The sequence below is a fragment of the Paenibacillus silagei genome (genome assembly GCF_017874735.1).
Taxonomy (GTDB): Bacteria; Bacillota; Bacilli; order Paenibacillales; family Paenibacillaceae; genus Paenibacillus_AQ; species Paenibacillus_AQ silagei.
In genome coordinates this window covers 1-57,671 of record NZ_JAGGLV010000023.1, presented here as the reverse complement: position 1 = coordinate 57,671, position 57,671 = coordinate 1, and the positions used below count along the sequence as shown (strand labels likewise).

Annotated in this window: 49 protein-coding genes, 1 tRNA gene and 1 pseudogene (1 of these 51 running past the window's edge); 16 read left to right on the top strand and 35 right to left on the bottom strand. The window is 53.6% G+C overall.

The genetic code is table 11. The features are described from left to right. The 14 genes from J2Z70_RS26150 to J2Z70_RS26085 form a co-directional block, all read right to left on the bottom strand. Window positions 1–3,668: the 5' portion of a type I polyketide synthase gene (locus J2Z70_RS26150; protein WP_209878029.1), read on the bottom strand. 1,807 nt of this gene lie to the left of the window's left edge; the window shows 3,668 of its 5,475 coding nt (coding positions 1–3,668); it begins with the start codon at window positions 3,666–3,668; its stop codon lies beyond the left edge, outside the window. Window positions 3,669–4,022: 354 nt separating this feature from the next. Then, window positions 4,023–5,744 (bottom strand): thiol reductant ABC exporter subunit CydC, encoded by a 1,722-nt coding sequence (gene cydC / locus J2Z70_RS26145; RefSeq protein ID WP_209878027.1) that lies wholly within the window; start codon window positions 5,742–5,744, stop codon window positions 4,023–4,025. Continuing rightward, a complete protein-coding gene (gene cydD, locus J2Z70_RS26140; RefSeq protein ID WP_209878024.1) occupies window positions 5,741–7,501 on the bottom strand; it encodes a thiol reductant ABC exporter subunit CydD in 1,761 nt (586 codons plus the stop codon). The genes cydC and cydD overlap by 4 nt, the downstream gene beginning before the upstream one ends. Then, on the bottom strand, window positions 7,502–8,515 hold the full coding sequence (locus J2Z70_RS26135; protein WP_209878021.1) for a cytochrome d ubiquinol oxidase subunit II: 1,014 nt from the start codon (window positions 8,513–8,515) through the stop codon (window positions 7,502–7,504). It lies immediately after the preceding gene. Then, complete coding sequence (locus tag J2Z70_RS26130) at window positions 8,512–9,879, bottom strand: cytochrome ubiquinol oxidase subunit I (RefSeq protein ID WP_209878019.1); 1,368 nt, start codon at window positions 9,877–9,879, stop codon at window positions 8,512–8,514. The genes J2Z70_RS26135 and J2Z70_RS26130 overlap by 4 nt, the downstream gene beginning before the upstream one ends. 278 nt (window positions 9,880–10,157) lie before the next feature. Continuing rightward, the gene (locus J2Z70_RS26125) at window positions 10,158–11,690 is read right to left on the bottom strand and encodes a carboxylesterase/lipase family protein (RefSeq protein ID WP_209878017.1); all 1,533 of its coding nucleotides are present in this window, start codon (window positions 11,688–11,690) and stop codon (window positions 10,158–10,160) included. Window positions 11,691–11,877: 187 nt separating this feature from the next. Beyond that, a complete protein-coding gene (gene mnhG, locus J2Z70_RS26120) occupies window positions 11,878–12,234 on the bottom strand; it encodes a monovalent cation/H(+) antiporter subunit G (RefSeq protein WP_083684257.1) in 357 nt (118 codons plus the stop codon). Then, complete coding sequence (locus J2Z70_RS26115; protein ID WP_209878015.1) at window positions 12,224–12,517, bottom strand: Na(+)/H(+) antiporter subunit F1; 294 nt, start codon at window positions 12,515–12,517, stop codon at window positions 12,224–12,226. The genes mnhG and J2Z70_RS26115 overlap by 11 nt, the downstream gene beginning before the upstream one ends. Continuing rightward, complete coding sequence (locus J2Z70_RS26110; protein ID WP_036725030.1) at window positions 12,517–12,999, bottom strand: Na+/H+ antiporter subunit E; 483 nt, start codon at window positions 12,997–12,999, stop codon at window positions 12,517–12,519. The genes J2Z70_RS26115 and J2Z70_RS26110 overlap by 1 nt, the downstream gene beginning before the upstream one ends. A gap of 7 nt (window positions 13,000–13,006) precedes the next feature. After that, window positions 13,007–14,482 (bottom strand): Na+/H+ antiporter subunit D, encoded by a 1,476-nt coding sequence (locus tag J2Z70_RS26105; RefSeq protein ID WP_209878013.1) that lies wholly within the window; start codon window positions 14,480–14,482, stop codon window positions 13,007–13,009. After that, on the bottom strand, window positions 14,479–14,811 hold the full coding sequence (locus J2Z70_RS26100; RefSeq protein ID WP_036725033.1) for a Na(+)/H(+) antiporter subunit C: 333 nt from the start codon (window positions 14,809–14,811) through the stop codon (window positions 14,479–14,481). The genes J2Z70_RS26105 and J2Z70_RS26100 overlap by 4 nt, the downstream gene beginning before the upstream one ends. Then, window positions 14,799–17,651 (bottom strand): Na+/H+ antiporter subunit A, encoded by a 2,853-nt coding sequence (locus J2Z70_RS26095; protein WP_209878099.1) that lies wholly within the window; start codon window positions 17,649–17,651, stop codon window positions 14,799–14,801. Before J2Z70_RS26095 ends, J2Z70_RS26100 begins: the two co-directional genes overlap by 13 nt. 45 nt (window positions 17,652–17,696) lie before the next feature. After that, window positions 17,697–18,329, bottom strand: a complete 633-nt coding sequence (locus J2Z70_RS26090; RefSeq protein ID WP_209878011.1) for a universal stress protein — start codon at window positions 18,327–18,329, stop codon at window positions 17,697–17,699. 619 nt (window positions 18,330–18,948) lie between these two features. Next, the gene (locus J2Z70_RS26085) at window positions 18,949–22,728 is read right to left on the bottom strand and encodes an LAGLIDADG family homing endonuclease (protein ID WP_209878009.1); all 3,780 of its coding nucleotides are present in this window, start codon (window positions 22,726–22,728) and stop codon (window positions 18,949–18,951) included. A gap of 177 nt (window positions 22,729–22,905) precedes the next feature. On the opposite strand from J2Z70_RS26085, the gene J2Z70_RS26080 reads away from it, so the two are divergent. From J2Z70_RS26080 to J2Z70_RS26065, 4 genes are all read left to right on the top strand, one after another. After that, window positions 22,906–23,154 (top strand): hypothetical protein, encoded by a 249-nt coding sequence (locus tag J2Z70_RS26080; RefSeq protein ID WP_209878007.1) that lies wholly within the window; start codon window positions 22,906–22,908, stop codon window positions 23,152–23,154. Further along, the gene (locus tag J2Z70_RS26075; RefSeq protein WP_209878005.1) at window positions 23,151–24,896 is read left to right on the top strand and encodes a DEAD/DEAH box helicase; all 1,746 of its coding nucleotides are present in this window, start codon (window positions 23,151–23,153) and stop codon (window positions 24,894–24,896) included. Before J2Z70_RS26080 ends, J2Z70_RS26075 begins: the two co-directional genes overlap by 4 nt. Further along, window positions 24,896–25,963, top strand: coding sequence for a YqhG family protein (locus tag J2Z70_RS26070; protein WP_245368524.1), 1,068 nt, complete (start codon window positions 24,896–24,898; stop codon window positions 25,961–25,963). Before J2Z70_RS26075 ends, J2Z70_RS26070 begins: the two co-directional genes overlap by 1 nt. Window positions 25,964–26,114: 151 nt before the next feature. Then, complete coding sequence (locus tag J2Z70_RS26065) at window positions 26,115–27,191, top strand: hypothetical protein (protein WP_209878000.1); 1,077 nt, start codon at window positions 26,115–26,117, stop codon at window positions 27,189–27,191. Between the two features lie 235 nt (window positions 27,192–27,426). Here J2Z70_RS26065 and J2Z70_RS26060 read toward each other — a convergent pair whose 3' ends face one another. Beyond that, complete coding sequence (locus tag J2Z70_RS26060; protein ID WP_036725054.1) at window positions 27,427–27,621, bottom strand: YqzE family protein; 195 nt, start codon at window positions 27,619–27,621, stop codon at window positions 27,427–27,429. A 207-nt stretch (window positions 27,622–27,828) separates the two neighbouring features. Between J2Z70_RS26060 and J2Z70_RS26055 the strand changes: the two genes are divergently transcribed. Next, complete coding sequence (locus tag J2Z70_RS26055; protein ID WP_245368523.1) at window positions 27,829–28,632, top strand: N-acetylmuramoyl-L-alanine amidase family protein; 804 nt, start codon at window positions 27,829–27,831, stop codon at window positions 28,630–28,632. On the opposite strand, the gene J2Z70_RS26050 is transcribed toward J2Z70_RS26055, so the two are convergent. Beyond that, the gene (locus J2Z70_RS26050; RefSeq protein WP_209877998.1) at window positions 28,619–29,530 is read right to left on the bottom strand and encodes a divergent polysaccharide deacetylase family protein; all 912 of its coding nucleotides are present in this window, start codon (window positions 29,528–29,530) and stop codon (window positions 28,619–28,621) included. The genes J2Z70_RS26055 and J2Z70_RS26050 overlap by 14 nt on opposite strands. A gap of 209 nt (window positions 29,531–29,739) precedes the next feature. After that, window positions 29,740–30,198 (bottom strand): MerR family transcriptional regulator, encoded by a 459-nt coding sequence (locus J2Z70_RS26045; protein WP_209877996.1) that lies wholly within the window; start codon window positions 30,196–30,198, stop codon window positions 29,740–29,742. A gap of 160 nt (window positions 30,199–30,358) precedes the next feature. Between J2Z70_RS26045 and J2Z70_RS26040 the strand changes: the two genes are divergently transcribed. Continuing rightward, entirely contained in the window at window positions 30,359–31,219 is an 861-nt protein-coding gene (locus J2Z70_RS26040; protein ID WP_209877994.1) for an SDR family NAD(P)-dependent oxidoreductase, read from the top strand. Between the two features lie 116 nt (window positions 31,220–31,335). Here the strand turns inward: J2Z70_RS26040 and J2Z70_RS26035 are convergent, their stop codons facing one another. Continuing rightward, entirely contained in the window at window positions 31,336–32,271 is a 936-nt protein-coding gene (locus J2Z70_RS26035) for a hypothetical protein (protein ID WP_209877992.1), read from the bottom strand. 233 nt (window positions 32,272–32,504) lie between these two features. Between J2Z70_RS26035 and J2Z70_RS26030 the strand changes: the two genes are divergently transcribed. The 4 genes from J2Z70_RS26030 (at window position 32,505) to J2Z70_RS26015 (ending at window position 35,684) form a co-directional block, all read left to right on the top strand. After that, window positions 32,505–33,383, top strand: coding sequence for a YihY/virulence factor BrkB family protein (locus tag J2Z70_RS26030; protein WP_209877990.1), 879 nt, complete (start codon window positions 32,505–32,507; stop codon window positions 33,381–33,383). After that, the gene (locus tag J2Z70_RS26025; RefSeq protein ID WP_209877988.1) at window positions 33,380–34,066 is read left to right on the top strand and encodes a DUF7002 family protein; all 687 of its coding nucleotides are present in this window, start codon (window positions 33,380–33,382) and stop codon (window positions 34,064–34,066) included. The genes J2Z70_RS26030 and J2Z70_RS26025 overlap by 4 nt, the downstream gene beginning before the upstream one ends. Before the next feature lie 179 nt (window positions 34,067–34,245). Further along, window positions 34,246–34,539 (top strand): PadR family transcriptional regulator, encoded by a 294-nt coding sequence (locus tag J2Z70_RS26020; RefSeq protein WP_235191871.1) that lies wholly within the window; start codon window positions 34,246–34,248, stop codon window positions 34,537–34,539. Next, a complete protein-coding gene (locus J2Z70_RS26015) occupies window positions 34,536–35,684 on the top strand; it encodes a DUF2812 domain-containing protein (RefSeq protein WP_209877986.1) in 1,149 nt (382 codons plus the stop codon). The genes J2Z70_RS26020 and J2Z70_RS26015 overlap by 4 nt, the downstream gene beginning before the upstream one ends. 128 nt (window positions 35,685–35,812) lie before the next feature. Here J2Z70_RS26015 and J2Z70_RS26010 read toward each other — a convergent pair whose 3' ends face one another. The 7 genes from J2Z70_RS26010 to J2Z70_RS25980 all read right to left on the bottom strand — a co-directional run bounded on the left by J2Z70_RS26010 (window position 35,813) and on the right by J2Z70_RS25980 (window position 43,222). After that, window positions 35,813–36,472, bottom strand: a complete 660-nt coding sequence (locus J2Z70_RS26010; protein WP_036725153.1) for a GntR family transcriptional regulator — start codon at window positions 36,470–36,472, stop codon at window positions 35,813–35,815. Window positions 36,473–36,489: 17 nt separating this feature from the next. Further along, complete coding sequence (locus J2Z70_RS26005; protein ID WP_209877984.1) at window positions 36,490–37,173, bottom strand: hypothetical protein; 684 nt, start codon at window positions 37,171–37,173, stop codon at window positions 36,490–36,492. Between the two features lie 34 nt (window positions 37,174–37,207). Continuing rightward, window positions 37,208–39,340, bottom strand: coding sequence for a hydantoinase/oxoprolinase family protein (locus J2Z70_RS26000; RefSeq protein WP_209877982.1), 2,133 nt, complete (start codon window positions 39,338–39,340; stop codon window positions 37,208–37,210). A gap of 256 nt (window positions 39,341–39,596) precedes the next feature. Continuing rightward, window positions 39,597–40,943: a citrate transporter gene (locus J2Z70_RS25995; protein WP_342593060.1), complete on the bottom strand. Its 1,347-nt coding sequence runs from the start codon at window positions 40,941–40,943 to the stop codon at window positions 39,597–39,599. A gap of 208 nt (window positions 40,944–41,151) precedes the next feature. Continuing rightward, window positions 41,152–41,571, bottom strand: a complete 420-nt coding sequence (locus tag J2Z70_RS25990; protein ID WP_209877980.1) for a hypothetical protein — start codon at window positions 41,569–41,571, stop codon at window positions 41,152–41,154. A 39-nt stretch (window positions 41,572–41,610) separates the two neighbouring features. Then, on the bottom strand, window positions 41,611–42,237 hold the full coding sequence (locus J2Z70_RS25985; RefSeq protein ID WP_235191872.1) for a hypothetical protein: 627 nt from the start codon (window positions 42,235–42,237) through the stop codon (window positions 41,611–41,613). 94 nt (window positions 42,238–42,331) lie between these two features. Beyond that, a complete protein-coding gene (locus tag J2Z70_RS25980) occupies window positions 42,332–43,222 on the bottom strand; it encodes a ketopantoate reductase family protein (protein WP_209877978.1) in 891 nt (296 codons plus the stop codon). A 190-nt stretch (window positions 43,223–43,412) separates the two neighbouring features. Between J2Z70_RS25980 and J2Z70_RS33765 the strand changes: the two are divergent. Beyond that, window positions 43,413–43,538 (top strand): annotated as a pseudogene (locus J2Z70_RS33765) (TetR/AcrR family transcriptional regulator); the annotation flags it as partial. Between the two features lie 21 nt (window positions 43,539–43,559). Then, window positions 43,560–43,850, top strand: coding sequence for a hypothetical protein (locus J2Z70_RS33475; RefSeq protein WP_245368522.1), 291 nt, complete (start codon window positions 43,560–43,562; stop codon window positions 43,848–43,850). Here the strand turns inward: J2Z70_RS33475 and J2Z70_RS25970 are convergent. Together J2Z70_RS25970 and J2Z70_RS25965 are read right to left on the bottom strand one after the other, a co-directional pair. Next, window positions 43,829–44,164, bottom strand: coding sequence for a nucleoside triphosphate pyrophosphohydrolase family protein (locus tag J2Z70_RS25970; protein ID WP_209878095.1), 336 nt, complete (start codon window positions 44,162–44,164; stop codon window positions 43,829–43,831). The two genes, J2Z70_RS33475 and J2Z70_RS25970, sit on opposite strands and share 22 nt — an antisense overlap. Before the next feature lie 172 nt (window positions 44,165–44,336). Next, a tRNA-Leu gene (locus J2Z70_RS25965) sits at window positions 44,337–44,420 on the bottom strand. A gap of 180 nt (window positions 44,421–44,600) precedes the next feature. Between J2Z70_RS25965 and J2Z70_RS25960 the strand changes: the two genes are divergently transcribed. Then, window positions 44,601–45,059, top strand: a complete 459-nt coding sequence (locus J2Z70_RS25960) for a YhjD family protein (protein WP_209877976.1) — start codon at window positions 44,601–44,603, stop codon at window positions 45,057–45,059. Between the two features lie 460 nt (window positions 45,060–45,519). Here the strand turns inward: J2Z70_RS25960 and J2Z70_RS25955 are convergent, their stop codons facing one another. The 5 genes from J2Z70_RS25955 to J2Z70_RS25935 form a co-directional block, all read right to left on the bottom strand. Continuing rightward, complete coding sequence (locus J2Z70_RS25955; protein WP_209877974.1) at window positions 45,520–46,197, bottom strand: AlkZ-related protein; 678 nt, start codon at window positions 46,195–46,197, stop codon at window positions 45,520–45,522. Further along, on the bottom strand, window positions 46,194–46,985 hold the full coding sequence (locus J2Z70_RS25950) for an SDR family oxidoreductase (RefSeq protein ID WP_209877972.1): 792 nt from the start codon (window positions 46,983–46,985) through the stop codon (window positions 46,194–46,196). The genes J2Z70_RS25955 and J2Z70_RS25950 overlap by 4 nt, the downstream gene beginning before the upstream one ends. A gap of 19 nt (window positions 46,986–47,004) precedes the next feature. Next, window positions 47,005–47,226, bottom strand: coding sequence for a hypothetical protein (locus tag J2Z70_RS25945; RefSeq protein WP_036725081.1), 222 nt, complete (start codon window positions 47,224–47,226; stop codon window positions 47,005–47,007). Window positions 47,227–47,357: 131 nt separating this feature from the next. Beyond that, window positions 47,358–47,675 carry a hypothetical protein gene (locus tag J2Z70_RS25940; RefSeq protein WP_036725087.1) on the bottom strand — a complete coding sequence of 106 codons (318 nt, stop codon included), beginning with the start codon at window positions 47,673–47,675 and terminating at the stop codon, window positions 47,358–47,360. Between the two features lie 108 nt (window positions 47,676–47,783). Then, window positions 47,784–48,353, bottom strand: coding sequence for a xanthine phosphoribosyltransferase (locus J2Z70_RS25935; RefSeq protein ID WP_209877970.1), 570 nt, complete (start codon window positions 48,351–48,353; stop codon window positions 47,784–47,786). A 176-nt stretch (window positions 48,354–48,529) separates the two neighbouring features. On the opposite strand from J2Z70_RS25935, the gene J2Z70_RS25930 reads away from it, so the two are divergent. Beyond that, window positions 48,530–49,663: a YkvI family membrane protein gene (locus J2Z70_RS25930; RefSeq protein WP_209877968.1), complete on the top strand. Its 1,134-nt coding sequence runs from the start codon at window positions 48,530–48,532 to the stop codon at window positions 49,661–49,663. On the opposite strand, the gene J2Z70_RS25925 is transcribed toward J2Z70_RS25930, so the two are convergent. The 3 genes from J2Z70_RS25925 to J2Z70_RS25915 are packed head-to-tail and all read right to left on the bottom strand — an operon-like array spanning window position 49,650 to window position 55,454. After that, window positions 49,650–52,925 (bottom strand): AAA family ATPase, encoded by a 3,276-nt coding sequence (locus tag J2Z70_RS25925; RefSeq protein ID WP_209877965.1) that lies wholly within the window; start codon window positions 52,923–52,925, stop codon window positions 49,650–49,652. The two genes, J2Z70_RS25930 and J2Z70_RS25925, sit on opposite strands and share 14 nt — an antisense overlap. Then, window positions 52,922–54,313: a metallophosphoesterase family protein gene (locus J2Z70_RS25920; protein WP_209877963.1), complete on the bottom strand. Its 1,392-nt coding sequence runs from the start codon at window positions 54,311–54,313 to the stop codon at window positions 52,922–52,924. The genes J2Z70_RS25925 and J2Z70_RS25920 overlap by 4 nt, the downstream gene beginning before the upstream one ends. Window positions 54,314–54,317: 4 nt before the next feature. Beyond that, window positions 54,318–55,454, bottom strand: coding sequence for a glycosyltransferase family 4 protein (locus J2Z70_RS25915; RefSeq protein ID WP_209877961.1), 1,137 nt, complete (start codon window positions 55,452–55,454; stop codon window positions 54,318–54,320). A 209-nt stretch (window positions 55,455–55,663) separates the two neighbouring features. Here J2Z70_RS25915 and J2Z70_RS25910 point away from each other — a divergent pair, with 209 nt between their 5' ends. Further along, window positions 55,664–57,070: an RsmB/NOP family class I SAM-dependent RNA methyltransferase gene (locus J2Z70_RS25910; protein ID WP_209877959.1), complete on the top strand. Its 1,407-nt coding sequence runs from the start codon at window positions 55,664–55,666 to the stop codon at window positions 57,068–57,070. Between the two features lie 114 nt (window positions 57,071–57,184). Continuing rightward, a complete protein-coding gene (locus J2Z70_RS25905; protein WP_143803672.1) occupies window positions 57,185–57,274 on the top strand; it encodes a sporulation protein YjcZ in 90 nt (29 codons plus the stop codon). The last annotated feature ends 397 nt before the right edge of the window (window positions 57,275–57,671 follow it).

The window sequence follows — 57,671 nt, the reverse complement described above, 5'->3', positions numbered from 1 at the left end:
GCATCACACAGCACAACCCAGTTCGTATACGAATGTCGAGCTGCGATCAGCTGCTCATCGTTCTCTACCTCCTGAGCCTTCCATTCAATGCCATAGAACCATTCTTTCAGATTCTTCTCGCTAAGCACGGCAGCTTCCGGACTTTTCTCTACGGATCTGGCCACAAAGTTGTCTACAATGACAACAATGTTGCCTTGCTCATCATAGATTTCAATATCCCCGGCAATGAACTCCTTACCCGATTCCTTCACTATAGAGCGGACCCGCAATGGACCGGATGTGTTACCGTATACGACGACTGAGTCCACCGTATCCGGCAGCTTAATATCAACTTGTCCGTGATCTCTCAGCTCATCAAATTGATTAACGAGAAGCGACTGAAAGGCAGCATCAAGAATTACCGGATGCAGAATATTATCCATGTCCTGGATGCCTAACTCGTCCAGCATGCAGATCTCAGCCAGGACTTCATTATGATTAATCCATACCTTCTTAAGCCCCTGGAACATAGGGCCGTAGGTGAAATTCATTTTCTCCAGCAGCCCGTAGCATTCCGCCTGATTCAGAATTTCCTTGGCACTGTGCTTAAGAGCCTCCAGATCGGCTGTCCGGTTGACACTCCAGGTCTGTTTCCTGACAAATTCCCCGCGGAAATTCTCGGTAGTTCTAGATACATCGCCATCTGCCAGGCTTCCGATCTTCACCACACCATGCTGCGGATCATAGTTAATAGACATGTGGCCGGCATTGTTCTCATCAAGGAACAGCGCTCTTTTAAAGTGGATATGATATAAACCATATACCTCATCAATGCTTAATTTGCTATAATCACGGAGCATTTGGAACGCGGCTTCAATGAAATGGGCACCGGCCAGCAGTACACTGCCATTTACACAATGGTCTGAGACGAAAGGCATAATATAATCATTGATTTCCGCTTCCCATGCCGGAACCACGCTGTTCTTGCGGTATCCGATAAAAGGATGCTCTTTCTGTCCAAGGCGTCTCTTCATATGCTCTTTGGATTCCTTCCAGAACCTCTCATGCTCCCATTGATAATGCGGCAGCTTTACATACTTAAAGGTTCCTCTGTAGATCCGGGACCAGTCAATTTCATAGCCTGCACAGAATAGCTCAGACAAGGTTCTAAGCATTCTTGGTATTTCCGGATCATTTCTGCGGAGGGAGGGCGAGATCAGAACTTCTATATCCTTCTCACTCGCAAGCTCACTGACTGAATTCGCCAGTACCGGATGAGGGCCAACCTCAACAAAACAGGAATAGCCTTCCTCCAAAATCTGTTCCATGGCCTTGGCAAAGTACACGGAACCGGATACATTCAGCCACCAGTATTCATTATCCAGCTCCGGCCCTTCCGCCAGCTGGCCATTTCCGGTGGTATACGTTCTGATTTTGGTTGGTTGCGGATGAATATCGCGCAGGGCTTCCAGCAGCTCCGATTTAATCTCGTTCATGAACACGCTATGATAAGGTACGGTTACTCTTAAGAACTTGTTAAAAATGCCGTCCGCTTCAAGCCTGCTGCTGATCTCTGTAAGACAGCCCATATCTCCGGACAGGGTTAAGCTAGTATTGCTGTTGATTGCGGCAATAGATACTTTGTCGTTATTGCCAGCAATCAGCTCTGTGGCCTGCGCTTCATTCAAAGCAACCGCGAGCATACCGCCTTTACCCGTCAGCCGCTGCTGGAGCATACTGCGGTAATACGAAATCCGGACCGCATCTTCAAAACTGTAGACACCGGCAGCATACAATCCTGCCACTTCACCCACACTGTGTCCGATAATCAGATCCGGGACGACCCCCATGCTCTTCCACATCTCAACCAAGGCCACCTGCACCGTAAAATTCAACGGCTGGGAGACTTCGGTGAACTGCATGCTGGATTGTTCCTCATGAATCAGGAATTCATCCATCAATGACCAGGACAAGTATCGGGAGAACTCAGCGTGGCACTTCTCGACCGTATTGCGGAATACCGTATTCACATGATAGAGCTCGCGTCCCATCGCGTACCATTGGGGACCCATGCCGGTGAAAATAAACACCAGTCTCTTGTCTTTACCTTCATTGCCCACAACCACATTCTGCGGCAAAGTATCCTGCTGATAATCTGTCAGACCCTGAATGATCTCCTGTATATTCCCTCCGAATAACACAAGGGATTTCGGGAATTTCTCACGTTTGGTAAGTGCGGAATAACAAATATCCGGTAAGCTTTCGGCGGTTTGATTCAAAAATTCAGTGTATTCTGCGGCAAGAGCCTTTAAGGATTGTTCTGTTTTTGCGGAGATGGTTAATACTTGAGGCAGTTCTTCGTTGACTGTTCCATCGTACGTTCTGTCACCCGTTATTCCCTGTAAAATCACGTGCGCATTGGTTCCGCCAAATCCGAACGAATTGACACCGACGATGGCATCTTTACCATCCTGCGGCCAGCTTTCATTGGTTAAGGGAATTCTTAGCCTCAGCTTGTCCAGATCAAGCTCAGGATTAAGCTCTTTCATTCCGATATGCGGCACAATCTGTCTGTGATCAAGAATGCACGCCGCCTTGATTACCGATGCTACGCCGGAAGCTGCCTCCAGATGACCGATGTTCGGTTTGACCGAGGCCATGATACATCTGTTATCTTCCGTCCTGTGCTCTCCAAAGAATTCACCGACCGCATTGACTTCAATGGGATCACCCAGTGCTGTTCCGGTTCCATGCAATTCGACATACTGAACTTCATCGGAGGCAATCCCTGCTCTCGCATATACATCCTGCAGCAGCATCTTTTGGGATTCGCCGTTAGGTACCGTAATACCATTCGTTTTTCCGTCCTGGTTCACAAGGCTCTCTCTGATCACGGCATACACATAGTCGCCGTCTTCGAGCGCTTTTTCCAGACTTTTAAGGACAAGGATTCCGCCCCCTTCCCCCCTGACATAACCGTTCGCAGCAGCGTCGAAGGTCTTGCAGCTTCCGTCCACCGACAAGAATCCGCCTTTGGATTCGGCTATGAAATATTCCGGGGCATAGATCAGTTCCATGCCGCCTGCCAAGGCCAGATCGCATTCACCATTGTGCAGACTTTTGCAGGCTTCATGAACAGAAACCACCGAGGACGAGCAGGCTGTGTCTATGGATAGAGAGGGACCCATTAAATTGTATATGTACGAGATTCTATTCGATAACATCGTCATCATGCTTCCTACTGCAGCATGGGTTCCAATTTGTGCAGCGTCAGCAAATTGCAGAATTTTATAATCGAGCGTAAATCCGCCGATAAACACACCGGTGCGGGAACCGCTCAGACTGCCGGGCTTAATTCCTGCGTCTTCTAGAGCCTCCCAGACAATCTCCAGCATTTGCCTCTGTTGCGGATCGATCTGGTCTGCCTCTCTGGCATTAATCCCAAAGAACTTTGCATCAAATTGATCAAACTTATCGATAAATCCTCCGCGCCTGGCGTGGCTTTTTCCTTTTACCTGTTTGTTAGGATGATAATATTCTTCAATACTCCATCTGTCCTCGGGAACATCCGTAATCGTATCCTTGCCTGACTTCAAGATGTCCCAGAACTGTTCTACATTATTTGCGCTTCCCGGGAACCTGCAGCCCATCCCCACAATCGCCACTAGCTTGTCCGTCTGCTTATTCATACCTCTCGCTCCTTTTACTATGCTTATCATTCACAACTGTAAATCACAAAAAAATTCCATTGACTAACTATGTATTATTTTGCATAAATATGCATTTTACAACGGATTGGTAGACTTCAGAGTAGTGATAATTAACTATTACCATTAAAGGGGATGAATAGGTATAAAGTAGGGAGAATTAGTATAGGAGGTAATATTTACATTTAACAAGATAAAAATAGCATATATCCCAAAATTAAAATGTGACTTTCTTCACCAAAAAAAGGCTCACCTTAAGGTGAGCAGCATAATCATATCGATGGTCGCATTGTTAATCAATTCACGAATAATCGCCTCGCGGTAGAGACCTTTTGCCTATAGCTCTCCAATCATTTGCAGCTCTATTTGCTTCATACGGTACAAATAGCCCCTTTGCTCCATTAGCTCCGCATATGAACCTGTTTCGATGACCCTGCCCTGCTCCATGACGATAATCCTGTCCATGCTTTCCAGGCCGGTAAGCCGGTGGCAAATGAGCAGTAAGGTATCTCCGGCAGCTTGTTCGTAGAGACGGGTTAATACGCGCTCTTCCGTTACATAATCCAGCGAAGAGGTCGGTTCATCCAGCAGCCACAACCGCCCTTTGCGGAGCATGACCCGGGCCAGCGCCAGACGCTGCTTCTCCCCGTCGGACAGGTTCTCTCCTTTTTCGAATACCACATCATGTAATGCCACATCCGGCAGTTGAGCCTTAGCGAGAGCTTCTAACAATACTTCGTCAGATGCTTCTTCTCCATTCAGCAGCAGGTTGTCACGGACTGTTCCACGGAAAAAATGACCTTGCTGTAAGACGACATTCGAGGCTTCCCAAATGCCTGACTCATCCAGCTCTTGTACCGGAATGCCGTTCAAACGTATGTCCCCGGAAACAGGCGTGCGCAGCTTGAGCAGCAGATCGATCAGCGTGGATTTGCCGGAACCGCTGGGTCCGACCACGGCTGTTCTGGAGCCGGCCGGGAGGTGCAGCGACACCTCCGTCAGCGCGGGCCGCCACTCGTCATCATATTGGAATGTAACACCGGACAGCTCCACCGAAACCGGATTTCCTGCGGGCAGAGTGCGGTCCGGCTGCACAGGTAAATCAGTGGCAGTCAATACGGTTTCAGTCAGCCTTTTGGCCGCATGCTCACTGTCTTGCTTATAGGCTGGCAAAGTGGCCATGGCTCCAGCTTCTTCAAACACCGTCTGTGCGGCCATCACAAGCATCGCTAAAAACACGCCAGCCAGCGCACCCTCCATAATTAGATAGGCCCCAAGCGTCAGTACACCCCAGGAAATAAAAAAGGTTACAAAGGTGTGCATCGCCTGTCCGCGCAGCAGATGACCTGCTGCACGCTGCTGCTCTGCTGTCAGTGCTGCCGAAGCCGCCTGGAGCTGCTGCTCCCGCTGCGGCAATTGCCCGTACACCTTCAGATCGCGGAAGCCGTACAAGACCTCGGTGACTTCCGTTGACAGCAGCGCCCGCTGCTTACGGACGCGGCCGTGTATCGACCGCTGGCCCAGCAATACGATTCCCGGCACAACCAATGCGGTCAACAGCATCCCTATTACGAACAAGCAGGCCATCCAGAATGAATAAGAAGCACTGAACACCATGGTTGCCAGAAAGACCGTGATGACGATCACCGGCGGATAAGCGACACGCAAAAAATAATTCTGCAGGCTCTCTACATCGCCGACAATCCGCGCCAGCAGATCTCCGCTGCGGTTCTTGTTCAAGATACCGGGCGTTAACGGGATCAGCCTGGCAAAAAAGTCTGTACGCAAACGGCTAAGCATGGAAAAGGTTGCTCTGTGCGAATACAGGCGTTCCCCGTAACGGCTTGCCGCCCGGAGCAGACCCAGCAGCTTGACCAGCGCGGTAAGAACGATCAAGGTATAGAGCGGCGGCATAAAGACCGTCTGTGAAATCAGATACCCGCTTGCGGAGAACAGGGCCACACCAGCAGCGCCGGCAATAAACCCTCCCAGAATCGACAGGAGTATATCCTTCCGCTCTGCTATCATGGCCTTGGACAAAATCGCCAGCTCGTTCATGCTGACCCTCCTTTTCGCTGAATACGGGCCATCTCGGCATATTGAGGCACTCGTTCAAGGAGCTCGTCGTGAGGTCCTGCCGCCGCTAATACGCCATGGTCCATAAACAAAATGTGATCCGCTTGCCGGATCGTATACAACCGGTGTGCGACTGTGATCATCGTTGCATTTCGAGCCAGCGCGGTTATGGAGCTTTGCAGGATTTGTTCGGTCTGCAAGTCGAGGCCCACCGTAGGCTCATCGAACAGGATCAGAGCCGGACGTTTCAAAAAGGCCCGCGCTAAAGCAAGACGCTGCTTTTCCCCTCCCGACAGTCCCCTGCCGCCTTCCCCGACGTAAGTGTCCAAACCCTGCTCCAGCCCGGCAACAAGCGTTGAGAGTCCCGCTTCCTCTGCGGCCTGCCTGATTTCTTCCCTGGAGACCTTACGCCCGGCACCGATTGCGATATTCTCAGCAAATGTGCCGGCAAAAATATAGGGGTGCTGCGTAATATAGCTGACCTGCTCAAACCATGAGTCTTCCTCCCATTCCGACAGCGGGCTTCCATTCACCAGCACTGTCCCGGATACCGGCTTCAGCAGTCCGGCAATGAGATGGAGCAAGGTTGTTTTGCCCGAGCCGCTGTGGCCGACGATGGCAACATGCTGTCCCGGTCCTATGGAGACGGGGCCGGCCTTAAGCTCAAATGAACCGGGTGCATATTGGAAATGAACATCCTTCAGCTCTATGGATGGCGGCATCTTGAGAAGCTTGGCTGAGGACTGCCCGCCCCCTTCCGGCTGTGCACCGGTGCCGCCGCCTATTTCCGCAAGCATCTGCTCCACCTTACGGACCGCCCCCATACTGGTCCGCCCGCTGTGAAAAGCGGTGCCTGTATTCTTGAGCAGGTTAAAAAACTCGGGAACAAGCAGCAGCACAAGAAAGGCCGTGTGGAACGGCATCGATTTGAATACGAGCAGTTGAATAGCCAATTCAAGGGCAACAATCCCAATGCTCAGCATGACGATGGATTCCAGCATAAACGTATTCGTAAAGGCAACCTTCAAAATATCCATGGTCGCGTCACGGTAACCCAGGCTGCTGCGCTCAATCTGCTGCTGCTGGCGGCGGGATTGTCCAAATATTTCCAACGTCACGAGCCCTTGAAGCGAATCCAGGAACGTACCGGAGAACTCTGCAAGCTGCGCATATTTCTCTTCGGATTTGTTCTTCGTTTGCAGTCCCACCAGAATCATAAACAGCGGGATGAACGGTGCCGTAAACAGCAGAATGAAGCCGGTATTCGCATGTAAAACAAACGTAACCGCCAGAATCAGAACCGGGATGATCGCTGCTTCCACCATCCGCGGCATGTAGTGACTGAAATAGCTGTCCGCCTCGTCCACTGCATCCAGAGCCACACTGACCTTCCCCCCTGTCTGCCCCCGCAGCGTTGAAGGCATGGAGGCACGGGTAAGCTTCTGCAGCACGGATGAACGCATATTTGCCTTAGCGGCGGCTGCCATAGCCAAGCCTATTCTTCCATTTCCGTATAACAGCAAAGTGCGGATCGCCATCACTGACAGCAGAAGAGCGAGCAGCAGAGCAACCGAGGATAAGGAAGCCTTCTCCACGAACACCCGCTGGACCGCTTCCGCCAGCAGCCCGGCCTGACTTACAATCGCAATGCCGAGCATGAGCGACAGGAGGGTCAGCATAACCAGCCGTTTTCGTTGCCCCGACATTTGCTCAGCGATCAGACTTGTTTTGCTCTTCATTTATTTCTTTCCTTTCACATAGTCTGCGTCAAAGAGGAACAGCTTGAACACCAGAATCAGGGAAGGAATGAGCAGGCACATACCCCCGATGAACACAATGACCAGCGCCAGACCCATAGCCGGTGAAGTGATGCTGTTCTCAAGCGTAATGAACGGGTCCAGAATATAAGGATATTGCCCGATTCCGTAAGCGAAGAAGGCGCATAGGAATTGCAGCATGATGCTTATGAACGCCAACCCGTAACGGCGTCCGCTGTACAGCAGCCACATGGCAAGCATGAAGAAAGCAACAGACAGCGCAAGCAGCCACCATAAATCCATCATATTTTGAAAATGCCGCTCATTGTGCTGGCCCAGATAAATAAAGGCCGTCAGCGCGATAACAATGGTCGGCGTGCTCCAGAACAGCGCATAAGTACGCATAAGCTTCAGCGCGGGTTGATCCTCTGCCCGGGAAGCATAAAAGGCCAAAAAGGAGGCGCTGATGAACAACACAGATACAATCGCCAAGCCTACAATGCTCCAGGATAACGGGTTAGTGAACAATGCCCAGTAATCCAGAGACACGGTCTCTCCCCGCTTAAAGATAAAGCCGCCTTCCGACAGGGTAAGTGCCACGGACAAGGACGCGGGAATCAGCAGGCCCGAAGCGCCGTACAGGAACAGATATACGATGTTATTCTTGGAGCCGTAATTCTCGAACGCATAGAACGAACCGCGGATCGCGATCAGGATAAGCGCAATGCTTCCCGGAACAAGTAGCGCCGAGCCGTAATAATAAGCGGTATCCGGGAAGAAGCCGACAAGTCCAATATAAAAAAAGACGAAAAAGACATTCGTAATCTCCCAGACCGGCGATAAGTAGCGGGAGATCAAACGGTTAATCAGATGATCCTGCTTCGTCAGCCGGGCATAAAAGGCAAAGAACCCGGCTCCAAAATCAATAGAGGCCACAATTAAATAGCCGTATAAAAACAGCCAGAGCACTGAAATTCCAACCAGCTCATAACTCATTTTGCGTGCTCACCCTTTACTGTTGATTTGCCGCCGGGATGCTGATTCCACTTCTCCATCTCGGTTTCTGCCGGATTGTCCTTGAACATGCGCCGCAGCACAAGCACACATACCGTGCCTAACAGGATGTACAGCAACAGGAATACGAAAAACAGGATTCTTACACTCGGTGATGTCGTAGCCCCCTCTTCTACACGCATGTATCCCCTTAAGATCCAGGGCTGCCGCCCGATCTCAGCGTAGAACCAGCCTAGCTCGACTCCCAAAAAGGCAAGCGGTGCGCCTAACGCGATCGCGCGAAGCAGCCATTTGTTATGCTCATTGCGTTTTTTCCAGAAGACAAACAGGAAGTACAGGAATGAAATGCCTAATAGGGCAAACCCGACACCGACCATCAGATCGAATAAATAGTGAACCAGGAGCGGCGGCTGCTCATCCGCAGGGAATTCATTCAGACCGGTCACCTCTGCATTGAAATCGCCAAAGGCGAGGAAGCTGAGAAATTTGGGAATGTGCAGTGCGCCCAGCACCTCATGCTCGGCGTTAAGCCACCCCATCAGAATCAGATCGGCTCCGCTTTCCGTTTCAAAATGCCACTCCGCCGCAGCCAGCTTCTCCGGCTGATGCTCAGCCAAAAATTTCGCCGACGTATCTCCAGCCAGAGCGTTCAGCAATCCAAACACCATCACCACAGCCATCATCAGCTTCAGCGCTTTTTTATGGTATTCCGAGACTCCCTTTCTGAGGAGTGCAAACGCGGCGATACCCGCCAGCAGTGCGGCTCCGGTCAGATAGGCAGAGCTTAAGACATGGAACACCTTGGAGAACGTCGCTGTATTCAGCATCGCCTCCACCGGATTCACCGCTGTGAATTGCCCTCCGGCCATAGCAAAGCCCTCAGGCTGATTCATGAACCCGTTTACGGTCGTGATAAACACAGCGGACATCCCGGCACCGGCAACAATCGGGATCGTAAGAAGCCAGTGGATATACGGCTTCTTGAACCGGTCCCAGGTATAGAGGTAAATGCCCAGGAAGATCGCCTCAAAAAAGAACGCAAACACTTCCATAAATAACGGGAGCGCAATCACGTTACCGGCCAGCTTCATGAAATTAGGCCAGATCAAGGCCAGCTGCAGTGAAATCGCCGTACCGGTCACCACGCCCACGGCCACAGAAATGACAAACCCGCGGGCCCATCTCTTGGCCATCAGTGTATAGTGAGGGTCTTTTTTGCGTATGCCCATGAATTCAGCAATGGCGATCATCAGCGGAACCCCAACGCCAATTGTTGCGAAAATAACGTGGAATCCCAGTGTCAAGCCTGTCACCAGTCTGCTCCACAGCACGGTATCGATGCCCATTACGTTAGTGCCTCCTTATAAAAATCGTAGATATTTTGAATTATTATATCTTTAATTTTAACTAAATCAGCTCCGGTCACCTTTTTGCCTTCAAACGTTCATGAAAGCATCAACTCTTTATTACATCTTGGTGAATACAGCCGAAACTACTCTATCGGGCTATTGTTTGATAGAGAATAACATGCTACGGGACTGTCCAGTAATAAAAACAGCGGCAATCTAAGACTCAATAAATAAAGTCTTAAACTGCCGCTGATCCTATCAAGAGCAGAATCCCCTCAGACCGGACTGCCAGTCTTCTTGAAGTACTGCTGCACCAGAAAATTCATGATCTCGCCGGGTTGTTCTCTGGAGAACTCCGCCTTGTCTGCGAACAGCATCCCGTAAGGTGCTTCCGGGGTGTACGGCTCCCAGTGCGGCAATGCTTCGCCTGTCGAATCTTGTCCGTTCGGGTCGCCGGTACGGATGAAGTGGGCGGTATAATTGCACATCTGGCGGGCCAGATCATAATGCTTGCCGACAAACGGCCGCCAGCACTTGGCCAGCGTCTCGAAGAAGAACCACAGATCCACCGAGTGGAAGGTGCCCGGGTTATCCCATCCCGGAATCTCCGCATCGAAATTATAGTAATAGAGCGGGGTTTCGCTTCCGGTATCCGCATTCGCCTGCCCGGCGATCCGGATGGCGTATTCGATTCCGCTTACCGCTGCCCGCTCCGCCGCTTCCTGAACAGCATCCGGCCTTGCGCCGCTAAGCTTCAGGAAGGTCTCCGCATCCTCCCCGAACATGTCCGCCGCAAGCTGCTTGAGCTCCCCGTAGGACTGCACCTTCGGAGTGCTGAAGAACTCCGAGGAGGTATGGCCGAGCATAACCGGCACCTTCAAGCGTCTATTCTGCACGAACAGATCGAACGGATTCCCCACCTGGAACTTCTGGTCCGCAACGGTGCCCCAGAACCCGCCAAGCGCCACTGCCTTGTCCCGCAGATAGACCGCATCCAGCTTCCGCGCTTCCGCAAGTGTGGATACACCCAGGTACTTGAAGAACTCGATGCCATCCTGCTCTGCCTCCTGCAGTGTCCCCCGGAGCGGCGGCAGCAGGGTTCCCGGATACAGGTCCGTGAAGATTCCGCTTTCAACAATCGCCCGCTGAAACAATCCTTCGTTCTGCGGAGAGGTAAGCTGGCTCATGACACTGCCGCCGCCCGCTGACTGCCCGCCGATGGTGATGTTGTCGGGGTCACCGCCGAACGCAGCAATGTTGCGCTTCACCCAGCGGGTAGCGGCCTGCTGGTCAAGGTTGCCGAAGTTGGCAGGTGCCTCCGGTGATTCCGCGGTAATCTCGGGATGGCAGAGGAAGCCGAAGATATTCAGCCGGTAGTTAATCGTCACCACAACAATCCCTCTGCGGGCAATCCGTTCTCCGTCGAACTCCATCTCTGCCGGATGGCCCACCTGCAGCCCGCCGCCGAAATACCATACATAGACGGGTAGCTTCTCGTCCGCCTGTTTGGCCGGGGTCCATACGTTCAGGTACAGGCAATCCTCGCTCATCGCAATGTCAGGCTCCACCGCCCACTCACGGGTATAGATATTGTTATCATCCAGCTCCTGTCTGACCTGCATGGAGACCGGTGCGAACTCGTGGGCCTGAAGTACACCCTCCCAGTCTTCGGCAGGCTGCGGTGCCCGCCAGCGGTTCTCCCCTACAGGCGGTGCTGCAAACGGTATTCCCTTAAAGCTCGTAATCCGGGGATCGGCTGCGGGCAAGCCTTTTACCGTGCCATTCTCCACATTGACCATTCTAAGCATATTACCGTCTCCTTTACATCCACATCGTTGCTTACCCCCAAATTCTAATAGACCCCTTGCCCCAAAACAATGATCTAAGCAGGGCCATAATTGATCTATTCTAACATGCTGGCGATTCTACAGTATAAGGAAAGACACCCTGTTTGGTATCCGGCTGATCTCCACGCGTTCCATTCACTTCAAACTATTATTTTGACGTTTCCTTGCTTTCTTCCCCCAGCACCTTCAGGTCATCCTGAACGCTTCCCTTCCATAAGGGCACTCCGGAACGGTAGGCAGCCCGGCCATTTAAGTGACCTGCTACCGGTGAAGTGATGAATACAAATACAATCGCCAGCAGAAGCTTGACATTAACCGTTCCGTCTTTGAACCAAAAGTACAGGAAACCTCCTGTCAGCAAACACAATACCCCGAAGGTTGCACTTTTGGTAGCCGCATGGGAACGCAGATAGACATCGGGCAGCCGGACTAAGCCGAAGGCACTTAAGCCGCAGAAGACTGCACCCATTACCACAAGAATAGAGCTAATCAGTTCACCTGTCATTGGGGTTCCCTCCATCCTCTATAACGGCTCCCCGTTCAATATATCTGGCCAGTGCCGTAGTACCAATAAACGTCAGAATTCCGATAACCAGAATGACTTCTATAAAATCCTGGGTATCCAGCAGCATACTGAAGACGGTTATCATAGCGAGTACATGAATGCCGATCGTATCGAGTGCGGCAACCCTGTCGGAGCGGGTTGGCCCTTTCAGGAGACGGAACAGGCAGGCCAGCATCGCCAGAGCCAGAATGATCATGGCCACGGTTAGCATAACTAGGATCATTAACGGGTCACCTCCCTGATCGCTCGTTCGAAAGTGCCTCTAATCTGCGTGACCAGCAGCTGTGCATCTTTAATATCAATAGCATGAATGTACAGCGTCTTGCCATCCTTCGACACATCAAGGGTCAGGGTTCCCGGTGTCAGACAAATCAGGCACGAGAGCAGTGTAACCTCCCAGGGCGTGGCCAAGGCAGTCTCATAAGCAAAGATACCTGGACGTATAGCCAGTTTTGGACGGATGATATGGCCAATGACCACGAAATTCGAGACCGTAAGTTCACGGGCAAAGATCAGCAGAAGCTTCAGTACAGCCCATATACGTATGAGATAGAAGGTCCGGGGCTGGGACCTGGATTTCCTAAATAACAGTAAAAGTCCGATGCCAAGCAGATAACCTACTAAGAAGCTTGAGCCAGAGCCATTGTTATTTATCGCCATCCACAGAAAGGCAATCAACAGATTAAACAGGAATTGTAAGGCCATATATTCACTACTCCTTCATTATGGCTTCAATATATAGCGCAGGTGAAGCCAGAACCTCGCCAGCCTGCGATACATAAGTATACACAACCTCCGCTCCGATCCCCATGGCAATCACAAGCAGCAGCAGGCCGGCAGCCACAGCCGAAGCAGCCTTCAAGCTCACCTTAGGCTGCTCTTCCTTGGGTTCATTTCCCCAGAAGGCCAGCCTGAACACCTTCATCAGGGAGAACAGCACCAGAAAGCTTGATCCCAGACCGATGAGGGACAGCGTCAGCATCCCCTCGGACAACGCTCCACGGAGGATCATAATTTTGCCGGCAAAACCGCTAAGCGGCGGAATCCCCACCAGGGCGAGCGCCAGAATAAAAAACATCCAACCGAGGAGCGGATACTTTCGGATCATCCCGCCCATACTGCCTAGCCGGTCAGTTCCGGCTGCGGATATAATCATCCCGCCCAGAATAAACATAAGTCCCTTGGCCAGCATATCGTGCAGCAGATAGAAGACTGCCCCATTCATTGAATCTGCAGTCCCTGCAGCGAGCCCAAAGGCTACAAATCCAACGCTGATAATGACGTTATAATTCAGAATCCGCGGGACATCCCTGTAAGCCACTGCCCCCAGGCTGCCCAGGATCATGGTAGCAGCAGCCATCCAGGCGATCCAGTCATGAGTGAAGCCGGGATCGTTCACGAACAACAACGTGAAGGTGCGGATGATTGCATAGAGTCCTACTTTGGTCAGCAGGGCACCGAACAACGCTCTGACAGCCGCCGGAGGTGCACTGTAGGACCCTGGAAGCCAGAAGAACAGGAATAGTCCTGCCTTCAGGGAGAATACAATCAAGAACAAAACAGCAATCACATTAAGCACGCCGCCTTGTCCCGCTTCAGCGATACGCTGGGACAGGTGCGCCATGTTGAGCGTTCCTACTGCTGCATAGAGATAAGCTACCGCAGCTACGAACAGTGTCGAGGATACGATATTAATAAGCAGGTATTTCGACGTTTCTCTTAGCTGAAGCTTGGTCCCACCGAGTGAGATGAGCGCATAAGAAGAAATCAGCATGACCTCAAAAAAGACAAACAGGTTGAAAATATCCCCCGTAAGAAACGAGCCGTATACCCCGACCAGCAAAAACTGAAAGAACGTATAGTAATAGAACCGCTCCCGCTGCTCTCCAATACTGCTGAAGGAGTAGCACAGAATCGCAAAACTGACGATCGAAGCCATCGTTACCAGCAATACAGCAAACATATCACCTACAAATACAATGCCATACGGAGGAGCCCAGCCCCCCATCTGCAGGGTCAGTATGCCCTCGGAGTGGACACGTGTAACCAGCAGCACCGCAATCAGAATGTTAAGCAGACCGCTGAGCGCACTAATCACGCGCTGAAGCCGGATCTTCTCTTTGAGAAAAATCAGGATGACAGCCGTAGCCAGCGGAATGAGAATCGGGAGCACCAATAGATTGCTCATTCGTTGTCCTCCTTAATGCTGTCCATTTCATCAGTACCCCGCGTCTGATAAGACCGGTATGCGAGTACGAAAAAGAAGGCTGTGACCCCAAAGCTGATGACAATGGAGGTTAAAATCAGCGCCTGCGGCAGCGGATCAACATAGGTATCCGCCTTGCCTAGTACAGGGGCTGCCCCCCTTTTGAGCCCGGCCATCGTGAGCAGCAGCAGATGGACTCCATGCGTCAGCAAGGAGGTTCCCAGCACAATGCGCAGCAGGCTTTTGGAGAGAATCAGGTAAACACCGATCATGAAAAGAATTCCGACCGCTACCGCCATTACGAGTTCCATTTCTTCTCCCCTCCGATCGATAAAATGATGGTCATCGTCACGCCGACTACAGCCAGGAATACACCAAGGTCAAACAGGACGGCAGTCGCCAGCTCCGTATCGCCAAGTACTGGCAGATGGAAGTGGCCGAACGTGTGACTTAGAAAAGGAGCGTCAAACAGGAATGAGCCTGACGCTGTCAGAATAGCCAGCATGAGCCCGGAAGCTGTAAGCAGCCGATAATTCACAGGGAGCACCTTACGTACCTGATCCATTCCAAATGCGATTGCAATGAGCATAAGCGCAGCAGAAGCCATCAAAGCCCCGATAAAACCTCCCCCGGGATGATTATGCCCGGCAAAGAACAGATACAGGGAGAATATCAGAATGACAAGGACAATCCCCTTGGAGATCGTCTGTAGAATCACATCATTGCTGCGCAGCGGCAATAGTTCTGTCTTGGCGGGCTCCAGCGGCGGCAATTCCGTCTCCATTCTCAGATGAATCAGACCATAAATGGCCAGTGAGGCGATGCCAAGCACCATGATTTCAAACAAAGTATCAAACCCGCGGAAATCTACCAGGATGACGTTGACCACATTCTTGCCGCCAGCCCGGTTGTAGCTTTCCTTCAAGAAAAACTCGGAGATCGGTTCAAAAGGACTGGTACCCATAGCCGCCAGAGCAATCAACGTCATCGTGATACCAGCTCCAGCCGCAATAATCAGATTGGGCAGCTTAAAGCGCAACGGCTCCTTCTGCTTCTTAAGCTTCGGTAAATACCGGAAACAAAGAAGGAACAGAATGACCGAAACGGTCTCTATAATCATCTGTGTGAGTGCAAGATCCGGTGCCCGGAAAAGAACAAAGAGCAGCGTCACCATATACCCGACACCACCGGTGAAAAGAATCGCGTTGACACGTGACTTGGCAAATGGAACTGCAAAAGCAGCCAGCAGCATGGCTGCTACAACAGCCAATTCATAAAAAGACAATGAGGCATACTGATCCATACCAAAGCTAATGCCCTGCTGCCGCAGCAGAACTGCGAGTAAGGAAATGATCAAAAAACTGAAAATATAGAGCAGGTAATGGCGACCCGAACCAGTCATATAAGCATCGGTTAAGCGTCTTGAACCATTCTCGAGCAGTCTTAACGAGAAGTCATACATACGGCTCAACGCATTGGTTCCGCCGGCTTCACGGTCTAGAACACGTAACCGGGTATAGATTCTAAACAACAGCGTACCTGCTGCTATAACACCGAGGGTCATGAAGATTTCTGGTGTCCATCCATGCCAGAAATGAATAGAAACCTCAAAGGCTTCTTCCGGTGCGAGCAGCCCCGTATGAATGGAAGACATCGCCGGTTCAATCAGCGTGGCAGAGACCAGATCAGGGAAGAAAGCGAACACTACTGCAAGTGAAATCAGAATCACGGGTGACAGTAAGAGACCCAGTGGAGCTTCATGCGGAACCTTATCCAGTTTGTCTTCCCTCAGCTTGCCGCGGAAGGTCTTGAAGACAAAGATCATGCTGTATACAAAGGTAAATACACTGGCAATCCAGGCAATCACCGGAAAGAGCTGTGTCCAGTATCCTGAGCTCAGGATGTCAAGCTCCCGGATATTGAGTACAGAAGTGAAGAACATTTCTTTACTAAGGAATCCGCTGAATGGCGGCAATCCGGCCATAGAGAATGTCCCGATCAATGCGATAGAGAAGGTGACCGGCATGAGAGACATAAGCCCTCCAAGCTTGCGCAGATCACGGGTACCCGTCTCATGGTCAATGATGCCTACAACCATAAACAGACTGCCTTTAAATACAGCATGGTTAATGAGATGAAAGAGCGCAGCTGTAGTAGCCATCGTATAGAAAACCGCATCCCCCGTACCGGTAAAGAAGACTGCCGCCGACCCGAGTCCTAGCAAAGACATGATCAAGCCGAGTTGACTGATCGTGGAGTATGCGAGTAAGGCCTTGAGATCGGTTTGCCGGATGGCTTTGAACGACCCATAGATCAGAGTTACCAGTCCTGTGACAGAAACCAGCCAGAACCACTCGGATTGTCCGGCATACAGCGGGGTGAGCCGCGCTACCAGATAGATCCCCGCCTTAACCATGGTCGCCGAGTGAAGATACGCACTGACCGGAGTCGGCGCTTCCATAGCATCAGGCAGCCAGATATGGAACGGAAATTGGGCGGATTTCGTAAAGGCTCCCAGGAGAATAAGCAGCATGGACGGGATAAACATTCCACTTTCTGTTAAGGTCCCTGCCTGTGCAATAATCTCGCGGATACTATAGGTGCCGGTCATTACATATAGCAGATTGAATCCGGCAAGCATCGCCAGACCGCCGAACACCGTGATCAGCATGGACTTCATTGCTCCATAGGAGGATCTTTCCCGGCGGTGCCAGAAGGCAATAAGCAGGAACGAAGATATGCTCGTCAGTTCCCAGAACCCATACAGCACCATCAGATTATCTGACAGCACCACTCCTAACATGGCTCCCATGAACATGAGCAGGTATGTATAAAACTGGCGGATCCCCTCCATGAGCTTATCGAGATAATAAATCGAATAAAGCACAACCAGGGCACCCATTCCGGTAATCAGCAGGACAAAGAGCAAGCTGAGCCCATCCAGTACCAGCGAGATATTCACCCCAAAGGATGGCATCCAGGTGATACTGTTCACAATAGGCTCTCCCGCCCGGATGGCTGAAATTCTCGTCAGGAAATAAATAAAGAGAGCTACGGGAAGGGGCAGAGCGATCCAGCCCAAGTGAAACCGTTTATTTTGCTTCAGCAGCAGCATTAGCGCAGCCAGCAAAAACGGAAGCAGGATAATCATATGCAGCAAGGCTTAAGCCCCCTTTCTAGTTTTGGTATAATCCTCTTAACGGGGCTTCACCCATTCGTTCTGTACAATTCTCAAATATTGCGCTTCACCGTTGCTGACGATTTTGAACAGGCCGGTATTGAAATCTGTATCAAGCTCACGAAAGAAAACTCCCTTCATGGCTTCATTCCCATCCGGTTCATCCATAAGGATATGGCGGTCGCCTTCTTTGACCAAATAAGCAGAGAACCCTTGCTCATGGGACTGCTCGAGCAGCTCCGGATACCGCTGGACCGCAACGATATGAAGATCAATCGGACCCATCCGCTCCAGCAGCTCATTAATGAAGCTTCCCCGTGTAATCTCCTGCCACAGCGTTTGGCTTGACTGTCCGAGTACAATTTGTGTAATTTTGTTATCCTTTGCAGTCTCCACAATCACATCAACCGTTTTTTTGCCGTTACATTTGCGGATCACAAATTGTCCGCCAGCCTCCTTGGTCTGATGCTCCCAGCCAGACAAGTACTGCTGCTTCTCCCTGTTGTATTCATTGTCCCCGGATGCATCTACAGTGAGTACCATCAGCGGGGCATTGAGCAATCTGGCCAATTGTCCTCCCCGCTGTATCAACCGCTGCCCGTGCGGCCCATAATGCACACACACCATGATGCTCTCATTGTTCATTTCCATTTCAAACCCTCCACAGCAGTAAATTTATTCCAGGTAAAAACACAAAAAGAGCCCGCTGTTGGCAGGCTCCTCCGGTTAACTCCGTATACAATTATTGCAATTATATAGTCACCCAAGGAGAAAGTAAAGGCAATTTGCGGTGAATAATCATGGAAGCCTCAGGGGAGCCTGTGTAAAAAGGAGGATTTCCCCATTAGCTACTGCTTCATTTTTATTTCTTCCCTTTGATTATCCCCGTTATGAATTCGCAATATGCACCCCCTAGCACGAATGGGTGCAGCACATAAGGAAATAACTATGAAAAGGGGATCTTTTCCTATTGACCACAATAATGGAGTACGGGGCTTTTTCAGTAGGGATCGTCGATTATGGAAACGGATGGAACATTGGTTGGAGTCTAGTTTCTTATTTGGTGGCTTATACAATAGTAATCATCTATAGAAAATTGATAAGCGCATTTGTTTAAATGATGTTCCGAGCTGATAACGAAAACTCATAAAAATAAAAAACAGTCCCGATGAAAATAAAAGTCTCATCGGGACTGAACATTAATTACTCAGAACTTAAATAAGTTGTATAAATATACAGATATAATTAATTTTGGAACTCAAGTCCATCCTCACCCACACCGACTATACCCGCAATTCCCGCAAGTCTTACAGCCCTCAATATTAATCAGCGAGGCGCTGCCGCAGGAAGGGCAGAGATCCCGTGAAGCGGTAGCGTGGCTATGTGCGTCATGACCGCCGTGGCTGTCGTTGGTAGTCGCCGCAGGAACCGTGGATTTCAGCTCGGCGTTCAGCGCCTCGTTGAAATCAAGCTCCAGCGTTGCTGCGATTGGCGCAGGAATATGATCGTCATGGGCGTTGTTCAGCACATGGGTCTCCAGGGCTTTGGCTACGGCGTCGGCGATGGACTCGACGCGGTTAGCGCCAAAGCCGATGGCGCCGGAGCCGCCGATGCCCTTGAGGTGCTTGATCAACAGGCCGACCTTCTCGCCGTGATCGCCGTAGCGCAGGAACAGCGAACAGACGCGGCCCAGGGCTTCCGCCATGGCGAAGACGTCAGAGCCAGCCTTGCCGACATTCAGGAAAATTTCGGCCGGGATACCGTCAAGATCGTTAATTGTGATATAAGCCATGCCGAACGGCGTGTTGATCTTATAGGTCGCGCCGCGCAAAACCTGCGGGCGTTTCTTGTATTGCTTGTCTACTCCGCTGGCCGCTGCCTGGTGGGCAGGCGCTGCGGCTACAGTTGTCGGAGCTGACGGAGCGGCTTCCGTTTCCTTAATCACCTCAGGCTTGGCAGCCGTTGCCGGTTCGTCCTTCTTGTCTTCCTTCTTCTTCGTCTCCAGCACCTGTACATCACGGCTGCCATCACGGTAGATGGTCACGCCTTTGCAGCCCAGATCGAAGGCCATTTCATACAGATCGGCGGTCTCTTCGACGGTGAAGTCGGACGGGCAGTTCGCCGTCTTGGAGATCGAGCTGTCCACCCAGCGCTGAATGGCTGCCTGCGCGCGGATATGATCCTTGGCGGACAGGTCCATCGAAGTGACGAAGTATTCCGGCAGCTCTTCTCCCGGATGAGCCTCCAGCCATTCCTGGGCGATAGGCACGAACTGCTCATCGTAGCCGAGACGGCTCTGACGGAAATATTTAAAAGCGAAATACGGTTCGATCCCTGTGGAGGTGCCGACCATAGTTCCCGTGCTTCCGGTAGGGGCCTGGGTAATCACAGTTACGTTACGCATACCATGTTTACGGATCGACTCGCCCACTTCGGGATAGACCTCGGTGATATTCCGCATGAAGCCGCTCTGCAGATATTTATCGGTGTCGAAGGCCTGGAACGCCCCCTTCTCTCCGGCAATCTCAGCAGAAGCCAGATACGCCTCACGGGCCATGAAGCCGTAGAGCTTGTCCAGGAACTCCAGCGATTCCGGGCTGCCATAGCGGATATTCAACTTGATCATAAGCTCAGCCAGTCCCATGGTACCAAGGCCTACGCGGCGTTCGAGCTTCTGGTTGGCTTCATTTTCCGGGAAGTGATACGGTGTCTTGTCGATAACATTATCCAGGAAACGCACGGAATAACGGGTCGTTGTCGCCAGATCTGCCCAGTCCACATCATGGTTCTCCGCATCGTAGAACTTGGAGAGATTGACGGCGGACAGGTTGCACACGCCCCAGCCGGGAAGGCCTTGTTCCCCGCAGTTATGGGCAACAACACCACCAGCGATCAGCGAGTGCGTAACAGGCTCAGTAATATCGTATACCGTCACAACCTCGCCTACTTCGATACCAACGACTTTGGAGATAAACTTTTCATTTTTGCGGGAAGGCCGGGCAATCCGCTCCAGTGCTTCTTGTTTTCTGGTAATCAGCTTGAAGCCGATCTTATTCTTGAACTCCAGGATGTTGTTGCCGCTTAAGATCAGCTCATAGAATCCGCTGCCTTCATAGCTCCGTTCCTCGCCGGCTATGGTCGTATACGTAAATACAGCTTGATTCTTCTTCTGACGGTTATAGATGGAACTGTTAATTCCGAAATTAAGCAGCAGCAATTGAACGCCTTGAAGAAGTTTTTTGGAAGCTGAGGTCAATCTGACCGTACGGTGCATCTCATCATTCTCATATACCGTTCCGTCTGCAGAGAATAATCCTTGCAGGAATGCCACAACCGTCGCACGTGAAGCTGTATACAGCGCAGCCGGAACCTCTTTCTCAGCGGCTCTAACTGCCTTCACTCCGAGTTCTCCAAGCTGTTCACGGAACGACTTACGCCACCAATAAGCTTGCTTAGTATTGTTGGTTCTGTCGAATACTTTGGCGGTTACGCCTGTGATATTCTTGGCAGCATCAATGAGCAATGGAATAACTTCACTGTCTGCCTCACCAAATACCATACCGATATCACCACGTTTGGAAATCCAGCCGTCACCTGTGAGCCAGCCCAAGAACCAGCCCCAACCCTCACCAAGTGTATCCTTAGCCGCAAACCCTCCCTCACCAGACTGCAAATAAACGCAATCGTCTGCACTCAGAGTCTGAGCCTCTTTCCAGCCTGAATCGGTAAATAAGCGGTGTTCAGGCGTTACGGACAGCTCAACCCCATTTTGCAGCGAGATCTTTAAGGTTTCTCTGGTGCCGGTTGGGAACACTGTCGCCCGTCTCATCTGTAGACCTGGAACTTCATAGCTTCTTCCGCCAACCACTTTGGCCTGCTCCACCAGTCTCGAATCGGTTCCCACCAGGAAGGATTCCGTTCCGACCTTCTTATACAGCTCTTCAATGGTTAAGAGACCGTATTCCGTTGCAATGCGGGTGTTCGGGTGGAAGCACGGATTGGTACAAATGATTGGATTGAAATACCAGCTATTCGACATCTGATTATAATACTCCATGAAAACAACGCCCGGTTCTGCGGACTTCCAGGCCGATTCGATAATCGTATGCCAGACATCGCGTGCTCTGACGGTGCGGTAAGGGATGACGCGGCGGTTGTCGGCCTTCCATTTATCCAGATCGCCGTCCCAGAGCGTGTCGTAATCCGGGTCGGTGGTATCCGGGAAGACCAGCTCCCAGTCCAGATCCTCCTTGACGGCCTTCATGAAGCCATTGCTGACGCAGACCGACAGATTGGCATTGGTAACCTGACCCATCGTCTGCTTCACGGTAATGAAGTCCAGCACATCCGGGTGCCAGTCGTTGATCATTAGCATCAGCGCGCCGCGGCGGCTGCCGCCTTGTTCAATCAGTCCGGTGGTATAGCTGAACAGGCCGCCCCAGGACACGGAGCCGCTGGAGGAACCGTTCACCCCTCTGACAATGGCACGGCGCGGGCGCAGCGAGGACAAATTGATGCCTACCCCGCCGCCGCGGGCCATAATCTCGGTCATCTCGGAGAGTGTCTCCATGATGCCGCCCCGGCTGTCTTTGGGAGATGGAATCACATAGCAGTTGAACAGTGTAAGCTCCTCGCTGGCTCCGGCCCCAGCCGCAATCCGTCCGCCGGGAACCAGCTTCCAGTCATCCAGAATCGAGCGGAATTTGCCTGTCCATTCTTCCTGAAGCCCGGGAGTCTTCTCCACGGAAGCCATCGCTGCCGCAAGACGGTCCCACATCTCCTCCGGCGTCTTCTCGATGTTCAACGTCAGCTTTTCCACATCCGACTGCACCAGCTCGCCGCTGCGGGTTTTTACCGTAACCATCCGGCCTGTACGCTCTACAATCTCGCCAACCTCCTTGGTTGGGAACTTCGGATCATCCTTCGTCAGGACAAGTACTACATCGCCTACCTTGGCATTATTGCTGTCCGCGTCCTTCCAGGCATAACGGTCCAGGAATATTTTCTCGCTCAGACCCTCTAGACGCTTGTTGTGTTCCACTGTACTCAATAGCAAAACCTCCCAGGATATAATAGGTCATGCTTCCGGCGGCCGGGCAGCCGCAGCCTGCTTGTCCGGCGGAAGCTCCTCTTGTCAATAACAAACAGCCGAAAAAATCCGCATACCAGCTAAATTTCATGCTTTTGTAACAATATATGGTGTGCGTTAACTTTTAAACTATACCACATGTTGTGGATAGAGGTCTTTTTTGAAAAAGCAGCCCCAGGCAGGAATAACGGAAAAACAGGAAAAGAAAGGCTCATTTCCTCCCTCTTTCTCGCTTTTTTGCAGGCACTGGAACTGAAAGCTTTCAAGGCGGATTACAGCGTTCCTCTGTCAATTCCACGCCCCTCTGGTTATGAAATCTCTCTGAAACGAGCATACTACTGCTACGCATTTCGATATGAAACTGCGACGGAGGAGGCTGCAACATGACGCAATTATTCCGCAATTCCCTGCCCCAAGAGAAGGTAACTTCTGCGCCGCTGCTGCCTGTTCCTCTATCTTTTGAGCGTAACTGGCTGCATGATCTGGAATCGAGACTGGATAAAGGGGGACCGTGGGGCGACTGGCGGTTATCCCGCCTTGCCGTGCAGGGAGAGCAGTCGGGCCTGGTTACCAGCTTCGATGAGCTGCAGTGTATGAAGCATCTGTCCGGGCTGTCTCCGCTACCCCATCAGCTGGATACGGCGCACAAGGTGCTGTTCGAGATGTCGGGACGGGCGATTCTGGCCGATGAAGTCGGGCTTGGCAAGACAATCGAAGCCGGGCTGGTGCTGAAGGAGTATCTGGTGCGCGGGCTGGTAAGCAAGGTTCTGATTCTGGTGCCGGCCTCGCTTGTCCTGCAATGGGTGCGGGAGCTGAATACGAAGTTCGGAATCTCTGCCGTAGCGCAAAAGAAAGCCTATTCCTGGGGCAATGACATTGTCGTCGCCTCGATGGATACGGCCAAGCGTGATCCGCATAAGGAAATGCTGCTGAGCCAGGAGTACGACATGCTGATTATCGACGAAGCCCATAAGCTGAAGAATAAGAAATCGACGAATTATCTGTTCGTCCAGCAGCTCCGCAAAAAGTACTGTCTGCTGCTCACCGCCACCCCCGTGCAGAATGATCTCGGCGAGCTGTTCAATCTGATCACGCTGCTGAAGCCAGGCCAGCTGGGGAATCAGGGTGATTTTGCTACCAATTTTGTAGTGGATAAGCGCCAGCCCAAGAACGAGGGTAAGCTCCGGGGCGAGCTGTCCAAGGTTATGATCCGCAACCGCCGGGGCGAAGGCCCGGTTAATTTCACCAAGCGCAAGGTGCGCAATATCCCCCTCACCCTCTCCGCTGAGGAGAAGGCACTGTATGACGGGGTGACCGCTTTTGTCAAAGAACAGTATCAGGAGGCAGGCGGCAATCTCAGCAGTATGCTCTCCCTGGTCACGCTTCAACGTGAGGTGTGCAGCAGCCGGGATGCGGTGTTCGTAACGCTGGTGAATCTGATCAAGAAGCTGCCGGCCGATTCGCCGAAGCGTGAGCGGATGATGGGGCTGCTCCAGACGATCCGTACGGTCAAGACGAATACGAAGGCGGAGAAGACGATGGAGTTAATCCGTGAAATGAACGAGAAGGTAATCGTCTTCACGGAGTACCGGGCCACGCAGGAGTATCTGCTTCAGTATTTCCGTGAGCATGGACTGCAATGTGTGACGTACTCGGGCGGGATGAACCGCGGCAAAAAGGACTGGATGATGGACCTCTTCCGCGGACGCGCCCAGGTGATGATTGCCACCGAAGCCGGCGGCGAAGGGATTAACCTGCAGTTCTGCCACCATATGATCAATTTTGATCTGCCCTGGAATCCTATGCGGGTCGAGCAGCGGATCGGCCGGGTCCACCGGCTGGGTCAGGAGAATGATGTGGTCATCTATAACCTTTCCACCGAAGGGACAATTGAAGAGCATATCCTCCACCTGCTGCATGAGAAAATCAACATGTTCGAGATGGTCATCGGCGGGCTGGATGTCATTCTGGAGCGCTTCGAGCAGAAGGGCTCGCTTGAGAAAAGCCTGTACAAAATCGTTCTCGAAGCGGGCAGCGACGAGGAGCTGCGCAGCGGGCTGGATACTATCGGCGATTCGCTCAGTGAATTGACCCACGCCAAGCTGGATGATAGCGGGGTGCCTAAGTGATGCTGACGCCTACAGAAGTGCGCAAGCAGGTCATGGATTATCTGGAAGCGACTGAATGCACCATATTGGAATCCTCGCCGCTGCATGTGACGGTGAAGCTCTCCCCCCGCGCGGACCGGATGCTGACGGACCGCCCTTATTATTGGGGCTTCGTGGAGCGCACCGGCGTAGATCCCGAGACCTTGTCCTTCAGCTTCGTCTTCGACCCGCAGAAGTACGATGAACTGGCCGCGCAGGCCGCTGCGCCTGCGGCCCGCCCGCGCGGCGGGGCCAGCCGCCCGGCAGGGGCGGGAGCGCCGCCGGGTCTGGCCGGGGCGGCGGATGCCGAAGCTGCTGCGGAGCCGCTCGGCGCAGCGCAGGCGCCGGGAGCCGCGCTGCCGCCCGGGGTATCTGCTGCGCCGGAGGACAGCATCCTCGCGCGGTACTTCGGCATCGTTCCGGCGCTGCCGCGTCTCGGACCGGGCATGATCCGCCGCGAGGATGTGACCTACGGCAGCAAGCGCCTGCGGCAGATCTGGTCGGCGGCACGGGACGAAGGCCGGTGCCTCCAGCTGTTCGAGGACCCTGGCCTCAGGCAGCGGACCACGCTGTTCTCGGCCGCCTACGAGCCATGGCTGGCGGTCTGCTACAAGGTCGAGATGACCTGTGACCTGAAGCGGGAGGAGCTGCATTTCATCGCGGTGTCGTTAACCTCCGGGCTGATCGTCCCGGACTTCGAAGCCCGGCTGGCCGGCAAGGAGCTGACGCCCCGGCTGCCGGAGAACATTCATGTCCAGCCGTTCGAGCTGGGGATTACGGACGGGGCCAACCGGCTGGAGGGATATCTGACCTCGAAGCTGGCGCTGCTGGATTATACCTGGGCCGAAGAAGCCCGCGAACGGCTGGGGCTGGAGCTGAGCATTGTGGACATCTACTACGCGGAGCTGCTGAAGGAACCGGAAGAAGAGAAACGCCTCGCCATCCTGGAGCAGTACAACCGCCGCCGCCAGGAGACCTCGTGGCAGTATGAGCCGCAGATTGCAGTTTCTGCCGTAACGTACGGATTGTTTCATCTGCGCAGCACATAGAATGCGACCTTGTCCGCTAAAAGCAGGCAAAAAAACAGCGAAACTCCCGCCGCCTGCCGCGACAGCAAGCAACAGCCTTTTCAGGGCTTGTCCCCTACAATGAACTGTAAGAAGCGTAAATTCCCTCTAAACAGGAAAGGTGACTGAACCTATGAATATCACTGCAAGACGGAAGGGCTCCCGGCGGCGTGGCCGCATGCTCCTCTGTCTGATTCTTGGACTGACTTTGCTGGCCGCCAGCGCCGCCTCTCCCCAGGCGCTAGCATCACAAGCCAACCGGACGACCGTGATGCAGGCCGTCACGCAGGAGGTTCTTCCGGGACTTGAAATGAAGCCGATTCCAGCGCCGGAAACGCTGCAGGCCTTCACCCGTCAGACGATTAGCCAGCTCTCAGCGGATGCTCCTTTTAAGGAATGGAAGGATGCCGGCACGGAGGTCTACCCTCTTGGTCCGGGAACACGGAGCTGGCTGGTCAATGTGATGCACAGCGGTCAGCGGATCGGCTATCTCATTATCTCGGCTGCGGATCAGGGCGGCTATCTGCTTAGCGAATACGGAGCCGGAACCGATGGTCTCCCTTATAGTATGACTGAACTGCGCCAGTATGTGGCGCAGCAAGGACTGATACCCTCTAATTCTTCAGGTGCCATCGGGGTTACGGCACTCTATGCTCCAATGCTGCCTGTCTGGAAAATCACTACGGAGAACAGAACGTTGTATCTGAATGCTACCGTTCTGGAGACGCTGCCTTGGAGTCAGAGCCAGGCTGAGCATATTCTTAATGCCGCACCGGAAGCCTCAGCCATGTTGTCCTCCGGCCCGGGCCAGGCGCGCGCTCCTCAGCCAGCTCTTCGAAGTGGCGGAGAGGATGACCCGTATGCCGATCTGCTGTGGCTAACTGCACCCGGGCTGAAGACGTTGAACGGAGCAAGCCTAAGCGCTCTGCTTCAGGAGCGGGGCAGTCTCGCTTTCCAGTCTCCGGGGCACAACGACACGCTCGGCGCGCCATTCATGATTACAGGCAGCCAGAGCTGGCTGAAGCCCGGTGCTTCCCGGGACCAAGGCAGCACTGAAGCCGCCATAGTCTATGCCGCCGCTGGTCCCGGTGGCATCCGCTATCTCCCGCTTAGCGCCCTTCAGAAGGCGGGCACCTTCCATAAGCTGCCGGTGCTACTGCCCGGGGGAGCCACGCTGGGATCCGCTGCTCTACCCCGTTCAAGCCCGTAGACTGGCACTGGCAGTTCCTGCTCGATATTGAAACAGCCTTCCCGGGTGCCGCCTGCACGACGCCACTTGGGAAGGCTGTTTGCTTATACACCTAAATTCTACTCAGCGTCCGCTTTCTCCGAATTCAGGTGCATTTATACACCTGATTCACACTTAGGGCCCGATTTCCTCTAATTCAGGTGCATTTATGCACCTCATGCTCACACAGCGACCGATTTCCGCTGAAGTGCTACTCCTACTCCTTACTCTCCCCGCCCCGGCTCCATTTGCTGCGCCACACGGACCAGGCGAGCGGCAGCGTGCCGAACCATTTTTCCGCCCACGGCTGCTTCTCTGCCTTCCGCCTAGCATGGACAGCGCGAGGGTTCTCAATGTAGACGACTACCTTCTCCGTAATATACTTCACCAGATCATCTCCGCCGGATGCCATCTCATACACCTCCCAGGTGAGTGCCGGGGCGGGTTCCCGCCCCTTGACCTTATGCCTATAGTGTGCTCCAATCCTCCGATCTCTAAACCGGAATCCGAAGCTTCGTATAGGTTAGGCCGTTAAGGCACAATCTAACAAGACTACACCTGTATAAACCGTCATTAAGTACAAGTAGCTGTTGATTATTCCGGCAGGGAGGTTATTCACTTGAGACAGTCAGAAGCATTAGAGCCCCATACGGCTACACATTCCCATCATTCAAAAGAGCAGCCTGTGCTGAGATCCGGGCGGCGGCTTAAGCGGATCATAGCCGCAGCAAGCGTTCTGCTCATGCTTACGGCAGGAGACACCGCAGTGATTCACGCGGCTGCACCCCGCACTAATCCGCAGGCAGAGCAGCCCGGACAGCGCCAGCATATGCTCGGCCATGACCAGCGGATCATTCTGATTGATGCCGGCCATGGGGGGATTGACGGCGGAACCTCCTACGGCAGCATTCTGGAAAAGGACATCACCCTTGCCATCTCCCGCCGCCTCTTTCTCCTGCTGCGTGCAGACGGCTTCGATACGATTCTGAACCGGACTGGCGATTATGCGCCCAGCGATGAGAATCTGTGGCTGAGGAACAGATCCCGGCATTTACGCGATCTGGCCCAGCGCAAGGAACTGGCAGAGACGCTTCCGGCCAATGTCGTGGTCAGCATCCACATTAACTGGGCGAAATCCCCGTCCAAGCATGGTCCGCTCGTTCTGTACCGCCAGGAAGGGCGCAGCTTCCTGCTGGCCCGGACCATTCAGGATCAGCTCAACCAGCTCTACGGGATGAAGAATGATCCTGTCCGGGGCAAGCCCTTCTACCTGCTCAACAAAATAACCGCCACAACGGTGATCGTTGAGGCGGGATTTGTCAGCAGTCCGGCTGACCGGGAGAAGCTCTGTACACCGAAGGGCCAGGAAGAGATCGCAGAAGCCATTGCGAACGGGATCGCTGCCTACCTTATGGAAGTGTAAGCCGGGAATTCCACTTCCATTCCTCACGGACCAGATCGGAGATGCCGACGAATTGTACCTTGTCCTTCATTTCGGCAATGCCGCTGCGGATGCCCGCGGCGGTCTCTTTGCCTTGGATGCCGACATGACCGATGGTGACGCAGAACTTCTGGCTCAAGGCCCGCTCCTGCACCAGCTTCATCTGCTTCGCCACATGACTTGCCGAATGCACATCATCCAGGAAAATATGATTCTCCACCGGCGGCATTCCCAGCTCCCGGGCCATCCGTCCCGCGACTGAACGGTAATTGGTATGGCTGTCTACGAAGAAAAGGCCGCGCTCCTTGCAGACCTCCAGCACAATACCCATTACCCTTTCATCACCTGTCACCTTGGAGCCCATATGATTGTTGATTCCAATCGCATAAGGGACATTATCCAGCGCTGCCTCCACCCGCTGGCGGACCTCGGCGTCATTCATGCTGGTCAGCACAGCCCCCGGTCCAAGCCATTCCGGCTTGCCCTGGCGCGGCTCCATCGGCAGATGGACCAGCACATCGAAGCCCAGCTCATGGGCGCGCCGGGCATCCTGCTCGCTGGAGCGCAGGAACGGCATGACTGCGACGGTGATTTTGACTGGCAGCTTGAACATTTCCTCTGTCCCGCGCATGCTGTTGCCGAAATCATCAATAATGACCGCCACACGGCTGAGCGCCTGCTGCTGCTGATTCCCAGCTGTCCGGTTGCCCGATACGCTGCTCCCTCTGCTATCCGCAGGTGCGGGTGCTGAAAGTGCCGTGTCTGCCTGTGCAGCAGACACGGCAAGCGGGGCTGACGGGATTAGCGCCGCTGACATAATCACAGCTGCGGCCAAGGGATATAGAAGGACACGCTTTACTCTGTGGTTGCTTGTATTCATACTGGAACACCTCCTTCGTGATTGAACAATTGTACTCATTGTTTGGCTCACGAAGGGTAAATATGTACGGAGCGCTTACGCAATTATTAACAATGGGATGCGGATACGGCACGGGCGGCCTGTCAGCTATGCGATTCCTCTAGCTCCCCGTCTGTCAGCGTCAAGCATAGCCTTCAGCACCTGAATCCCCTCCTGCTTCGCATTAACCCTCACGCTTTAGCTTTAGCTTTGGCTTTACGTCCTCTTGGCATCTGCTTACGGTCTCCGGCCAGCTCGCAGGTCTGCGGGCCCAGATTTCCCTGCTCTATTTTGACGTCAATGAAATCAACAATCTGCTGCAGCGATGCGATCTGCTCGATAATCTTCTGCCGGTGATTCAGAATCATCACGTGGAGCTCAGGATACTGAGACAGGTCTGCATCCAGAGACAAGTCCAGATAGGGCCGCATGTCGTCCAGCGACATTCCTGTTTTTTTGAGGCATGTCACCAGCAACATCCGGTTCAGGTCCGAATCGCTATAGATGCGGTGGCTGTTCCCTTTGCGCTTCGCCCGGGGCAGCAGCCCGATCTTCTCGTAATACCTTATCGTATCCTCAGACATACCCGTCCGCTCCGCCGTTTCCTTAATCGAATATCCCTGCTGGAGATCTGCTTCCGCCAGACTCATAGAAATCACTCCGTTTCACTGGTCTAATGGTGCCTTCGTTCTATTATATAACTTGGAGCTGGCTCCAAGTCAATGACACATTTTATCGCTTGACTTGGACTTGGCTCCAAGTTATACAATGAGCACCATTCACCACTTTCCATGTAGAGGAGTAACCAATATGAGACGATCACATCCCCCGCGCACCGCGCTGATTACCGGAGCCAATCACGGCATCGGGCTGGCCCTGACCCATAGACTTCTGAACGAAGGCTGGGAGGTTATTTCGCTGATCCGCTCTGCTTTTGCTGAAGATGATCCGCTTATCGGGCAGGCGCTCAGCAGCAGACAGCTGCGAATTTATAAGGCGGATTTAAGCGATTTTGGCCAATTGCGGAGTGCATTGCAGGACATTAACCGCCACGAAGCGTATATTGACGTCCTGTTCAACAATGCCGGGGGCAGCTTTCCCGAGTTATTCTTGTCCAAGCAAGGACGCGAGCTGCATTATGAGCTGCAGACGGTGGTTCCGTATATCATTACGATGGAGCTGAAGCCGCTCCTGCTAAAAGGTACGCTTCACACAGTCGTGAATACGTCCTCCAACGCTTTTATGATGAAGCGCAGCTTCGACCCGGCTTCGCTGGAGCGCCCGGCGAAATTTCAGATGCTGACTGGCCCTTATGCCGACACCAAGCGCGCCATGTCCTTGTGGACGGAGGCGGTGGCCTCTGAGCTTGCAGCCGAAGGCATCCTTATCCGCAGCGCGGATCCCGGAGGCAATAACACCCTTCGCAGCGGCAAAAAATCAGGCATCCCCTTCTGGCTGCGGCCGATTACGCGCATGTTTTTCCCGGCGCCAGCCCACGGCGCAGGCTTACTGTATCAGGCGGCCCTTGGCGAACACAGCGGCAGGTCTGGGGTGTTCCTGCACAAGAACCAGGTCACGCCGCTCAAATTCTCTGAGCACGGCAGCACCATTTTGAAGAACGTGCAGGCCATATATGAGCGGGAATTCGTTCAGACGAACAGCGCACTATAACAGATACTGTCTGCTGCCATTGCAAGCATCCGGTGCGAAATTAAGCCACAGCCCCTCCATCCGGAGAGCTGTGGCTTACATGCGTTGCATTATTTTGTAACTGTAAACTATTGTTCCTATGGCAGCTCCGCCATCCGTCCGAATTCCCGCAGCAGCCGCAAATTCTCAATGACAATATGCGCCTTCCACCAGTTCTCACTGACGGCAAATTCCCGTTCATACCCCGCCCAGCCCCAGGTCAGGTCCCAGATTCCTTCGGAGTTCCGGGTCTCCAGCAGATAATCCAGCTCCTGATGCAGCAGCCCGCCAAGCTCTGCATATTCAGGGCTATGCGGCGAATGGATGAACACAGACGGTCTGCAGCTATACCCGTTCCATCCACCCGCATCCCGGCTGATTAACTGCACACTCTGCACCTTGAGCGCTTCTCTTAGTGCAGCGTAAGGGAACTCCTCCTGCAATTCTGCCCAAGCGATACATTCCAGCAGGGTGGCCACGCATTTCAGCGGGTGCATCTCAATAGCAGGATCACGCAGGAAAAGCTCCGTCAGCTCACGGGCAATCCCTAGTCCGTTGGCATACAGCCCGCTATCCTTGGGAGCAGCCTTCAGAATGAATCCGGCCAGAATAGCTGTCGGGTTATACATACTGTGGGAAGTACTGTCCGAGCTTGTATGCCACCAGGGCGCATGAGGATAATCGTTATTGGAAGCTACGACATTCTTCCATGTGCGGCCATCCATATCCACACCGCTGTCCAGGTATTTCAGAATTCCCTGCACCAGCGGATGCCCGTTATCTGCAAATTCCAGCTCCAGCAGCCTCTCTACCGCCGTAGCGGTCTGGATGGGCGTGGAATTCGGATTCCACGCGTCCGCTTCCAGGGCATGGCCGAAGCCCCCATCCTCATTCTGATAGGCGGACAGCGCTTCCAGTATCGGCGCAGCCCCGTCGCCCTCAAAGTGAAATCTCCATCGCGCCAGGTCCAGCGGACGGGCATTGCGGTACATCCAGCGTCTGATTCCCTCATACTCCTCCAGCAGCAGCTTCATATACACTCTCCTTATATTCTTATATTGTTATCTTTCCTACTATTCTAAGAGTTTTCCAGTATAATAAAGGCAATTTCCTGCTTGAATTTTCCCTGCCTCAGATCCAACTAATCCCGGTATGTTACAATAAAAACTACCCCGGCGGACTAAAGGATATTATAACGGGTATACATATATATGGAACGATTTGGCTACCATGTCAGTCTATCCGGGAATTCATGAAGGAGGGTCTTATGAACAGCACTTCCGGCAGTACAAGAGGCACTTTCAAGTTCATCAAGCAGCTATGGGTGAAAATCAACGACGATGATGTCCAGGGCATCGCTGCGCAGCTGACCTATTATTTAATCCTGTCTCTGTTTCCTTTTCTAATCTTCATCATGACCCTGATCGGGTATGCGAATATCTCCCTGGAGAAAAATATAGGGCAGCTGGAGCAGATCATGCCCGCCGAAGCCATCTCTATTATAGAAGAGATTCTGCAGGATGTGTCCGCCGGACGCAGCCAGACGCTGTTGTCCTTCGGGATGCTGGCTACCCTGTGGGCCGCCTCCAAAGGAATCAATGCCATCATCAAGGGGCTGAACCGTGCCTACGAGATTGACGAGAGCAGAGCGTTCTGGAAAATCCGGGGGATCGCCCTGCTCGCTACCTTGACGATCGGGTTCGTCGTACTGCTCAGCATTCTGCTATTGGTCCTTGGCAGCTGGCTCAAGACGCAGGTCTTCCTGCTGGTTGATCTTCCCTATGGATTCCAAAAGCTCTGGGATCTGCTCCAATACGCGATTCCACTGCTCGTGATGTTCATCGTCTTCACCCTGCTGTACTGGATCGCTCCCAGCCGGAGACTGGCGCTGCGGGAGGTCATGCCTGGGGCGTTGTTCACCACCATCGGCTGGATTACGACCTCGATTCTGTTCTCGGTATACGTCAATCAATTCAGTGATTTCTCCAAAACCTACGGCAGTCTCGGGGGTGTAACCGTGCTGCTAATCTGGCTGTATATCAGCTCTTTTATCATCCTGGCCGGAGGCGAGATCAATGCGGTCCTGCTGAACCGCAAGGTGAAGAGTATGCCCCTCAGCACCTTCAAAGGGCAGAAGCTCCCATGAACCCCTCCCTGATTGACGCCATTACCAAAAGCCCGCTCCGCACCTCCTTCTATCATTTCACCCGGGCAGTGAATCTGCCCGCCATGGCTGCCCTTGACGCCATTTATTCCTCTGCGGTGCTTAGCCCCGCCCATGCAGCCGGAGAGCGGCGGACTGCGGCGCACCGGGTAAGCTACGCCGGGCAAGCCGCGATTCTGAATGCCCATCTGCGTATTACGCCTGAGGCGATGGCTCCGGGGACAACGGCGGAAGAGTTCCGCCGTTGCCTGGACCGTCATGTGTTCCTGTGGCCGACCTGGCGCGATTGCCTCGCAATGGCTGCGATGTATTCGCGCAGAGAGCCGGGCGAGGCCTTCGCTGTGCTGAAGCTTGATGCCCGCAGAGTCCTGGCTGATCACTACACCCGCATCAGACTGTCCAAATACGATTCCGGCAGCTCCCCCAGGTTCCCGCACCGCATGTCATACCGCAAGAGCTGCGCCATGCTGCTCCCTCTCACCGAATTCATGTCCTCCACCGGACAAGCTATCCCCGTCAAGCCGTCCGAGATTAAGGAGGTGCTGGCCCAGGACAAGCTTGCCCCTCTCAGCCAATATCTGCAGACGGTCTTCTGTTCACAGCCCCTGCTTGTCCCTGAGATTTGGCAGCCCATGTGTCAGCCTCTGCTTCTTTCGCCAATGTAGATCTGCTACCTCATCTCGCTCACCTAAGGTTGAATTATATGTCGCATCGTGATATAGTCATGTTGTGACATAGTCACAGCATGACATATTCTTTTATAGCCATGACTTGGCACAACGAATTGACGAAGCAGGTGAACGCAATGTCCGCAGCACAAAAAGTTCTAAAAAAGTACGTCCCCATGACCGAAACGGCCTTCTATATTCTGTTGTCCTTAACCAAGCCGCGCCACGGATACGGAATCATCAAGCATGTGGATGATCTGTCGGAAGGACGGCTACGGCTGGGCTCCGGTACGGTGTATGGAACCTTGACCAAGATGAATAAGGATGGGCTAATTACCGTATTTGCCGATGAAGAGAGAAAGACGGTGTACGAGGTGTCTGAGCTGGGGAAGGAAGTCATGCGCGCAGAAATCGGCAGATTAAAGGAACTTCACCGCAACGCCGTCACCAGTGAGGAGGAATTTCAATGAAAACTGTATTTCGGCCCTTTTGGAGCTACGATCTGCCGGGGACAGAAGCCTGGTTAGCCGATATGGCCGGCAGGGGATGGCGTCTGGAGGAATGGAGCTTACTGCTGCGGCGCTTTACCTTCCGGAAGGGTGAGCCCGCCTTGCTAACTTATCAGCTGGCTTATCATTCATCCAAGCATTCATCCATGTCTCCTTATCTGTCCGCAGAGGGATGGAGCAGGCGGCTGCAGCAAGGAAAGTGGAGCCTGTACGAGAATGATCGGTCCCCGTCACAGATTAGCGCCTATCCTTCACGTAAGGATGTCCTGAGGCGTAACCGCATCATCTCCTATCTTTTCATGGGAATCCTGGTGTATTTGCTGCTCATTGCACTTATTCCACTGCTTGTACTAGGGCTCACCTTCAATCAAGATGCTCCTATCCGCATTCAGCCTAGCCCAATGTGGGCGGCAACCTGGACGGCCGCTGCCTTGGCAGTACTCCTGCTGGTACTTGCCATTTATTCGCTTATCAAGCTCCGGGCAGCCAACAGGGAACTTCTTCAAGGGCACACGGACATGAAGAAGCCTCCCGCAACGCCTAAGCCTGCCGGCACTACGATGGCGCGGATGAAGTTAGGCTGGATGTATGCCCCTGACCGGCTGGAGCAATGGCTGGAGGACAAGGAGCTGGACGGCTGGAATCTCTATAAAGTAGGCTTCGGAGGAACATTGTTCCATTTCAGCAAGGGCCGTCCGCGCCGTATGAAATATCACGCTGACTATCAGGTCGTTGCGGGTGAAGGGTATTTCGAGCTGCATCAGGAGGCAGGCTGGACCAGACTCTACAGTTCTCCCTTCTCTCTGCAGAAATGGACCCTGTGGAACCGGGAGAACCCGGAGCATGCCGAATACCCGGAGCTCTACAGCGATCCGTTACACCGCCTGAAGCACGCACGTAAAATCGCTATCAGCTATACCCTGCTGTTCCTGCCCATGATTCTGCTCTACAGCCTGAATGTGTCGGCCTTCATAGATAGCATCCTGCGGGATGAATTTACCGCTTCCCAGGCGTGGAACACTTCAATTATGTTCCTTTCCATTCTGCTCTTCGGCTCGTTCGCGGGCCGAACCTGGCTATATTACCGGCGGCTCAAGCAGCAATAGCTATTGTTGCAAAGGCCCTGCACAAGTAGAGACAGCTTAGTGCTTTCGCAACAAAAGGCGTATACCGGAAGTTCTGCTCCATGCGGAGAAGACTTCAGTATACGCCTTTAAGCTTGTCATTTGTATGATCAGAAGAATTGCGGGTACTGCCCCGACATGCTCTGGACCCGGTCCAACAGCGTATTGGAATGCTCCATCACGACCTTGCGCATCCCTTCCACATCCCGCTTGCGGGTAGCCGCTACCATCTTCACATGCTTATCGATGTCGGACGGCTGCACCCCTTCCATCTTCCCGTAGAGCAGACGGATACGGTTATAATGGGATGCTACCTCTTCGATGGTGAACCAGGACAATTCTTCCCCCGCCGTCTGGAAGATCAGCTGATGGAATCGGTTGTCCTTAATATAGAATTCTCTGAAGTATTTCTTGTCCATATATTTCTTCTGCTTATTAATCAGTTCCTGCATCGTATCTGCTACCAGCTCGCTGCACTTGCGGATGAACTCATCGATCACCGCAGATTCAAGCGAGGTGCGGATGAACCACTCCTCACGGACCCGTTGCAGATCGATCTTGGAGACTACCGTTTTGCGCTGAGGATATATTTCCACCAGTCCTGACTGTTGAAGACGGACCACTGCTTCCCGCACTGGTGTGCGGCTGACGCCATAGCGTTCAGACAGCTTCTGCACACTGACATCCATTCCTGGCTCGAGCGTCATATTCATGATGTCTTCTTTTATTCTATTGTAAGTTACATCATTCAGTGAATTACTGTTATTCATAATCTTCAACGGCTTCCCTACACCTTCCCTGAACTCACTCCTAGTACATCACGGGTTATTGTCTCCGCACTGGCTGAATCGTAGCTGTAATACAACAGAACATCCAGAATAAACGGCGAGTATCGCAGTCTGTTCAGCTCCTGTGTAAAAGCCATGGCTCCAACTTCACTTAAGGTGCGTATTGTAGAATAATTCTTCAGGCCCAGCAGCTTCCACAGCAGAATACGCTCGGTCCGGGTGTATATTTCCTGTGCAAACCGGTCTTCTACAAAATGATAAATTTCGTGGCCAAGGATAGTATTCATTATACCAGCTTGCGGAAAAAGTTCAACCAGACCGGCCCCCGCCTCCCGCACCTGCCCGGCCGCTCTGCGCAAGGGTTCTTCCATGATTTCGATCCGGTCCGGAGGGGTATAGGCGGCGAACAGCACACGCTTGCCGGTCATGAGCGCATCCTTCATTTCAAGCTTCAGGTTCATCCGTTTGGCAAGCTCCTGGACATCACGGGTCCCATATTCCAGCATCATCCGCTGTGCATATTCTATGCCGCAGGCTCTGGCCCGCTTTAGCATCTCCCGCTGCGCCTCCGGCGGAATCCGCCGGTTCAGGATATCCTTCCTGAAGGCATACATTCCCCAAGCCTCATCGTCAACCTCCAGCAATGGGTACAGCAGTTCTTCCAGCTTAGACTGCACCTGCATACGTCCCTCCTGTCTATACGCTCTCCCGTGCCCCTTAGCTTTGCTTGATATTGGCCGCCACCACAATAACCTCCGTGTCCGGCTCAAACGTGGATACCTCAATATCCATCAGCAGCTCCAGCTGCTCGAAGTCGGAGGCGGTAAAGTCCATCACCCGCGCGCCAATACATAAGTAGAAGTCGGGTCTGGCAATCAGCTCCGTCTGATAGACCGCCATGGCCTCCCATAGCTGTTTGACCGCGCTGAGATAGTCCCCGGCTGTTGTCTTGAGCGCCATGGCCCGGCCTCTCTGTACCTTGATGAAGCCCTTGGTGTCCAGGATGCGGACTGCACCGGCTTCTCCGGCTTTATCCATTTTCTCGCCGAAAATACTGACATACCGCGTCTTCTGCAGCAGCTCCGTCCGCTCTACAGGGATGCGCATATCCTGGGCAGCCAGCTCCCGCAGCTCCGCCTCATCACATTCCTTCAGCAGCTCAGTCGTCTTCACCTCGGTGGAACCGGTAGCAATCGCTGTCACCTTGGAAGTCTGCGGATCAATGTCAATATGAATCTCGATGCTCTCCGGGGTCGCTCCGCTCTGGATGGCCTTGTTCAAGGCTTCCATCTTCAGGGCGGCAATCACTTCCTTGGACGGGGACGGAATAATCCGTTCCACCACATCGCGAACCATCGACAAGGCAACTCCGATCGAAGAGATAACCTCGGCATTCTCGGGGATGCTGTATTTCAGGCCCATTTTCTCCGAAAAATAGACGATCAGCGAAGCCGCTCCGCCGCCCACGCCGACGAGGGAGATCTGATCCTTCTCCAGCTTGTATTTCTCAGCCAGCGCCAGAATGATCGGCTCGATCTTGGCATAGGCCTTCTCCATAATCTGCTTGGCGATATCCTCTACCGTCGTTCCGCAGTAATCCGCCAGTGCCTGTATCGCCCTTCTGGCCGCTTCCACATTCCCGTAGGAGAAGTGCTCCGGCTTCACCAGTCCCAGCACATTCGCCGCGCAGGAGTTCGTGATCGTCACCCGCTCCCCGTTCTCCAGCCGGATGGCCACATAATCAGCAGGATCACCCGGCTTCGGAGAAAAGAATTCGACCTGCGCTCCCTTGATCTTATCCGGATCGGTGAATACCGAATAATCCAGACCGCCGATATGCGCCGATCTGGGTCCGACATCGACCACTCCGCTCTTGTTCGCCCGGATCATGGACCCGCCGGCCACGCCGAGCACCCGTACATCCAGGGAATTGACATAGGTCGGATGACCGCCGACGATGGAATAGTCGATGGCCGGGCGGCCGTTTTTGATCACACCGATATTGGTAGTCGTGCCGCCGACCTCGAAGTACACCCCGTTCGACGCTCTCAGATACATCAGTGAGCCCATGACCGAGGCCGCCGGTCCCGACAGCATCGTCAGCACAGGCCGTTTCTTCATCTCACTGATCTCCATGACGCCGCCGTCGCCTCTCATAATCATCAGCGGAACATGGACCCCGGCCTCCCGCACAGACTTCTCTGTGGAATTGGCGGTATCCAGCATCTTCGGCAGAATGCTTGCATTAATCGCCGCCGTCCGCGTTCTGCGGGTCAACCCGTACAATTTTGTGATGTCGGAAGCCATGGTGGTCGGCATGCCTTTTTTCTCCGCTTCTATATAGACGAGTTCCTCGGGCCGCCCGTTATCTACGCCAAAAGCCATCGAAGGCACAATCACCTGTGCCCCCTGCTGCTTGAGTTCATCGATGACCGTCAGCACAGAGGCTTCGGACATTTTTTTAACATTAAGGAAGCTATTGTAGATCTTGATCTCCTTGCCGTTGCCCAGGTCGATATTCTGAAGCCGGGTCTGACGCTTGGCGAGCCAGCCCTCCAGACCGCCCTTCGCCAGGCCAATAATGCCCACCTGTGCAATATCGCCCTCGATCAGCGCATTCGTTGCCTGCGTGGTACTGTGGGCCACGAACACTACATCCTCCGGACGGATATTGTTCTCCTCCAGGCAATTCTGGAAGCATTTCACCACACCTGCGGCTACGCCTGTGGCATGGTCATGCGTCGTCTTCACGGACGATTTGCCGATAATCTCATGTGTCGCGTTGTCAATCGCAACTGCTTTGGTATGGGTTCCCCCCACATCGATACCCATTCTAACCTTTGTACTCATATGATTTCTCCGTTTCTCTTCATTAATAGTAGACCCAAGTGAAATTTGAAGCCTAACCGTCACTGCGGTGAACATTTGGACTTCCGGCCGCTGTTGTCTGCAAATTTCTTGATTTGTACCGCTGTTCGCGGTGGAAATCCGCAGACAAAGGCGGACGCTACCGCTCCTACAGTTCCAAATTTCCCCTTCGTTCCTTATAGCTTCTCGTTATTGACTTGAGTACTACTTATTGATTAATGCTAAGCAGTGCTACACGCTACACCAAATTGCCGTACATGAAGAACACAACCGCGCAGAGAATAATCCCGATGATCCAGCCGGTAGGAATCGACATCTTCATGTATTCCTTGGCCGGAACCTTCGTATAGCCGAAGCCCCAGGCCACCCAGGACTGTGTAACGTCCAAATGCTGCGGTGCTACTGTAGTAATGGCGAACAGCGGATAGAGGAATTGTACCGGCCAGGCAGCGGTTGCCACCACGACAGCCAGGATGGCCGAACCGGAGCCGACCAGGTTCATCGGGCCGCGGAAGAAGCCGAGCGGTGTCAGAATGGCGAAGACAATACACAAGAGCAGCGCGGTCTGGGGCATTGCGCCGTCCAGCAGGGTTTTGAAATAAGGGGATGCATAGGTAGCAGCATTATTGAACATCGACAGCGTAAGCAGGAAGCCGATCATCGGCGCTACATCAATGGCTCCGTCCGCGAACTGCTTCGACAGCATTCTGCAAACGCTTGCAAAACCGCCCTTCAGCTTACCGCAGGTTAGCAGGGCGAACAGGGCGGCGAAGATAAATCCAAAAATGATGGGAACCTTGAGCACCACCACACCCACTACCGGCAGAATGATCGAGATCCAGGAGATAGCAGGTGCATCTACAGTAGCTCCGCTATCCGGTGTTGCCGCCCAGGCCCGGGAGAGCTTCCGGTTCATCATCACGTTAGATACCACCAGAACCACGATCAGGGACACAGCCATCGCAATCATGCCAAATTTGAAGTATGTATTGTAGTCGTAGCTGGCATAACTCTCATTGGCTGTTGCAAATATCGTCTGATATTGCTTAAAGTTCACGATATTCCCGAAGATCCCCGCCATGATTGAGCCCATGAAGGAGAACAAGGCAATCGGGGAAGGAATTCCTAGCGACAGCATGATCGGCAGCACGATGACGGCAATGGAGATTACCGGGCCGATACCGGTCATGGATGTGAAGATTACAGCGGTAACGATACACAGCAGAGACATGGTAATTCTTGGTTTGTCTCCCCCAAGCTCTACAACCTTACGAATCAGAGTAGCGGCAATCCCGGTGTCGATCAGGACTCTTCCGAAGAAGGCGCCGAAGAAAATATTAACCAGTATCGCCTTCCCGTAATTCTCAGGCCCCGTCTGGAACACGTTCGTCAGGACGTCAATGAACGTTTTGCCCTCCATCACGGAGGTAGGATGAATGCTATTTCCGATCAGGGCAATCGAGGTCCACAGCACTGACATGACGAAGAAGCCGACCATAAGGTTATACCCCTTGACGCAATACCACACCAATCCAAAAAACGATAAGACCATAATGAAACCGATTACAACATTAGCCACATCCACAAAATAACCTCCTGAAGTAGGATAAATGAGTTAACATGCTAACATGCTATTTATGTATACTGACATGTTAGTTTGTCACGTGAAAATATTAACATGCTACTTCATTAGGCGTCAATACCCTTCTGCATGTTATTTCCAAACACTTCAAAACGCAAAACAGAGGCTGCAGATGTAATCCATCCTGCGCCTCTGTTCATGTCTATATTCTTCAGTTATCCTTGTTAATCACCTGGTTAATCACCTGGTCACGATACCGCTGAAATTGCTCCCAGGATTGCTCCGCTTGCTCAGGCTGCTCAAAGTCGATATAGCCGGAATCCGATGTATCCAGCGCATAAGCCTCCAGTGTCTCACAGACCAGACGGATCGTCTCCATCACCGCTCCCCCGCCCCGGACATGCAGCATGATGGAATTCACGAGCTCCTCTTCGCCTGTGTTGAACTCCATCGAATACCCCTCGCCCTCAAGGAAGCCCCAAGCCTTATCCCGGTAATCCAGATTCGGTATACGACGGGTCAGCTTCTCAATGATTTCATCACGTTGTCCCAGGGGAGGCACTGGGGGCTGCTCCTCCTCCGGCGCTTCAAAATCGTACTTCTCTTTCATGATAAATACATCCCAGCTCATATGCGCTCACTCCTGTCATTATAAACTCCAGTACTTAAACTACTTATTACCCGATTCGTCCACTCTTATCAACTCAAACGTGGCAGCTTCGATCCACAGGATCAGTTTGCTATGATTCACATCCAGGAACCCTAGCGGTATACCCAGCCCCGGCGAAGCTTCCGCTATGTCAATGACTGTCATTTCATCGTTGATTCCGATAATGGGCAGATCCAGTTTGTTCACTCTGTAAAAGGAATCCCTGTTATAATGTCTCTGGGTTATGCTGTAGCGGGGATTGGTTAACTCGTATTGGTACGCTTCATAGCCCTCTAGTCCCTTGGAGGAGAAGTAATCCTGATGAATCACAATCTCATCTCCAATGATGTCCTGCCCTGTCGGATATTCAGATGCGTCATTATAGGAATTCGCGAATCCCAGCAGCTTGTCCACCTTCCAGGTTCCATAGATGAATTCCTCCGTCGCCTGATCCAGCTCCATTCGCCCGATAAAAGGTTCGGAGGTATTGAGCGGAATCAGATTCTCCTCTTGCTTAGCATGTTCTGATGGTGGTGCTGGAGTGACCGGAACATGCTGCGCACCTGCCGGTTCTGCCGCCTGACTGCATCCAGCCAGGCAGACCGCCAATATGGATATTTTCAGTATCATCCCTAATCTTGTGATCATGGTAAGCCTCCCGCCTGCTTCAGTCCTTCAACCTTACCATCCGCTGGAAGCAAAGAATAAACAGACAGGTTACAATACCGGAACAATCGATTCATCAGCCGTTTTGCATAGATAAAAATTTCGTTAGATCCTTCTCCAGCTGCACAACCTCCTGGTTCGCAGCATTCGCATAATCCGGCAGCAGCATATCTTTAACCATTTTCGTGCGTAGCCAAGCAATGAAGAGAACATCCAATATGAAGCTTGGGAGCTTTGGGACTATTGTGAAAAGTGGCGGATCAACGGCAACACCCGCTTGTTTTATTTTCCTGAGGTACGCTTTGAGAGTAACTGTTATTTGACGTGCCTTCTTTCGGGTTCGGGCCGGGTCTGCGTTTCCGCCGTACAAACTGCCCAGCAGAGCAATGTCGGATACGGAATGGGTGATTAGAAACGCCTGCATATCCTTTTTGATAACGTAAGGAAGCTTGGCGGCTTGAAATACTTGTGCGAGCTTTAAGACGCGCTGCGTCACTGCGCCGTTCACTTCGCCAAATGAGGTGGCCACTAGAAACTTGGGCATGAACCGGGCGTACAGGACCCCATCTTTAATCTGTCCGCCGAAGCCGGGAAAAGCAGGTAAAAGTCTACCCCCTACAATCCCACGCCACGAAGAAAACCCAATCGAGCTATTGGTCATCGTAACGATATTCGGGCTTTGATTATCCTTTAGTGCTAACAACGCGGATTCGGCCCGGTCATAACGGACGGTAACGAAAATATAATCGTATACATCATCATTTTCGAGTGTATCTATAACCTTCACCGGAATCGATCTGACTGTACCTTTGTCATGGTATTGCAGACCTTTTTCTTGTAAAGATCTGAATCTGTCCGAACGTGCAAACAGGCTAACGTCAAACCCGGCTTCCATAAGCTTCATTGCATAGATGCTTCCGATCACACCTGCACCGAAAATTAAAATTCTTTCTTGCTTTGCTGACATCTTACCACCCCGCCGATTCATATTTCCGTATGATCATCCAACAACATGTTGTATGATGCGATCATAAAGCTTTATGATTCCTTGATCAATCATCAATTTTTTAATATCTGTCGGATGATATCTTATACACCAGCAGGAGGGACACATGAAAAAACAACCTCAAATCACAGAGAAAACAAGATAAAGATTTATAGAAGTTTTTTGTGAGCTATACAGCCAAAAGCCGGTTGAGAAAATTTCCATTCAGGAAATCTCCAACCGGTCAGGGTATAACCGCAGTACCTTTTATCAATATTTTACTGATATTTACGAATTGCTGGACGCTGTTGAAAGTAACTTGCTCCTTGACATCAAAACAGAACTTGCCGATAAAGAGCTGTCTATGCATTCGGTACAAGATGCGCTCTCTTGTCTGGACAAAAAAGACATCCCCATGGAGCAATACCTGAACCTTCCGCAAAACCATGCCTTAACGCCGTACTTCATTGAGTTCTATCTGACGACGACCCATTCTTTATTTCGTCTTTGGCTCCAAAGAGATAAGGATCTACCCTCAGAAGAATTCATCAAGTTAGCGGAGAATTTATATTCAAGAGGGGTATCGGCTTATACTGATGAAGGATTCTGATCTTCGAATGAGGACAGGAAGACCTCCATGGATTCACTGATATCAACCTCCATCCGCTCCGCCAGAATAATTAGCCACCAGATACACTCGCTAAGCTTATGTTGCAGCTCAGACCGGGTTTCGCCGCCTTTGGGCCAACGCTTCTGCTCAGACATCGTCAACCGGCCCACTAACCCGGCATCTGTCAAAAAAGCAAGCGCATCCTCTTCCACACTCCACTGGGTCCCGTGATGCTGCTGCTCCAGTCTGTGATAGCATTCTCTTATAACGAGGGAACGCTCAACAATCTCATTGAAGCTCAGGCTCTTCTTCATTTCTTCCACTTGATCAAGTCCCTCCTTTTCAAATGACTAGAAAACAATAGCATGCCTAACATGACTACATTCTGTCATATTAAAATGAAATAAATGAATTGCTGAACGCAAAAACAGGTTCTTATATCACTTAAATAAGTGACACAAGAACCTGTGTTGATGTTACCTATGATGCGGTCAAGAGGACTCGAACCTCCACGATATTGCTACCACTGGCACCTGAAGCCAGCGCGTCTGCCAATTCCGCCATGACCGCATATTCAGTTGACTTGCTTTCGCAGTCACAAGATAGATCTTACCATGCCTGAATTATGGAGTCAAGTTTATTTTATTGTAAATTGCTATCCATAAATTGCAAGTAAAATATTGCTTTTATTTGCGGATTCGGTGTATAATGAGAACAAAGGTTCGCATACTATAAATGAGGTGATTTATAATGGCGATTACCAAGAGACACCCCCTAACTACACCAACCATCCCTGAGAATATAACCAAAGATGAATTGTCCCTGGTCAGAAGCTATCTGCTGCTAACGTTTATTCATAAAGTATTTGAACGGGACTGCCGTGCCATCGGCAAGAGCGGTCTGTTCAAGACTCCCCAGCTCTACATGGAGCTGGTATCCAGCGCTACCAAGAAGACATCCCTGATGCTGCAGGAGGTTACCCGCGAGCTTACCGTGAGCCAGCTCAAGATCAGCACTGTGCGCCAGGATCAGCGCGGAGTTACCGCCGAGTATAACTGCCGGGGCTATGTTGGCGAGATCCATATTCTATGGCCCGGCTTCCGTAATGAAATGATGCAGCGTATGCGTGCCTACCTCGGACTGGGTGCCGAGCTTGCCTCCGTCCTTCCCCGGGAAGAACAAGTCGAACAGTTGGCCATGACCATCTAAGCCGCACCTTGTAATGGATTGTACTGCTGACATAAGAGCCTCGTCCTATTCTGGACGAGGCTCTTGGTGCGGGTGCAGATCAATATATGATACTTTGACGGGGAGTGGTTTGATTAGACTTTGTCGTCTGGAGTACAGGCGGCATACATTTGGACCAGGTGCCTCCGCAGAGCGGAATGTGATCGGTTTTTCGATTACATCTGGCCCAGGTGCCTCCACGCGAGCCATTGTAATCGGTTTTTCGATTACATTTGGCCCTGGTACCTCCACACGACCCATTGTAATCGGTTTTTTGATTACATTTGGTCCAGGTACCTCCACACGACCCATTGTAATCGGTTTTTCGATTACATTTGGCCCTGGTACCTCCACGCGAGCAATTGTAATCGGTTTTTCGCATACATTTGGCCCAAACGGCAACCCGGTCCCTTCCTGCCGTTCACCAGTTCGACGCCCGTCCTTACTTTAGAACCCTCTCCAGCTGCTTCGATCCTGCCTCCGGGAACAGCTTGGCCGTATGCTCCATAATCCGCTCCCTGGATGACACTGGCTGATCATTGTAACGCGAAGTCACATAGTCTGCCCCAAATACATGCTCGCTCACGGCATAACGCCCGATTCCCCAGCCGTAAGGACGGCCATGCTTGTCCTGCTTATACTCGAATTTGCTGGCTGTAATGTAGGTCTGCATCTGGAGCAGCGTCATGGCTGTGTCGAAGCCTTTGGCACCTTTGACCGCGAAGCCGGACAACCCTTTAAGATCACTGGAGAGCAGCCCCGCCTCATGCTCCAGCAGCACATCCATGATTCGTTTGCTGGCCATAGAGGCCAGTCCGTCATCATATCTGGCATCGAAATCATAACCGTCCCGGCGGTAATTGGCGAAGTCCGGGTACCATTCTCTGCTGATGAACCCGGCCTTCTTGTTAAAGAGCTTCGCATAAGCGATCTCGCCCCCGGCCGCAATCTCCTCGCGCCACTCCCACGGCCCTTCTACACCCTTCACGAACCAGTAGCCCGCAGGAGTGCATTCCTCCAGAGAGAAGCCTGCGATCTCGCAGCGGAACATGGGCAGGTAACCGATCTCCCGCACCAGCGCGGCTAGTTCCCCGGCATTTTTAATTATAGGCAGCTTCATCGTTGTCCTCCAGGCTGATAGGTCCAGCCTTCGTCTCCATGGTAGATCATCTGCTTGCCCATCCCGCCATCGATTGTAATATTCTCGCCCGTTATGAATCCCGCAGCCTCACTGCACAAGAACAGCACCATGCCTGCGATATCCGCCGGAGTTCCTACCCTTCCCGCAGGATGCTGCAGCCGATCCGGCTCTGTATGAACCGGCTCTGCCGATTCCTCTGTACCGTGATAAGCGGTGGTATCAATCCAACCCGGGCTGATTGCATTAACCCGCACTTTGCCGCTAAGACTTACACTAAGGGCGTGGGTCAATGCGCCGATCCCGCCTTTGGCCGCTGTATAGCTCTCGGTATCCGGCTGAGACATCCGCTCCCGGCTGGAGGAGATATTCACAATAGAGGCTCCTTGGGCAAAATGCGGCTTAAGCCGCAGCGTCAGGTAATAAGGCGCCGTCACTCCAATCCGCTGCACATACTCGAAATCCTCATAGCTGCATTCTGATTGCAGCCCTTTACGGCTGATACAGGCATTGTTAATCAGGTAATCCACCTGTCCGTAGCGGCTGATTACCTGTGAGATGAAATCATCCAGCATCGGCTGTTCCGCAATGTCTCCCTGATAAAAGAACAGACGCTCTCTTCCATACTTGGCCTCCAGCCAGCATCCGGCAGCAAGATCCGTATCGATGCAGGCAACCACTGCTCCGGCCTTCAGTAATTCCTCGGTGATGCAGCGTCCGATTCCGCCTGCACCTCCGGTAACTATCGCTATTTTATGATGATGACTCATCTTGACCTCCATTCTCCGCTCATTCCGGGGTATAGGCTTCCGGTCTCGGCTCGCTCACCGGCTGATACAGGTATCTCCGGTCCAGCTTCACCACATGCTTGTTCGGACGCCGGATCATCACCTGGGTTTCGTCCCAGGCCAGCACGATTCCCCGGATATCATTGCTCGCCAGCCCGTCGCGTACAACTCTTATCCGCTCACCGGAAATCCGGTAGGCATCCAGTTGTTCATCACTTATCATAGTATTCTTAGTCCCCTCTCTGTGCTTAGCTTGTCCAATTTAACCCTGAATCCGGTCATGAAAAAGACCCAAATGAGAATCATCCGGGTCTAGTTATCTTTCAAAAGCAATCTGTATGTCTTATGAAGTTCCTATATCAGCGCTTCATTCTTCTCAAACCAGAAGTCAAGAACTTTAGCGGACATCACACGTTGTTCCAGATATTCGACCTGATGCTCTGTGAATGTCTGTCTCCAGCTATACGACAGCTCTTCACACAAACTTGTGATTGTCAAAAGCTCTGACCAAGCAACATAACGTTTGTACCAGAAAAACTGAGGATGTTCGATCATATAGGGATACAAATCGTCGAACTCCGTGTGTTTGCAATCCAGCGCACGTTCGAAGTGATCCTTAGCCTCGGTTAGTTTATCAATAAAAAATTGCTCTGTCACCGGTTCATTCCCCATTGTGACGCCTCCTCTCTCATGTCTAATTTTTATTATAAAGGAAAACTTATAGGGTGAAAAGCAGATGTTTCAAAAATAGGCTGTGTTCCTGTTATTGTCACTTCAGCCTTATCCAAAAACAATCGTCCCGTCATTAAGAGAGGTGATATCAACAAGAGACTCCAGACGGATTCCCTGTTCCCGGATCGTGCGGGCACCGGCCTGGAAGCTTTTTTCGACCACTACGCCAAGGCCCACCAGCTCGGCACCTGAACGCTGGATAATCTTAATCAGGCCGCGCGCCGCGTCGCCATTGGCGATAATATCATCGATGAAGAGGATTTTGTCATCCTCCGAGATGAACTGGCGGGACAGCATAATGTCCGTAACAATCCCTTTGGTAAAAGATGGAACCCGTTCACACAGAGCGTCGGGATCTGCCAGCAGCGTTTTTTTGCGCCGGGCAAACACCAGCGGCACCTTCATCTCATAAGCGGTGGCAAATGCCACGGCAATCCCCGAGGATTCCACAGTCACTACGCGAGTAACTCCAGCCTCAGCAAATCTGCGGGCAAATTCCCGTCCCATTTCCATCGTCAGCATCGGATCTACCTGGTGGTTGAGCAGTCCGTCCAGCTTCAGCACCTGATCCGAGACGACAATCCCTTCCTCCAATATCCGCTGTTTCAATAATTCCATCATTGTAAACCTCCATTACACTTAATAGACGTTCCACCGAAATCGCACCTGTTCGTCCAGGCGGAAGTCATGTCCCTCTGTTCCTCATCATAACCTGTACTATGCGGACTACACAAGGCTATATCCTTGCAGGCCCCGCAATTGTAAACTTCGCAGCATTCATAAGGAGGCTAAGCATGAAGTCACATATCCGCACATTACAGATCGCTTTCACTTATATCGGCACCATTGTCGGCGCCGGATTCGCTACCGGCCAGGAAATCCTCCGTTTTTTCACCAGATACGGCCACTGGGCGCTGCTGACGATTCTATTCTCTGCCGCTCTCTTTATCTGGCTGGGCACCAAAATGATGATCATCGCCCGGAAAATCTCTGCGGACTCGTATGAGGATTTCAACCGCCACCTGTTCGGAGCCAAGGCCGGGACCATCATCAGCCTGTTTACCATGATTATTCTGATCGGGGTGAACAGCATCATGCTGGCAGGCGCCGGGGCAATCTTCAAGGAGCATCTCGGCCTTCCCTATCAGGCGGGGCTGCTTCTGACGATCCTCGGATCTTACTTGCTGCTGAAGCGCGGTATTTCCGGCATTCTGCAGATCAACAGCCTGGTGGTGCCCCTGATGCTTACTTTGTCGCTGATCCTTGTCTGTAATACGCTGGGCGTTGCGGGAGCCGAACGCTTCCTCTTCCTGCCCACCGATTATAGCAGCATCAACGCATGGATCTCTCCGCTGCTCTATACCTCGTTCAACCTTGGCATGGCCCAGGCGGTGCTGGTTCCGCTGGCCCGTCATACGGATGACGAACGTGCGCTGGTGCGCGGCGGGATTCTGGGCGGAGCGGGCATCGGGTTCATGCTGCTGGCGGCCCATTTTGCCATGAGCTCGCAGATGCCGGGCATCCTGCAGTTCGAGATTCCGATGGGAAGCATTGCCATCCGGCTGGGTCCGGTGGTGCAGATGGTGTTCTTGCTGCTGATCTTCATGGAAATCTTCAGCACCTTCGTCGCCGGTATCTACGGGGTAAGCGTACAGCTCCAGCAGCGGCTCCCGGTCGCCCCCGCGCTTGTCGCCCCGCTCCTGATGCTAATCTGCTATGTGTTCAGCCAGTTCGGCTTCAGCTCGCTGCTGGGCATCTTCTACCCGATCTTCGGCGCGCTGTGTCTGATATGGGTGGTCATGCTGGTGCGCTCCCCCATGTCCCCGCCGCCAGGGCATGGCAAGCCGCCCGCAGGAGGAGCGGGCGGCAAGAAGCAGGGGATTACGATTGTCAGCATCAAGCCTGCGATCCGCACTACACGGAAATAACTGCTGCGGCAGGAATGCTGCCCGCCACAGCTTCGGCGACATGACGGTGGCAGGTCATCATGACGATCTGCCGGGAAGAAGACAGCTCGCCAAGCAGAGCCAGAGCCGCATGAAGCCGGTATTCATCGAAGTTAACGAACAGATCATCGAAGAACAGCGGCAGATTCACCTTGCTGCTCATCGTTTCTGCCAGTGCCAGCCGGATCGCCAGATACAGCTGCTCCGCGGTTCCCCGGCTGAGCAGGCCGCTGTCCAGCAGTCCGGCATCCTTATGTTCAGCCTTCAGCTCCTTATGCCCCAGCGTCATTACAATCCGGCGGTATTCCCCGTGCGTGAGCTTCGAGAAATACACGGAGGCCAGCTGCAGCACCTGAGGCTGCTTCTCCTGCTCATAGATCCTGCGTGTCCGGCCCATCAGCTCGGCCGCCAGCGCCGTTACCGCATATTGGCCTGCCAGATTACGCAGTGCCGCCCGCTGTTCCTCCAGTTGCTGGAGCGCAGTATCTTCCTTGCCGCGCTTCGTCAATGCTTCCCGTTCCTGCAGCAGCTTACCGCGCTGCTCAAGCAGTGCGCTGCGTTCCTCTTCAAGCTCGGCCGCCGCTTCTTCCGCAGCCTGACGCTCCTGCGCAAGCCGCCCGGCGTCCAGATGCTCCAGCAGACTCAGCAGCTCTGCCCGGCCTTCGTTATCCCATCCGCTGAACATCGCCAGCTCCGCTTGACGCACGGACCGTGTAACCTCTATCCGCCTCAGCCACGCAGAGGAACGGCGCAGGAACTGCTCGCCGTCCTCAGCATCGCCTTCCTCCAGCAGCTTCGAGCAGCGCAGGTTCAATTCCGCCTGCTCCCTGTGATTCGCTGCCAGCTCCTCCCGGACTTCAGCCAGCCGCGCCTCCACACTCTCTCTGCGCAGCAGCTCAGCCTTCAGCTGATCCCACTCCCGCTTCCGCAGCTCCAGCCAGGTTAATAGGGCGGCTGGTGTGGGGTGGCGGGGAGCAGCTGGAGTTGCGGGTGAATGCTGGGCGGTAGGATTGGTGGCGGGTAGCGATTGCTGCTCAGCTACAAAGGAAATGGAGTTTACCCGTCCGGTCTCCGCAGCTGCAAGCAGCTTCATCCCTTCCTGCTCATATAGTGCACATTCCGCCGCCAGTCCGCTTAGCCGCGCAGACCATTTGGCCTCCTGGCGCAGCAGCTCATGGCCCTGCTCTGCCAGGGCGAAAATATCCGGCAGGCTGTCCGGGGACAGCCCTTCGGGGAGTCTCCGCTGACGCAGCCAATCTTCGTAGCGCGCCGCCAGCTCTGTGAAGCGAGCCTCCGCTTCCTCCAGTTCGCCTGTCAGCACCTGTTCCTGTCCGCTTAGCCGCTCAAACTCCGTCCTGCAGGCCTCGGCCTCAGCCGCCTGCCGGTCTACGCGCTGGCGCCAGGTGCCCCAGGCCTCCATCAGCCGGCGCAGCTCGCGCATCCCGGCCTCCAGCCCGCCTGCGTCAGGGCTGGACGCCTTGCCGCTCTCCCGCTCCGCGCCGGAGAGCAGTTGCCCGCGCAGCCGCAGCATCTCCGCTGCGGCCTTGCCCGCCTCCCCGCCGCCCGGCTCCGGCGGGGCAACCGCCGCCCCCGCTGCGCGCAGGGCGGCCCAGAGCCACAGGTCCGCTGCGGCCAGCAGGCCGAGCGCGGACCATACGCTGACCGGCGGTGCGCCGGTCAGCCACAGCGCAGGCGGCAGCAGCAGCGTAAGCGCTGCGCCCGCCTGCAGGAGGCGCCGGTAGCGTGCCGCCCGGCGCCCGTTCGCGCCGGGGCGGCTGCCCCCGGCGGCGTCACTGCGGCGCGGGGCTGACGCGCCGCCTTCCGGGCCGAGCTGCGCTTCGCGCCAGCGCTCGGCGGCCTGCTGCAGCTCGTCCCAGAGCTGCACCAGTTCACGCGGGCTGCGCGCAGCCAGGCCCGCGAAGTCCGCTGCGCCGCTGGCGTGCTCCTGCGCCAGCAGCCGCTCGGCCGCCTGCAGCGCAGCAGCGGCGGCGGCCTTGCGGGCGCGGAGGCTCAGCAGCTCCGCGCCCCGGGTCTCCATTTGCCGGTCATACCCGGCAAAGGAGGCGGCATAACGCCGCGCGGCCTCCCGGTCCGCGGCGGACGGGGTGAAGTCCGCGAGCGCTGCCGAATCCCAGCCTGCACCGATACTGCGCAGCAGGCGTTCCAGCTGCTCCCGCAGAGCCGTCAGCTCCGCGGCAATCCGCTGCTGCTCTGCCCGCTTGTCCTCATAGCTGCTGCGGCTGCGGTCCAGCGCTTCGAGCTCAGGCCCCTGCTCCGCAAGCAGAGGGTCGGGCGGATTCGCCGCAAGCTCTGCGGTCAGCTCCGCCGTCAGCCGCTCCAGCCGGAACGCGGCGCCCTGCAAGCTGCGCAGATCGGCTGTAAGTGACCTCCAGCGCTCCGCCCCGTTATCCGGGAACGACGCAATCACGGGAAGCTCCTCCAGCTCCAGCCGGCCTTCGCTCCATTTCAGCCACAGCTCCCGGATGTCCTGCGCCTTGCGCAGCTTAATCAGCCTTGCTCCAGCGAGCTCGCGGTCCAGCTTCATCTGCTCCAGCTGCTGCTCCGCAGCTTCCAGAGCCAGGGTGTTCCCGTTATATCTCGGCAGATAGGAGCGGCTCTCCGCCACCTCCTGCTCCAGCTTCCCGATAGACTGCAGAATCCTGGCCGCCTCCTGGACCTTACCGCGCGGCTTGTAGAGCTTCTCGGCCTCCTGAACCAGACGCTTCTCTGCCCGCATAATCTCTCCGCCGCCGCCCATCCCGGCATGGAACAGGTAGCTGCTCATTTCCCCGGACTGCAAGGCACCCAGCTCCTGCAGCTCGTCAAGCGAGACAGCGAACAGCTGGCGGAACATACTCCGGGAGATGCCGCCAAGCAGACGCCGCTCCAGCTCCGCCTGATTCAGCTCCTCCGTACGGCCATCCGGATGGCTGAGTGCAATATGCAGCTTCTCTGCCCTGCCCGGCCCCGCGCCGCCGGATGCATACCGGCGGATAGTCCATAATGCGCCGGACTCATCCTTTGCTTCCAGCACCCCGCCGTGCGTCCCCCCTTGCAGCGGCTCGTACCGTTCAGCCGGATTCCCCCGGCCGGGGATGCCGTACAGCATAGCACGGATGAACTGCAGGGTCGTGCTTTTACCCGCCTCGTTGCGTCCGAACAGAACCGTGACCCCTTCATTCAGTCCGATCTCCCGCTGAGCCAGCCTTCCGTAGCCGTCTATCCGCAATGAATCGATCTTCATTCCTCTACCTCCCGGCCTTGCTGTCCGTCGCCATCTCCTGCATCCCCAGCAGAATACGCCTTGCCTTCTTCCGCAGCATTCTGCGGCGTCCCGCCGGACTCTTCCAGTCCGCTCAGCAATGTGATTCCCAGCTCTGCTGCACCTCTCAGCCATTCCTGCTTCTCTTCGGCGCCTACGGATAATAGCAACCTGCGCAGCTCCTGATTCTCCATCATCGGTCTCAGCGCAGTAGCGACCAGCTCGTCCAACTCTGAGGCATTCCCGCCACTGTGCCCGGCAAGCCGCAGCATTTCACCCAGGAAGCTGTCCTCCAGAAGCAAGTGCTCACGGTCAACCGCAAGTCCCGTTTCGATGGAGAAGCCTTCCGTCCAGACCAAGCCCGCATATTCCTTGCGCACCGCGCGCACCGTTTCCCGCCGCTGCAGCTCGGTGAGCAGATCATCGGCCGCACCCTTCTCAGCCAGCACCTTATGTATATCGCCCCGTCCGGTCAGGCGGAACCTGACCACAGACATCATCTGCGGGGTCTCGCTGCGGATATCCTCCACTGCATTCTCTACAGCGAGGGTCCACTCGGCCTCGTCATTGAGCCCATCTATAGAGAGCTCGCGGACCTGCCAGCGCACACTGTCCAGTTCATGGAAATCCAGCCGGACTCCCCCCTCTGCACTGACATCAACCGTATAGCAGCCCTTGGGCCCGGTCTCCTTAATGCTTCTTCCTTGAATATTGCCCGGATAGACGATAGGCGGATGCTCATGCAGAATACTCCGCTTATGAATATGCCCGAGCGCCCAATAGTCATAGCCCCTGCCGATCAGATCCTTCCGGGTGCACGGGGAGTACGTCTCATGCTGGAGATCCCCGTCCACATTGCCATGCAGCAGGGCGATGTGGAACAGGCTGCTGCCCGGCTGGCGGCTGAAGCGCAGAGCTGTATTCTCTGTCACTTTGGAGGTCGGGTAGGAGATGCCGCTAACCACAGCTACCTCCCGTCCGTCTTCCCTGCGGCGGGCGGTCACGCGCTCCGGCTCACTCCCGCCGAATACCGTAACATGGGCAGGCGGTGCCGAACTAAGGCGCGGGCCGTCCAGCGGATCATGGTTACCGTGGATCAGGAATACCTGAATCCCGTGGCGTCCAAGTTCCTCCAGGGCCTCCCGGAACCGGAGCTGCCCCTGAAGTGAAGCATCCGCGACATCGTAGACATCGCCGCTAATGACCACGAAATCCACCTTTTGCAGGGTGGCTACGCCAACAAGCCGCCCGAGGGCGGCGAAGGTAGACTCCCGGAGATAGGAGCGGATATCCTGGGGGAGATGGGACAGACCGGCGAACCGGCTGTCCAGATGCAGATCTGCCGCATGCAGGAAACGAAAAGGAATCATAGCCTCACCCCTTCATTCCCGGCTGGAACTGCAGATAGGTTTTCTTCAGCTCATTGGCTACACGGGTCAGGGAGTAGAGGCTCTTTGCTTTATCCCAAGCCGAACGCGACAGCTCATAGCGGTAGCCGGGGTCCGTGATTACTTTTTCCAGAGCATCTGCCAGTCCCAGCTCATCATCCGGATTCACCAGCAGCCCGTTCACCCCGTCCTCAATCTGCTCGGGAATACCGCCCACATTCGTCCCGACCAGCGCCAGACAGCTCAGCGCAGCCTCGGCAAATACCGAACCGAACGCCTCCGCCCGCGAAGGCAATACGAAGATATCGAAGAACGGCATGAATTCCTCAGGATGTAGCGTATAGCCGTAAAAAATAGTCTCATTATAGATGCCCAGCGCCTGCGCAAGCTGCTCCAGCTCCGCCCGGCTCGGTCCGTCCCCGATAATATGCAGCACATATTCATGTCCCCGCTTCTTCAGCTCGGCACAAGCCTTGAACAGAATATCTATGCCTTTGGCCGGTACGAGACGGGTAACTGTGACCAGCTGCGGAATGTCATTCTCATGCGGGACAGGCTTGAATCTCTTCTCATCGAATCCGTTAGGAATGACTCCAATGCTGTCCGGCTGGTCAATATAAGGAGTCACATAATCGGCAAAAGCACGCGAAACCGTCATCAGCCGGTCACTCACATGCTCCAGCTCCCGGTAAATCGCGACCAGGAACTGATGCTCAAGCCCCCCCTCCCGGATCACCCCATTCAGGATTAATTCACGCTCATAGCTGGAGTGCAGCGTCTGAATCAAGGGAACGTCAGGATAAATTCTCTTCATCGCCAGCCCGGCAATCGGGTGATGGGCATGGATCAGGTCATAATTTTTGCTCATACGCAGCTTAGTCCACCAAATGTAATCCCGGTAAGTCTGAATGTATTTTTGCACAACCGGACTTTCGCCATACACGGTCCAGTCGAAGGTCTCGAAGACGATGTCTTCGCGCCCCTTGCCCCGGATGCGCTTAGGCAGCCAGAACAAATCCATCTCCCAGCGGCTGGACCGGAAGCGTTCCTGGAGATAAGGAATCATAGAAGATACACCACCGGGCTGCTCCGGCGGGAAGAATAGCGCTTGCAGCAAGTTCATATAGGTACATCTCCCTTTACAATTGCCCTATTTACGGTGAAGGCCGGCAATTATGATATAGTTGTGTATATGTACAATAATAAAAACGGGTACAGCTACAGGTATAGGTACGCTAAGGTTCCATACCTAATTTTATCGGTATCCACCCGAAACAGCAACTAAGATGACAGCTTTACTTATCTTGAACTTGGACTAGAGGAGATTGATTTATGAATGAAGAACGACTGCCTGTCGCTTACACCGCCAATATTAGAGAGATGCTGGGGGATTCGGCGGACGCTTTTCTGAAGAGCTATCTTGCTGCGCGGACCCAGGGTCTGCGGTTCAATACTTTAAAAAGCAGTGTACCTTCCGGCCGCACCGCAGCGGAGCAGGCAATCTCACAATTCGGTCTGTCACAGGTAACATGGTGTCCGTCAGGCTTCTATTACCAAGACCCCGCTCGCCCAGGGAGACATCCGTATCATACCGCCGGACTATATTATATTCAGGAGCCCTCCGCAATGTCCGCAGCCGAGCTGCTGAAGCCGCTTCCCGGAGAGACCGTTCTCGACCTCGCGGCTGCTCCCGGCGGCAAAACCACCCATATCGCCGCACTGATGCAAGGGCAAGGGCTGCTCATCTCCAATGAAATTCACCCGGAGCGGGCCAAAATCCTGGCCGAAAACGTCGAGCGGCTCGGCATAAGCAACACACTGGTTACTTCCGCAGCTCCTGGTGATCTCTCCAAAAGATTCCCTGAGGTGTTCGACCGCATTATGCTGGACGCGCCTTGCTCCGGTGAAGGAATGTTCCGCAAAGACCCCGCGGCGATAGATGAATGGTCTCCGAAGCATGTGGAGATCTGTGTAGCCAGACAGTGGGATATTCTGCAGGATGCGTATCTGATGCTGAAGCCCGGCGGCCATATGGTCTATTCGACCTGTACCTTCAACCGCCAGGAGAATGAGGAGACGATGGAGCGCTTCGTGCAGACCTATCCCGATATGGAGCTGATCGTTACGAAGCGGCTGTGGCCGCATCTGGAGCGGGGCGAAGGGCATTTCGTGGCCCTGCTGCACAAGGCGGCTTCAGCAGACCCGGCGGATTCCGCTCCGCGCAAGAGCCGGGGCAAGCGGGGTGAACGCGGCAGTGACGGTCCGAAGACAAGTGCTACGCTTAGGGAGGCCTATCAACAGTTCATGAGCTGGGCGGCGGCAGAGCTGCCCGGATTCGCTGGACACGGCGTCCCGCTTCTCTTCGGCGAATCCCTGTATCTGCTGCCTGAGGCATTCAATGAGCGGCTGCACACCGGGATACTGGACGGGCTCAAGGTGCCGCGTGCCGGACTGCATATTGCCCATCTTAAGAAAAACCGGATCGAGCCCGCGCACGCCCTGGCCATGACACTCCGGCCGGATCAGGCGGCGCGCAGCTATAATATGCCTGCGGACGGCACGGAGATCCAGGCCTGGCTGCGCGGCGAGAGTCTGCCGGTTCTGCCAAGTCTGCATGGCTGGACGCTGGTAACCGTAGACGGCTTGCCTGTAGGCTGGGGCAAAGCCAGCTCCGGCCAGCTCAAGAATCATTTGCCCAAGGGTCTGCGGCTCAGGGCAGCCCATATTGACGAAGTTTAGGCTGCTGACCAGTTCACGAATCGTTCATAAGCATATGATGTCATTATCCCATGGAGGTCCGCCGGACTTAAGGCGGCAAGTGGGAACAGACATGAATCAAGGGAGGAATCAGACATGGGTGCAGGTGTAGGCTTCACTTCGACCGGTGCGATCTTGGTACTCTTCATATTGCTCGTAATCATTTCCCGTTCGTTGTTCGTCTAATTCCGCTATAAGCAGCACAGCACACGGACCTCAAGCAGCCCGCCCCCTTTAAGGGGGCAGGCTGCTTTTTCATCACTATTCAACAAATATTGCTTGCAGAGGGTTTACCGCGCCTTGATTAGGTGCAAGGGGTAGGCTTAATTGTAATTCATACAACTAGATCGTCTGATATGCCGCCAAATCTCCGTTTAGCTGTATTTCGTACAACTAAAAGTCCTCCATACCTGGATTTTCGCCCTTTAGGGCAAATTTAGTTGTACAGACTACAATTAGAAGAGGGAGGACTTCCGTTTCACTGTTTCTAGTTGGTCAAGTAGGCGGGGCCTCTCCATCGTGGATTGTGCCCCTACCCCTCACAGATCCGTACGTGCGCAATTCACGCATACGGCTCTTCACC

Excerpts from the sequence above, each read along its gene's own strand:
- J2Z70_RS26115 (WP_209878015.1), bottom strand. The coding sequence starts at position 12,517 with ATGATCCTAGTTATGCTAACCGTGGCCATGATCATTCTGGCTCTGGCG.
- J2Z70_RS26035 (WP_209877992.1), bottom strand. The coding sequence starts at position 32,271 with ATGAAGCTGCTGCTGGAGGAGTATGAGGGAATCAGACGCTGGATGTAC.
- J2Z70_RS25940 (WP_036725087.1), bottom strand. The coding sequence starts at position 47,675 with ATGGGGAATGAACCGGTGACAGAGCAATTTTTTATTGATAAACTAACC.
- J2Z70_RS26070 (WP_245368524.1), top strand. The coding sequence starts at position 24,896 with ATGCTGACGCCTACAGAAGTGCGCAAGCAGGTCATGGATTATCTGGAA.
- J2Z70_RS25905 (WP_143803672.1), top strand. The coding sequence starts at position 57,185 with ATGGGTGCAGGTGTAGGCTTCACTTCGACCGGTGCGATCTTGGTACTC.
- J2Z70_RS25990 (WP_209877980.1), bottom strand. The coding sequence starts at position 41,571 with ATGAGCTGGGATGTATTTATCATGAAAGAGAAGTACGATTTTGAAGCG.
- J2Z70_RS26095 (WP_209878099.1), bottom strand. The coding sequence starts at position 17,651 with ATGATTATCCTGCTTCCGTTTTTGCTGGCTGCGCTAATGCTGCTGCTG.
- J2Z70_RS25970 (WP_209878095.1), bottom strand. The coding sequence starts at position 44,164 with ATGAAGAAGAGCCTGAGCTTCAATGAGATTGTTGAGCGTTCCCTCGTT.
- J2Z70_RS26030 (WP_209877990.1), top strand. The coding sequence starts at position 32,505 with ATGAACAGCACTTCCGGCAGTACAAGAGGCACTTTCAAGTTCATCAAG.
- J2Z70_RS26000 (WP_209877982.1), bottom strand. The coding sequence starts at position 39,340 with ATGAGTACAAAGGTTAGAATGGGTATCGATGTGGGGGGAACCCATACC.
- J2Z70_RS25945 (WP_036725081.1), bottom strand. The coding sequence starts at position 47,226 with ATGATAAGTGATGAACAACTGGATGCCTACCGGATTTCCGGTGAGCGG.
- J2Z70_RS25910 (WP_209877959.1), top strand. The coding sequence starts at position 55,664 with ATGAATGAAGAACGACTGCCTGTCGCTTACACCGCCAATATTAGAGAG.
- cydC (WP_209878027.1), bottom strand. The coding sequence starts at position 5,744 with ATGAACGAGCTGGCGATTTTGTCCAAGGCCATGATAGCAGAGCGGAAG.
- J2Z70_RS26135 (WP_209878021.1), bottom strand. The coding sequence starts at position 8,515 with ATGAGTTATGAGCTGGTTGGAATTTCAGTGCTCTGGCTGTTTTTATAC.
- J2Z70_RS26065 (WP_209878000.1), top strand. The coding sequence starts at position 26,115 with ATGAATATCACTGCAAGACGGAAGGGCTCCCGGCGGCGTGGCCGCATG.
- J2Z70_RS26130 (WP_209878019.1), bottom strand. The coding sequence starts at position 9,879 with ATGGGCATCGATACCGTGCTGTGGAGCAGACTGGTGACAGGCTTGACA.
- J2Z70_RS25935 (WP_209877970.1), bottom strand. The coding sequence starts at position 48,353 with ATGGAATTATTGAAACAGCGGATATTGGAGGAAGGGATTGTCGTCTCG.
- J2Z70_RS25960 (WP_209877976.1), top strand. The coding sequence starts at position 44,601 with ATGGCGATTACCAAGAGACACCCCCTAACTACACCAACCATCCCTGAG.
- J2Z70_RS25955 (WP_209877974.1), bottom strand. The coding sequence starts at position 46,197 with ATGAAGCTGCCTATAATTAAAAATGCCGGGGAACTAGCCGCGCTGGTG.
- J2Z70_RS26020 (WP_235191871.1), top strand. The coding sequence starts at position 34,246 with ATGACCGAAACGGCCTTCTATATTCTGTTGTCCTTAACCAAGCCGCGC.
- J2Z70_RS26080 (WP_209878007.1), top strand. The coding sequence starts at position 22,906 with ATGTTGTGGATAGAGGTCTTTTTTGAAAAAGCAGCCCCAGGCAGGAAT.
- J2Z70_RS26125 (WP_209878017.1), bottom strand. The coding sequence starts at position 11,690 with ATGCTTAGAATGGTCAATGTGGAGAATGGCACGGTAAAAGGCTTGCCC.
- J2Z70_RS25915 (WP_209877961.1), bottom strand. The coding sequence starts at position 55,454 with ATGAACTTGCTGCAAGCGCTATTCTTCCCGCCGGAGCAGCCCGGTGGT.
- J2Z70_RS25980 (WP_209877978.1), bottom strand. The coding sequence starts at position 43,222 with ATGTCAGCAAAGCAAGAAAGAATTTTAATTTTCGGTGCAGGTGTGATC.
- J2Z70_RS26100 (WP_036725033.1), bottom strand. The coding sequence starts at position 14,811 with ATGGAACTCGTAATGGCGGTAGCGGTCGGAATTCTTTTCATGATCGGT.
- J2Z70_RS26015 (WP_209877986.1), top strand. The coding sequence starts at position 34,536 with ATGAAAACTGTATTTCGGCCCTTTTGGAGCTACGATCTGCCGGGGACA.
- J2Z70_RS26090 (WP_209878011.1), bottom strand. The coding sequence starts at position 18,329 with ATGGAAATGAACAATGAGAGCATCATGGTGTGTGTGCATTATGGGCCG.
- J2Z70_RS26025 (WP_209877988.1), top strand. The coding sequence starts at position 33,380 with ATGAACCCCTCCCTGATTGACGCCATTACCAAAAGCCCGCTCCGCACC.
- J2Z70_RS26060 (WP_036725054.1), bottom strand. The coding sequence starts at position 27,621 with ATGGCATCCGGCGGAGATGATCTGGTGAAGTATATTACGGAGAAGGTA.
- J2Z70_RS26105 (WP_209878013.1), bottom strand. The coding sequence starts at position 14,482 with ATGAGCAATCTATTGGTGCTCCCGATTCTCATTCCGCTGGCTACGGCT.
- J2Z70_RS26045 (WP_209877996.1), bottom strand. The coding sequence starts at position 30,198 with ATGAGTCTGGCGGAAGCAGATCTCCAGCAGGGATATTCGATTAAGGAA.
- J2Z70_RS25925 (WP_209877965.1), bottom strand. The coding sequence starts at position 52,925 with ATGAAGATCGATTCATTGCGGATAGACGGCTACGGAAGGCTGGCTCAG.
- J2Z70_RS26050 (WP_209877998.1), bottom strand. The coding sequence starts at position 29,530 with ATGAATACAAGCAACCACAGAGTAAAGCGTGTCCTTCTATATCCCTTG.
- J2Z70_RS26005 (WP_209877984.1), bottom strand. The coding sequence starts at position 37,173 with ATGCAGGTGCAGTCTAAGCTGGAAGAACTGCTGTACCCATTGCTGGAG.
- J2Z70_RS26040 (WP_209877994.1), top strand. The coding sequence starts at position 30,359 with ATGAGACGATCACATCCCCCGCGCACCGCGCTGATTACCGGAGCCAAT.
- mnhG (WP_083684257.1), bottom strand. The coding sequence starts at position 12,234 with ATGACAGGTGAACTGATTAGCTCTATTCTTGTGGTAATGGGTGCAGTC.
- J2Z70_RS25985 (WP_235191872.1), bottom strand. The coding sequence starts at position 42,237 with ATGATCACAAGATTAGGGATGATACTGAAAATATCCATATTGGCGGTC.
- J2Z70_RS26110 (WP_036725030.1), bottom strand. The coding sequence starts at position 12,999 with ATGGCCTTACAATTCCTGTTTAATCTGTTGATTGCCTTTCTGTGGATG.
- cydD (WP_209878024.1), bottom strand. The coding sequence starts at position 7,501 with ATGAAGAGCAAAACAAGTCTGATCGCTGAGCAAATGTCGGGGCAACGA.
- J2Z70_RS25920 (WP_209877963.1), bottom strand. The coding sequence starts at position 54,313 with ATGATTCCTTTTCGTTTCCTGCATGCGGCAGATCTGCATCTGGACAGC.
- J2Z70_RS25950 (WP_209877972.1), bottom strand. The coding sequence starts at position 46,985 with ATGAGTCATCATCATAAAATAGCGATAGTTACCGGAGGTGCAGGCGGA.
- J2Z70_RS26075 (WP_209878005.1), top strand. The coding sequence starts at position 23,151 with ATGACGCAATTATTCCGCAATTCCCTGCCCCAAGAGAAGGTAACTTCT.
- J2Z70_RS26010 (WP_036725153.1), bottom strand. The coding sequence starts at position 36,472 with ATGAATAACAGTAATTCACTGAATGATGTAACTTACAATAGAATAAAA.
- J2Z70_RS25930 (WP_209877968.1), top strand. The coding sequence starts at position 48,530 with ATGAAGTCACATATCCGCACATTACAGATCGCTTTCACTTATATCGGC.